Origin of the sequence: Citrobacter sp. Colony219, assembly GCF_019382635.1 — a bacterium.
Classification (GTDB): Bacteria; Pseudomonadota; Gammaproteobacteria; order Enterobacterales; family Enterobacteriaceae; genus Citrobacter; species Citrobacter youngae.
Genome location: NZ_CP080033.1, coordinates 2566154 through 2623824, shown reverse-complemented (window position 1 = coordinate 2623824; position 57671 = coordinate 2566154). Strand labels below are relative to the sequence as shown.

The following is a 57671-nucleotide window of genomic DNA, read 5'->3' as shown; positions in this document are numbered from 1 at the left end:
TTAAGGATCAGCGTCGCGCCCGCCTGCGCCAGTACCTGCGCGATGCCTAATCCGATACCGCTGGTCGAGCCGGTAACCAGGGCAACTTTTCCCGTTAAGTTCATGATGATTCTCCTTAAACAATTCCGGTGGTGTAGAAAACGCCGATTACAAACAGCACGGCCAGGCTTTTGATTACGGTGATGGCAAAAATCCCGCCGTACGCCTGACGATGGCTGAGGCCGGTAATCGCCAGCAGGGTAATGACCGCGCCGTTATGTGGCAGAGTGTCCATGCCGCCGCTTGCCATCGATGCGACGCGGTGGAAGACTTCAAGTGGAATATTGGCGGCATGGGCAGCAGCAATGAACGTATCAGACATCGCCGCGAGCGCAATACTCATCCCGCCGGATGCCGAGCCGGTGATCCCGGCAAGCGTGGTAATGCTGATCGCTTCATTGAGCAACGGATCGGGAATGGCAGCCAGCGCTTTTGACAACACCAGAAACCCCGGCAGGGCAGCGATAACCGCGCCAAAACCGTATTCTGATGCGGTATTCATCGCGGCCAGGATAGCGCCGCCAACCGCCGTTCGGCTGCCTTCCGCCAGGCGACCTTTGATATTGCGATAGCCGAACACCACCACCAGCAGGATCCCCGATATCAATGCCGCTTCTACCGCCCAAATAGCCGTAATTTTCCCCACTTCAGTGGTAATAGGTTTGGCAAGCCCCGGGAGTTCCAATTGATGCGTTGCGCCATACCACTGCGGGATCCAGCGGGTAAACAGCAGGTTAAACACACCCACCAGGATCAGCGGAGAAATAGCAATAATCGGGTTTGGCAGGTTAATGTTATCCGGCGTCTCCGGCTCGTTTAACAGCTCAGTGCCATAGCCTTCATTTTTAGCCTGCGCTTTCCGACGCTGGCGCTCGAGGTACATCAGGCCAACAAAGATAATAAAGAGCGAGCCAATCAGCCCCAGCCACGGCGCGGCCCAGGCGTTAGTCCCAAAGAAGCTGGTTGGAATGATGTTCTGGATCTGCGGCGTCCCCGGCAGGGCATCCATCGTGAAAGAGAATGCCCCCAGCGCCACGGTTGCCGGGATCAGGCGCTTCGGAATATTACTTTGACGGAACAGTTCAGCCGCGAACGGATACACCGCAAAGGCCACTACGAACAGCGACACACCGCCGTAGGTCAGGAGAGCACATACCAGCACAATCACCGGAATGGCGTGACGACGTCCGAGAATGTTGATGGCAGCAGCAACGATTGAACGGGAAAAACCGGATAACTCGATTAACTTGCCAAACACCGCTCCCAGCAGGAACACCGGGAAGTAAAGCTTTACAAAACCGACCATTTTTTCCATAAACAGACCGGTGAAGGCGGGGCCGACGGCGCTCGGTTCCGTAAGCAGAACAGCACCTAATGCCGCGATGGGGGCAAACAGGATAACGCTGTATCCGCGATAGGCTGCCAGCATCAGCAAGCCCAGCGCTGCCAGGGCGATTAATACACTCATCATGACTCCTTATTATTATAGTGGGGTACAGAAAGAGACGTTATGGCTTCAGGGCAAAGCGCAGTTGATGTTCACGGCGTTGCTGGATGTATTCCTTGCGCGAATCATCCCAGCGATAAAAGCCCTGACCACTGCGCAAGCCGGTGTCGCCGTTGGCAACCTTGTCAGCAACAAGTGACATCATGTCGCTGCCAGTGGCCAGCTCCGGGAGCAGATGGCGGCAAATATCCTGCACCGTAGACAGCCCGGTCATATCAGCCGCCTCCAGCGGACCGACCATCGCATAGCGACGCCCGAGGGAGGCGCGCATCACCTGATCCACCACTTCCGCGCTGGCGATCCCGCTTTTGACGATATGCAGCGCTTCACGCAGCAGTGCGAATTGCAAACGGTTACCGACAAACCCCGGTGCGGCGCGATCGAGCACCACCGCTTCCAGCTGCATCGAGAGCAACAGACGTTGCAACTCGCTGAGATATTCCGGTTTCGTTGCTGAACCCGGCACAATTTCAACCAGCGGAATAAAGTGGGGGGGATGCCAGAAATGGGCGATCAGCAACCGTTCGGGGTGGGTGAGTTTTTCTGCCAGCGCATCCGGCGGCAGGCCACTGGTATTACTGGCGATCACCGCATCTGGGGCGATTAATGCTTCCAGTTGTGCATACAGTGCGTGTTTGAGCTCGAGTCGTTCCGGGATCGCTTCAATCAGTAATTGCGCGGTGGCGATATCCTGCAGCGAAGTCGTACCGTGCAAGCGACTCAGAACCGACGCTTTTTCCTCTGCGTGAAACTGCTCAGTCGCGATCAGCTCATCGAGAATGCTCCCGGCAACGGCGTTAATTTCAGCAATCCGGTCGCTATCGGTATCAAATAGCCAGATATTATGGCCAAAACGGGCAAAGTGAGTGGCAATGCCGACGCCCATTAAACCCGCGCCCAGGACGCTAAAGTGATTATTTTGCATGCTGTTCTCCTGTTGAACGCTCTACCGCCAGCGCGACGCCCTGACCGCCGCCTACGCACAGCGTAGCCAGCCCTTTGGTCGCGTTACTGCGCGCCATTTCATGTAACAGGGTCACCAGAATGCGGCAGCCAGAGGCGCCAATCGGATGACCCAGCGCAATCGCACCGCCGTTTACGTTCACCCGGTCGCTGTCCCAGTTCAGGGATTCGCCAACCGCCAGCGCCTGTGCGGCGAAGGCTTCGTTGGCTTCAATGAGATCGACATCATTCAACGTCCAGCCCGCTCGCTTCAGGCACTGGAGTGACGCCTCTACCGGCCCAATGCCCATAATGGCCGGGTCGACACCGGAAACGGCGTAACCCGCCACCCGGGCAAGAACCGGCAGCTTAAGTTCTGTTGCTTTGGCGGCGCTCATCAGCATCACCGCCGCCGCGCCGTCGTTGATTGATGAGGCGTTCCCTGCGGTCACTGTGCCATTACCAGGACGAAAAGCCGGTTTCAGTTGTGCCAGTTTCTCCGCCTGAGTATCCGGGCGCGATTGTTCATCACGCTCAACCAAACGTGGTGGTTTTTTCCCTTGTGGAACACTGACCGGCGTGATTTCTGCATTGAATCGACCGGCTTCAATTGCCGCCGCGGCTTTCTGCTGAGACTGCAGCGCAAAGGCATCCTGTTGTTCGCGACTGATAACAAACTTATCTGCCAGATTTTCTGCAGTAATACCCATGTGGTAGTCGTTAAACGCATCCCACAACCCGTCGTGTACCACGCTGTCTTTCAGACTGGCATGCCCCAGACGCAGACCCGAGCGTGCGCCGTCGAGAAAATAGGGCGCATTGCTCATGCTTTCCTGGCCTCCGGCAATGATGATGTCCGCATCACCGCAGCGGATAGCCTGCACCGCCTGTTGCACCGCTTTCAGACCTGAACCACATACCAGATTGATGGTTAGCGCAGGGACCGTCACCGGCAAGCCAGCCCGTAGTGCTGTCTGTCTGGCCGGATTCTGGCCGCTGCCCGCCGTCAGAACCTGCCCCAGGATCACCTCGTCAACTTGCTCCGGCGCGACGGCGGTTTTTTCCAACAGAGAGCGGATCACCACTGCCCCCAGTTCCACGGCACTGAGCGGTGCCAGCGCCCCGTGGAAACTGCCAATGGGTGTACGCGTTGCGGCGACAATAACAACATCCTGCATGGTCAGCTCCTCAGCTAAATTGCATTTCGGGGACGTTTTCGGGAACGATCAGCTTGCCGGCTGTTCTGGCGACAATCTCATCCACACTGATGCCCGGCGCACGTTCGCGCAGAATGAACGCGCCATCGGCGATCTCCAGTAACGCCAGGTCGGTAAGTACGCGTTTAATGCAGGCCACGCCGGTTAATGGCAGGGTGCAGGCGGGGAGCAGCTTGGACTCACCGTTTTTGGACGCATGCGTCATCACCACAATGATGTTTTCAGCCCCGGCCACCAGGTCCATCGCGCCACCCATGCCTTTCACCATTTTTCCGGGGATCATCCATGAGGCGATATTGCCGTTAACATCCACTTCAAACGCGCCGAGCACCGTCAGGTCAACGTGACCGCCGCGGATCATGGCGAAAGATTGCGCCGAGTCGAAGATCGCCGCGCCTTTGCGCACCGTCACGGTCTGTTTACCGGCGTTGATCATGTCAGCATCAATTTCGTCTTCGGTCGGAAACGGGCCCATCCCCAGCAGACCGTTCTCCGACTGGAGCATCACGTCCATACCATCGGGAATATAATTGGCCACTAAAGTTGGAATACCGATCCCAAGGTTGACGTAATAACCGTCGCGCAGTTCCCGGGCGACACGCATCGCCATTTGTTCACGTGTTAACATGGTCAGGCTCCTTTCTGGCGCAGGGTGCGTTGTTCAATGCGTTTTTCAAACTGCCCCTGAATGATGCGGTTTACGAAAATTCCCGGGGTATGAATTGCGGCGGGGTCCAGCTCGCCGGGAGGGACAATTTCTTCGACTTCCACGACGGTAATACGCCCGGCGGCGGCCATCAGTGGATTAAAATTCTGTGCGGTGTGGCGATAAATAACGTTGCCGTACCAGTCGGCTTTCCAGCCTTTGACCAGCGCAAAATCACCGGTAATCGCCTGTTCCATAATGTAAGGACGGCCGTCAAATTCACGTACCTCTTTGCCTTCGGCGACGGGTGTACCGTATCCTGTGGCGGTGAAAAACGCCGGGATCCCTGCGCCGCCGGCACGTAACTGCTCAGCCAGCGTGCCCTGTGGGGTCAGAATGGCTTCCAGTTCACCGCTCAGTACCTGCTTTTCAAACAGCGCATTTTCGCCAACATAGGACGCTACCACTTTACGTACCTGACGTGTTTCCAGCAGCACACCGAGGCCAAAACCATCCACGCCGCAGTTGTTTGAAACGACGGTCAGTCCCTGAACCTCCCGACGGCGTACTTCGGCAATCAGGTTTTCAGGAATACCGCATAAGCCAAAACCGCCCGCCAGCAGCGTCATATTGTCGGTCAGCCCTGCCAGCGCCTCTTGATACGTGGCGACACGTTTATCCAGTCCAGCCATACACTTGTCCCTCCAGTTGTCCTTGCCGACATCATTGGGGGTGAAAAATGATTTGTTAATTTTAAATTTGTGACTCACTCATTGGGTTTTTTTATCAATTTAATGTTAATTAAAGGTATTCAATAGGTTAAAGGAATGCGAAATGGGAATGAGCATCAAACAGTTACGCGCGTTTTTAGCGGTAGCTCACACTCTGAATTTTGCTCATGCCAGTGAAAGACTGAATATGTCGCAGCCCGCATTAAGCCTGGCGATTAAAGGACTTGAGGACTCGCTGGGCGGGGCGTTACTGTTGAGAACCACCCGCAAAGTGACCCTGACGCAGGAAGGAGAAACGCTGCTGAATATGGGGCGACAACTGCTGGCGGACTGGGAGAATACGGAAGAAGCAATGCGCCAGCGCTTTACACTGCAACGCGGTAAAATCTCCATTGCTGCCATGCCTTCGTTTGCGGCTAACGTCCTGCCACAGGTACTGAAAACCTTTCGGGATTGCTATTCCGGTATTAACGTGACGGTTCACGATGTGATCAACGAACAGGTCATTGAAATGGTGAGTGAAGGGCGGGTGGAGATGGGGATCGCCTTCGAGCCTGATTATTCAGGGCAACTGCACTTCACGCCGCTCGGTGTCGATCGTTTTGTGGCGATCGTCCCGCCAACATCCAGGCTGGCGGGGCGAGAGCGTATTGCGTGGCGCGAACTGCTGACGCTGGATTTTATTACGCTGCAACGCCCATCTGCCGTGCGCCTGATGCTGGAAGAACAACTGGTGCAAAGCGGACATACGCTGGACGTTGCGCTGGAAAGCCATCAACTGGTGACCGTTGGCCGTATGGTGGCAAACGGATTAGGCGGCAGCGCAGTTCCCGCACTGTGTCGAACACAAATGACGGAACTTGGCGCAACCTGTATAGAGCTTGACGGTCCCGTGATCCAGCGGCGGATCGGAGTGCTGCGTTCGGCACACCATAAATTATCAACCGCGTCGGGAATGCTGGTGGACGCGCTGAAAAAGGCGTATCTCGCCTGAAAATGCGTAGTCAGCAGATGTCAATGGCCCGCCAACAACGAACTTCGCGTCCGGTTTCATTTTTCAGTAATGTCTGTTTTTTTTCACATCCGTGGGTTGCCAGCGGGCATCTGTCGCGGAAAAAACAGCCTTGCGGTAGCGTCCTGTTGCCGGGGAGTTCGGTTTTACGCAGGACCAGGTCTTCAGCCAGCGGCGTACCCGTTTTAGGCACCGAATCCAGCAACAGACGGGTGTAAGGATGCGCCGGATGCGAGAGAACCTGTTGCGCATCGCCCAGCTCAACAATTTGCCCAAGGTACATCACCGCCACGCGGTCGCTCATATGCCGCACGACCGATACGTTATGCGATATCAGCACAAAAGTCAGATTCCGGCGTGCCTGCAATGCAACCAGCAGATTGAGGATTTGCGCCTGTACCGAAATATCCAGTGCCGACGTCGGCTCATCAAGGACGATCACATCCGGCTCCGATGACAGCGCGCGGGCGATGGCAATACGCTGACGCTGTCCGCCAGAAAAGGCATGCGGCAGGCGATCGAGGTATTCCGGACGAATCCCTACCTGTCGAGCCAAATCCTCGGCCAGGGCGCGGCGTTCGCGTTCAGGGCTACGCTTTTGGATCCATACCGGTTCAGTGATTATTCGCCATACCGGCAAGCGCGGATCCAGGGATGAAAGCGGGTCCTGAAAGACCATCTGCATACCGTTGTGTTGCTTGCCACCGCCGCAAGAATAGTGCCCCTGGCTCGGTTTGAGCATCCCCATCAGCAGTTGTGCCAGCGTACTTTTACCGCAGCCGGATTCGCCAACAATCCCCAGCGTTTCCCCCTGGCGGATTTGTAAATCCAGACCGTTGAGTGCATGCACCCGCTCTGTTACTTTGCCGAGCCAGTTTTTTCGCGCGGGGAAGTTAATATGAACATCCTGCAGGTCCAGTAAAATATCAGACATGTGTCGTCTCCAGTTGTGGGTACCAGCAGGCGGATTGTTGATCCGCACCGCCCTGGCTGCATAAATCAGGTGTTTCTTCACAGCGAGGCCCCGCGGCAAAGCAGCGATCGCGGAACGCACATCCGACGGGTAAACAGGTTAAATTCGGTACGGTACCCGGAATCGCGGGGAGCAAAGCACGCGGTTCACCGTGCTCAGGCGCACACTTCAGGAGGCCAATAGAGTAGGGATGTGTGGGGTGCTGAATAACGGTTTGCGTCGGGCCGCTTTCAATCACGCTCCCGGCATACATAACGTATAACCGGTCACACAATTGCGAGACGACGGCCATATCATGGCTGATAAACAACACGGCGGTACCGCTGGCCCGCGCTTTACGCTTCAGTAAGCGCAGCACCTGAAGCTGTACCGTGACATCCAGCGCGGTGGTGGGTTCATCGGCAATGATCAGGTCTGGCTCACAGGAAAACGCGAGCGCAATCATCACGCGCTGACGCATCCCCCCAGAAAGCTCAAACGGGAAGCGGGACATTACTTCCGGGGCATCCGGGATTTGCATTTCTTCCAGTAACGCAATGGCTTTCTGCCGGGCATCCGTGCGGCTCAATGCCTGATGGTGACGGATGACCTCCACCATTTGCTGGCCGATTCGTCGTGTTGGATTCAACGCCGTCATCGGCTCCTGGAAAATCATCGCCACGCGCTGGCCGCGCCACTGGCGCATTTGTTTTTCGCTGGCAGTTAAAACATCTTCACCCAACAGCGTAACGCGCCCCTGATGGATACGATAGCTTCCTTCGGGTAACAGACGCATGGCGAGCATGGCCGTGACGGATTTCCCTGAGCCAGACTCACCAACCACGCCGACAATTTCACCCCGGTTGATATGCAGCGACACATGATTCAGCGCATGCACATCCGCTTTATAACCGGGGAAGCTCAGATGTAAATTCTCGATCTCCAGGACAGGTTGTGTCATGACTGTTTTCCTCCGGCTTTCGGATCCAGCAGATCGCGAATACCATCACCAAAGAGATTAAAGCCCACGGCGGTAATCAGAATGGCGGCACCAGGAAATGCGCAATACCACCACTGGTCAAGCACGTAGTTTCTACCAATCGCCACCATTGCGCCCCATTCAGCGCTGGGTTGTTGGGCGCCGAGGCCAATAAATCCGAGCGTGGCGGCCATCAGGATCGCACTGCCAATATCCAGTGATGCCTGCACAATCAGCGGGGGAAGTGAATTGCGTAAAATATGCCAGCTGATCAGATGCCAGCGTGATGCGCCATAGGTTCGCGCGGCCTGTACATAAGTAAACTGACGAACGACCAACGTTTGACCGCGGGCGAGGCGTACATAGAAAGGAATACGCACAATCGCAATCGCCAGCATGGCGTTGAACAGGCTTGGCCCTAATGCAGCGGCCAGTGCCATTGTCAGTACCAGCGAAGGAATGGACAGCATAACATCCATCATACGCATGATGATCGCATCGGCACGTCCGCCCATCACGCCAGACAGGCATCCCAACAGCGAGCCCAGCCCGCCAGCGATACCCACCACCACCAGACCGGCGACAATTGACTGCTGACTTCCGACCAGGACGCGGCTGAACAGATCACGACCCACTTCATCGGTGCCAAACCAGTGGCTGGCCGACGGTGGCAACAGGCGAGCGGTCAGATCGATGGCGTTAGGATCGTAAGGGGTGATCCACGGAGAGAGCACCATTAACAGTAGCATCAGTACAATAATGACGCCGCCAATCAGCGTCAGCGGGCTGCTTTTCATCATCCAGAACAATTTGGCCCAGTCCGTGCGACGGCGGGCGGTCTGCGGGGCCGCTGGCGTTTCTTGTGTGAGCATCATTGTGCGCCTCCACGTCCAATTCGAGGATCTACCCACAGATAGAGCAAATCCACCACCAGGTTAACCAGCACATAGGCGAAGGAGACCACCACGGCAAATCCCATCACGGCCGGGAAATCAAGCGCCTGAATAGAGGTCACAACCCAGGCGCCCATGCCCGGCCAGGCAAAGACCGTTTCGGTCAGTACCGCGCCATAGAGCAGATCGCCCAGGGCCAGACCCAGCACGGTTATTGACGGAATCAACGCATTCGGCAGTGCATAACACAAAATGATGTACCAACCCGGTAAACCACTGGCACGCGCGGTGCGGATATAATCTTCGCCAAGTTGTTCCAGCATGGCGGAGCGAATCTGTCGGGCAACGATCCCTAAGTGCACAAAGGCCAGCGTCAGCGACGGCAGGATCAGGTGCTGCAGCGCATTGAAAAAGACCTCGGCGTTGCCTTCCAGTAGCGCATCAACCAGATAGAAACCGGTGACGTGCGTGGGGGGATCGAGCCAGTCATCAAGCCGTCCGCCGCCGGGTAAAATCTGCAAATGGCCATAAAACAGCACGATAACGCCGAGGCCCAACCAGAATGCCGGGGTCGAAATACCGGTGATCGCCATCAGGCGGACGAGGTGGTCGAGCCAACGGTTGCGCCAGACAGCAGACAGAATACCCAGCGGGATACCGATGATCAGCGCCAGCAGCAGAGAGCAGAAGGCCAATTCAAGAGTGGCAGGGAAGAATACGCGCAGTTCATCCAGCACCGGACGGCCGGTGCGAATGGATGTGCCTAAATCACCCTGAAAAATATCGCTGACGTAACGGAAAAACTGAATATACAGCGGCTGATTCAGTCCCAGCTGTTGGCGAATATTTTCGACAATTTCATCACTGGCGCGATCGCCGGCCAGCAGCCGTGCAGGGTCGCCCGGGATCAGGTGTGAAATAATAAAAGTGATTACACAGACACCGGCAACCACCAGGATAAGTCCCCAGCATCGCTGGCGTAAAATACTCCAGAAGGTCATTGGCTTCCCCTTGCGGAGCCAAATCGGCTCCGCATTAATGTGGTTTATTTACTCATGGTGGCGATATTGAAGACCTGTTCCAGCATGGGGTTGAAGACAAAACCTTTGACGTCTTTATTCATCGCCAACTGGTAGTTTTTCTGGAATAAATAGACGTAAGCCGCTTCATCAATGACGATGGTTTGCGCCTGCTGGTAATCATTGGTTCTGGCGACCTGGTCGGTGGTGGCCAGAGCGCTGCGCAGCAACTTATCGACCTCACTGTTTTCATAGAATGAACGGTTACCCGGCAAGCCTTTCTTATCCGACTCGAACCAGTAGTTCATGAACATGTACGGGTCAGCAAAGTCCGGGCTCCAGTTACCGATGGCAATGTCATAGTCACCTTTACCGACGCGATCGCGCATGGTGGCATTCGCCAGTTTTTCCAGTTTCACCTTAATGCCTAACTTGCCGAGGCTGGCCTGAGTGGAGAGCGCAATTGGCTCCCAGTTAGGATCGTTATCGGAATACAGGAAGCTCAGGGTTTCGGGTTTGTTGGCAACGTTACCTAATGTTTCTTTTGCTTTCGCTTCATCAAAGCTGTACTGCATGGCCTTGTCATCAAAACCCCACATCCCCTCAGGAATAGGGCCACGCATCTGCTTGCCGTTACCGCTGAGGATCCCATTTACCATGCCTTTATAATCGGTGGCCCACGAGATGGCGCGGCGCAAATCCACCTGATTGAGCGGCGCTTTACTGTTATTCAGATACAGATAGGTCACGCGCAACGAGGGATAATCCGCCACGTTGACTTTACCTTCCTGTTTTAAGGCAGCAAGCTGGTCAACAGGAAGCGCATCGGCAATGTCGATATCGCCACGGGACAGTTGCAAACGACGGGAAGCGCTTTCTCCGATGATCTTGACCGATACGCGTTTAAACGTGGGTTTAGGGCCGGAATAATGTGGGTTGGGTACCAGTACCAGTTGTTGTCCTTTTTGCCAGCTCTTCAACATGAAGGGACCAGACCCAGCCGTATTTTGTGCCAGAAATCCACGGGCATCATCAGCGGCATGCTCTTTTAAGATCGCCGGGTTAATAATTGAGGCACCGTCATTTGCCAGCGTATATAAGAACGGCGCGAATGGTTGGCTAAGGGTAAATTTCACCGTGTTGTTGTCGATGGCATCAACTTTCAGATCTTTCGGAAATGCCTCAGCCGGCCCTTGACCGATCTTGAGCAAGCGCTCAAAAGATTGTTTTACTGCATCAGCGGTCACTGGCGTGCCGTCGGCGAATTTTGCATCGCTTTTCAGGGTAAAGATCCATTCTTTTTGGTCATCAGACGCTTTCCAGCCGCTGGCCAAATCACCTTCAACTTCCGTGGAACCTTTGCCGCCCTCTGTTTTGTACTGAACCAAACGCTGATATGAGGGATAGGTCACCGTCCAGTCGTTGTTATCGATTGTTACAGCGGGGTCGAGCGTTTGTGGATCGGCGGCTTTACCGATAACCAGCATATCTTTAGGGACGGCGGCCTGTGCGGCAGGCAAAGCGACCGCCAGCGCAACGGCTAACAGAGCGGGGCGAAAAAACGAGGTTAACGCAGGTGTAGTCTTCATAACCAGGCTCCAGAATTAAAGGGGATGTTGTGTTGTTATAGACGTGACGGTGTAACAAGCTATTTGATCGTCAAGCAGCGGGTAACGCGCGGCATTTGGCAGTTCGAAATGCCACCACTCGCTGTTGATGCCGACAAAACCGCCGCCGAACATGATGGCATTGAGCAGCAGTCGATTACGCTGCGCAGCCGGAGGAACTGAAGGGTGCCAGGCATGGGAACGGTCATGCATTTCATCAAAACCAGCCCCCATATCGAGCACATTACCGCGAGCATCCATCAGCGTGACGTCAATGGCCGTACCCCGGCTGTGATTCGAACCGATCGCCACATCCACCACATACTGTGGATCCGGACAGGCATTCCACAGTATCGCCTGCGCCTGCTGTGGGCGGTATGCGTCATACACCACCAATGACAAACCCGCCAGCTGCGCGATGCTGATGCTTTTAGCCAGTGCAGTGACGGCCTCGGAATGCAGCAGGCAGCGCGCTTCCTGGTAGATGGGCGCGCCGGTAATGTTATCGGCTGTAGCGTATTTCAGGTCGATATGCAGTGACGGGAAAATCACCGACAAATCGACCAGTTCTGGGGTATCTGACATAGCACGTTTCCTGTTTATTGTTCGAATTGACCAAATTGTTGTTGTAACTGGCGGTTAGTTTGCAGGCGTCCCGCGAGGGAGTCGCCCAGTTGCGCCACCACCGCGGAGAGTAATAAGTTGAACAGGCAACTTACCGGAGCAAGCGAATCCCAGAAGTGCCCGGTATCCGTTTTCACCTGAAGTAAATCAATGGCATAGTCTCTGGCCCAGGGGCACCATACATCCGTGATTAATGCGAGAGGAATGCCGCGCTCACTGGCAACGCGGCAATATTGTCGGGATGTCGCCGAGTAAGCGCGCGTATCGGTGATCACGACATAAGGTTGATTAAATCCCGAGTTCAGCGACTCAACCCAGCTACCGGAAAGTCCTTCGGAGTAACTCACTTTCGGGCGCAGATATTCCAGATGGCTAAAAAAGGCGTTAGCGATCCCGCGGGTGGACTGGATCCCAAGGATATAAACGGCTTCTGCCTGCGCCAATTGCTGCGCAATACGTAAAAATGTCTCGCTTTGCGCCAGTTGGTAGACGTGGGTGATAGCGTCAATCTCCAGCAACAGCGACTGTTGTGCGCGGTCAGGTAGATTTTGCTGCTGGTGCCAGGAGTCCAGGCGCTCGTTCATTCCCCAGGGCTGATAGGGAATAGCCGGTATTTCACGCAGGCTGGCTTTCGCATCTTCCAGGTTACGAAACCCGAGTTTACGCAGGTAGCGCCCGACGGTAATGCCACTGGTTCCTGCTGCTTTCGCGATGCCGTCTGCCGTTTCAAAAGGGATCTGTGCAGCGTGCGCTAACAACCAACCGGCAACGCGCTTTTCGCTGGGCGTTAGCTGGCTAAAGGTCCTTTCTATGCGGGCAAATAACTCAGGTTTTGATGTCATTACCATCTCGCTGTTAGTTGTTTGTCAGATACCGCGTCACTGTTACCGGATTAACAATGCAGGACGCGTGCCAGGTCGGCGACAGCGCTGCGTCGGGGTTCTTTGTTAAAAAACATCAATTTTCATTAACCAATGATCAACATTTGTGCAGCGTAGTTCAGTTTTGGTGCAAAGGTAGGGTAAGTGAGGGATGAATCTGCTGATTTCGTCGTAACGATCACATTGTGTGCAACATTTCTTATCAGACATCAGAATCAGTAATGTGAAATATAAATTTCAGCCATATCGATGGCCGTAATATTTATTCTTCTGACGGTGGGAGTATTATTTTTTGCGAACTACATTAACGGTTTAAAGCGCAAGTGTAGATATTATCTGGATTATAAATGGAGTACTACAATGAATAAATTCTCCCTTTCTACAGCAGGCATCCTGGTCGCAGCGCTGTTAACCAGTGTAAGCGTCAATGCAGCAACTGATAACGCTAAAACTGAAGTCACTCCGAAAGGCATGAGCTGCCAGGAGTTTATTGATTTGAACCCGCAAACTATGGCTCCGGTTGCTTTCTGGGTGCTGAATGAAGACGAAGACTTCAAAGGCGGCGACTTCGTTGACTATAACGAAACCATCACTACAGCTGTGCCTCTGACCGTTGAACTTTGCAAAAAACATCCGCAAAGTGAATTAAGTAAAATAAAAGAAGAAATCAAAAAAGAATTATCTAAATAAGATTAGCGATGTATTAAAACCCAGCCTGAGTGCTGGGTTTTGCTATATGTGACAACGTCACTTATTTATTTCGTAATACTTAAGAAAACGTTATAAAGATATAAACTCCTGTGCCGATACTGGGTAAAAGTTAGCCTTTTGCAGAAGGAGTTTGTATGGCCTGGTATCCTACTCGTATTTCAACGCGGTTAACCATTGGCGGCATCCTGCTGCTTGCGGTGACCACCCTTGTTATTGTTGCAATTATGCTCTGGCGTGGTCAGCCACGCGTCGTCGAAATCAATACCGCTCTGATAGAAGAAACAGGGCAAGGTTTAACCCGTCAACTGAGTACTGTGCTATCCCGAATCGAGGGCGAAACCGTCAGTCTGTCACGACTGGCCGAAGTACTGCCTAATGATGAGTCTTTGTATCAAAGCGTGGTTCCACACCTGATTGGCGAAGACAGCCACTCAATTATTACCGGCGGCGGGATCTGGCCAGAGCCAAACGCGTTTACCCCGGGAGTAGATAAACGTAGCTTTTTCTGGGCGCGCAATGCTGAGGGCAAGCTTGATTTTTCGAATGATTATAATGCCGAAGGATCTGCCGGTTATCACAATGAAAGTTGGTATCAGCATGCCAAAGGTCACTCACAGAACAGTTGCCTGTGGTCTGATGTTTACCAGGATGCCAGTTCCGGCGTGAACATGGTGACGTGCAGTATTCCGTATCAATTAGCCGGCAAGTTTGCCGGTGTGGCCACCACCGATATTCGTCTGGATAACGTAGCGACCTTTATGCAGCAGCAAGGCAACAGCACCGGCGGCTACGCATTTGTGGTTGATAAACAGGGGCAGATCCTCTATTTCCCCCAAGCCGATCAGACAAAATACAAAACCTTTAGCGATCTGGCGCAAAGCGCACACTGGCTGGCTCCGGTAGAAGCCGGGCTGAAATCGCTGCGCGCGACTGATGGCGTGAAAACCATCACGCTGGAAAGCGATAACGTACTGAATGCCCCGTCACGCGTAATGTTGTTCCCGATGGCTGATACTGGCTGGGTCGTAGGGCTGGTGACACCGGAAACGCGCATCGTTGGCCTCGCCAAAGTCATGATGCAGGATGTGCTGGAAGTGCTGATCCCGATTATGACCGTGTTGTTGGTAGGATCATGGCTGGTGGTGCGTCGCTTGATCTCTCGTCTCGATGATACACGTCGCGCACTCGATGATATCGCACAGGGTGAAGGCGATCTTACCCGACGTCTGGATGTTAGAGGTAAAGATGAGATTTCAGATATCGCGGAAGCCTTTAACCTGTTCGTCGATAAAATTTCCGCCATTCTGATCACCGTCAGAAGCAGTAGCGTGGTGGTAGCCAATAACGCCGTCAGCCTGGCCGACAGTAACATGGAGCTTTCTTCACGGGTAACTCAGCAGGCGGCTGCGCTGGAAGAGAGCTCGGCCGCGATGGAACAATTAAATGCGACCGTTCATCAAAATGCGAGCAACACGCAACTGGCAGATGAACTTTCCGACAACACTGCGCAAACGGCGAATCGCTGTGGCGACGTGATGCAAGGTGTGATCTCGACAATGGATAACGTCAGTGCCTCGTCCGGTAGAATGGTGGAAATTGTAGCGGTCATCGACAGTATTGCATTCCAGACCAATATCCTGGCGCTGAATGCCGCCGTTGAAGCCGCCAGAGCAGGGGATGCAGGCAGAGGATTTGCGGTTGTTGCCTCTGAAGTTCGTACCCTGGCACAGCGCAGTGCCACTGCAGCCCAGGAAATCAAAGCGTTGATTGATGAGTCCGTTTCGCATGTTGGCAGCAGCAGCCAGCAAATCCACAATGCAGGTGAGCGCCTGGAAGAGCTGGTCAACAACGTGCGTCAGGTTAGCCAACTGATGGGGGAAATCCGTGTCGCGGGTGACGAGCAACGTAAGGGCGTTTCCGAAGTCACGCTCGCCGTCACCGAAATGGACAGCACCGTGCAGCAAAACGCATCGTTGATTGATGATGCCGCCACGCGAACCCAGGTACTGAAAGAAGAGGCGGAACAATTAGCGCTACTGGTTTCTTCCTTCAAATTGCCGGAGCCTTCAGCGGCCTGATCCCCACGTAAAGTATCCGGGGGCATCGTCTGCACCCGGATAACTCCAGGCTACACTTAACGTAGTTAACACGTCGGGAGCCGGAGTATGGCTGAGTTTGTCGTAGCGATGCTGGTGCACACACCGGTGTGGGTGTATGTCTTGTTGGTCTTCCTGTTATTTCGGGGGATTAAAGCCAGGATACCCGCTACCGTTACGCTGGAAAAGCTGGCACTGATCCCGGCGCTCTTTCTTTTTTGGGATATTTACGATTTAGTCACTTACCGCGATCAGTCCATCAGTACGTATCTACAGTGGATGGTTGGTATTATTAGCGGCGCGATAGTGGGCTATATGTTGATAAACCCCGGTCGTCTGACACGCAGTAGCGCACCACGCAGCATTCATCGCCCGGCAGATTACTCTGCATTACCGTTCATGATGTTGGCCTTTGGCATCAAATATGTACAAGGTGTATTGAATGCTATCGCTCCCGATATTTTACGCCAGCCGGTAATGAGCGCGTTGGCAATTATTACCGGTGGCGTGCTCGCCGGGGTGTTTATCGGGAAATTTATCCGCTACGTCAGCGTTTATCTCCGGTCACCAGCCCCCGGCAATACTTAGCGTCCCCAACGGTCACGAATATAGGTCACGGCTTCCTGGGTTTGCGGTTGGTTAAGATAGTCCTCTCGAAACAAGATAGTGCCATTAATATTCGGTTCAGACTCGTTCAGATCGAGTTGTTTTTTAAGCTCCGGCACACCGCCTTGTATCGTCCAGTCCGGTTCTTTTCGCGACGGCTCACCCACTTTATACAGCGCCACGCCAATATACAGGCGGGTATTGGTGGATTTCACCACGCCAGCCCACCATTTTGCCAGTACATCATAACGCGCCGCATCACGGGCGAAAGGCCAGTACAGCTGTGGTGCGATGTAATCCAACAGACCTAATTGCACCCAGCGCCGGGTATCGGCATACGATTCATCATACGCTGCCGCACCACGGGTGTCGGAGCCTGCCGGATCGTGGGAGCGATTACGCCACACGCCTGCAGGACTGACGCCAAACTCCACGTCAGGCTTAAGCTTTTTGATGGTCTGTGAAACCTGTTCGATCAGCCGTTGCGTGTTATGACGTCGCCAGTCCGCTTTTGAATCAAAACCCTGGCCATACCGTCTGAAAGTCTGGCTGTCGTTAAGCGCCGAACCCGGCGATTCGGTATAGAAGTAGTCGTCAAACTGCACGCCATCCACCGGATAATTCTCAACGACTTCCGCCACGATGCTGGTTATCCAGTCGCGCACGTCAGGAATACCCGGGTCCAGTACAAAACGGTCACCCGATGTACGGATCCAGTCCCGATGCAGAACATAAACGCTGGACGGGTTCTGCGACAGCGTGCGGTTTAATTCTGCGACCGTTGAAGGCTTCGTATTGACGGAGACACGGTAGGGGTTAAACCAGGCATGAACTTTCATCCCGCGTTTGTGCGCCTCATCGAGCATAAATTGCAACGGATCGTAACCAGGATCCTGGCCGATGGTGCCGGTCAGAGTGTCTGACCAGGGGAGAATTTTGGATTGCCACAGCGCAGTGCCGTCCGGTTTCACCTGGAAAAAAACGGTATTGATCCCAAGACGTTTCAGATTATCCAGCTTATCCGTCAGCGCTTTTTGCTGCTGGCTGATGCGGATGGCGGGCGAACTGATGTTTACGGATGAGACTGGCGGCCAGTCCAGACGGGAAACCGTTGCCAGCCAGATACCACGAACCGGTTCTTTGCTCTGTTGCGTCGTTGTGACCGGGGGGTGAGGGTTAACTTTCGGCCCTGGCGGTTGTGAAGAACAACTGCCAAGTAACAGCATACTGCCAACCAGTGCAGCGAACCATTTCACGTTGGTTAACGGTAGCGAGTTGCGGGAACGGGCGAGCAGAGTCGCCAGTTTTTTCTGATAATGACCTGAAAAAAAACCGGATGCTGACATCGAATTTTGCTCTTATTTTTTCTTGTTGCGGCTGTTAGCCCAGGGATCAATAGCAGGAGCGGTGGGTTCTGGTGCAACGTCATGCAAAGAATCAAGATACAGTGCTTCAACTTCTGCTCGCGCCCACGGCGTACGACGCAGAAACTTCAAACTGGATTTAACGCTCGGTTCATTTTTAAAACAGTTGATGTTTATCCGTTGGCCAAGTTCAGCCCAACCATAACGATTAACCAGGGCATTGACCTGCATTTCAAGCGTCACGCCATGTAAGGGGTCTTTAGAAATGTGAGCATTCATATGAAGTCCAGTTCGGTGGTTCCAGATTTTGTCAGTTGCACGAGCGCAAGGTTACAAGAAAGCAAGGCGACCAGCAATGGTATAAACTGGCATAGCACGGTGAATGAGTACCAGGCCAGCAATGTGCGCGCAGTACTTGAAACAGGCGAAAGAGAAGGGCGAAGTGACTATTCCCGGCGGCCAGGCTAATGATGTCTGTACGCAAGGTCATAGTTTTGGAAAATGGCTGCTTAATGATGTTGTATTGCGCATTTCTAACTTAGCTGATCAAGTGGGTATCAAGGCCATCATGGTGCATGCCATTGATGACAAGGCCCGGGCCTTCTATGAGTATTTTGTAATGGGGGGAACCCGTAGAGGGTTATGAGTCAGGTACGCATTGATTTGATTTAACATAATATACATTATGCGCACTCAGATAGAGAGAAGTGAAATCTGCCATACTGAGTTCATCATTGTGCTGGTCATTGATAACGCCTGACAGCGTTGTTCCTGGATTCAGGCTGTTCACCGACTACCATTCAAACCATATACTTTACGCATACGTCAAATCGCTGACGTTGCAATTGCTCACTCAGTCCTTTTCGCGTACAACCACAAGGTACGACACAAACCTGTGCCCTGGAATTTCACAGCAACGGACCCTACAGCACAATGCAAAGAACTATCCATGTTCATCAAAATGACAACGCTATCTTACGCGTCGCGTTTCTATTGGTTCTTTCATTCACACTGACCGGTTGTGCGTTGACCCGCGTCTCTGCCAGCTCACATGACAAAGACGTCGATGAGCTAAATGTTATTGGCTTGAATCTGGATGCGGCAAGGCAAAAGGCAATCGTGGATGGTTTTGTGTGCAGTAAGGATGCAAACCTCAATCAGGTACAAACCGAAAGTGGCAGTCATAAATGGTTACAAACGGAATGCAGTAAAAAAAGCCTGGAACTGTTCTGCCCACAAATGCGGTTTATAGTATTCAATGTTGACCCCGATACAAATAAAGTTGTTGATGTGGGGAAATATATTAATCAGCATACTTGTTTCTGAATATGACATCGGCACCAGTAGGGCCTATATCATATCGATATCCCCCTTCTGTCTCCACTTCTATTCAAGAGTACCGGATTGTATTGATCCTATGAAAATAATATAATACCTGCATATTTTTAATGATAATCGTTACTGTTTAGCAGACAACCGACTGCCAAATAAAGATTAGCCTAACCTAAAGTTTTATTTACATTAATCATGTGGAGTTATGATGAATGATTTAAATCGTTTTTACTTTGACTTACCACAATGGCTAGGTAAGAGTGAAGGCATTCATCGACAATTTATTGGTAACTTTATATCTTGTCTCCATGATGAACAATTACAAGTAGTACTGAATCCAGTTAGTTTTCCTTGTTATGGTCTTAAAAGACTGGCAATTAAAGACTCTATTACATTCTCCTTCCACTCATATAATAATGACAAAAATGTTTTCTCGATAAAAGAATCACCTATATATGGACTGTACTCTGTAGATAAAAATGGATATTCGGGGTGGGCAGATATTTGTGTTAACTTCAGTTCATATATCGATAAAATAAATGAAATAGATCACGACAGTGCCAAAAATATCATTGGCGAGAAGCGGGATTTTTTCAGGGAGACAAAACTCTCCAAGCATCAACAACCACATAACCACGTTGATCTCCCCTCGGATTACCTTTTTTTCCCCATGCAGGTCAACTCTGATTCGGTTACCGATCATGAGAACATCAGCGCCATGGAGGCATTAGACTATGTTGCGGCATTGGCTAAAAAGACAAATCGAAAGTTGGTAATCAAACGCCACCCGATGTGTAAATCCAGAGGTGTTGATGCCAAGATTGCGTATCTATTAGCAACCAACGAGAATGTTTTGTCTGTTGATGCTAATATCCATGAATTAATTGAAGGGAGTTCTGCCGTTATCGCATGTAATTCTGGTACAAGCATTGAAGCCTTGATTTTCGGTAAGCCAGTTTATTGCTTTGGGCGAAGCGAATGGTACGAAGCTACACATAAAATTGAAGCCTTAGAAGATTTCGATGCGATATTTTTGAATGATACACACAGTACCATGTCTGTTTTCCAGGAGAAGTTGATAGCATATTTATTATCTGAATATTGGATTCAATTTGATGACATTGAGTCTATTAAGGCAAAAATAAAATACTGCATAAGCCTCTATGAGAGCAACTACGGTGATGACTTTATCGACAACCATAATAATGGTGAATGTTATGTCAGAAGTTTTTTGAATGCCCAAAGAGAGATCGCGATCCTGAAGAGAAAGCAAAAGAAGTATAAGAAAGATTATGAATTATTATCTTTTGTAATACGATTTGTCCTATTTTTACCCTTTAAAGCTACACTTACTATGCTGGGAAGGAACAAGAATCATTGATTCTGAGGGCGTGATGGAAATTGCTGGCTCAGAATCATACTATTTCATCGCATACAGGATACAGAAACATGGCTGACTGGAACCCTTCGCTCTATCTGCAATATGAAACCGAACGTTCGCGGCCCGCAGCTGAATTACTCAGCAGAGTCGCGCTGGAGAATGTCCGCTCAGTCGTCGATCTCGGCTGCGGCCCGGGTAACAGCACCGCATTGCTACATCAACGTTGGCCATCAGCGCAAATATCAGGCGTGGATTCTTCGCCGGCAATGCTGAGCGAAGCGCGTAACGCGTTGCCTGGCTGTCATTTTATCGAAGCGGATATTAGCGCATTTCAGACAGAAGAGCCCGTAGATCTGTTGTATGCAAACGCATCTTTGCAATGGGTTCCCGATCACTATCAGCTGTTCCCCCACCTGGTCTCTCTGCTGGGGAAAGATGGCGTATTGGCTGTACAAATGCCGGATAACTGGCTGGAGCCAACGCATGTTCTGATGCGTGAAGTTGCCTATGAACTGGGTTACCCCGATCGCGGCCGTGCGCCTCTTCCCGGAGTGCATGCGTACTATGATATTTTGACTGACATGGGTTGCGATGTTGATATCTGGCGTACAACCTACTATCACGTTATGGATTCACACCAGTCAATTATCGACTGGGTGAGTTCGACGGGGTTGCGTCCCTGGTTGCAGGAGCTGAGTGAAAGCGAACAACATCGCTATCTGGCGCGTTATCATGCATTGCTGCAGGAGCAATATCCACTGCAAGAGAATGGGAAAATACTGCTGGCGTTTCCGCGGTTGTTTATCGTTGCTAAACACAATTCTTAAGCACTGACCTCCTGGTATCAGCCTCTTTATACCAGGGGCTGATAATTATTGTGAATTCCCCATGCGCGCCCTCGCCTTTTTACGATGAGGATCTAGTGATGAAGCCAGTCATCTGCTAGTGTCTGAGAACGTTTACTGACGGGGGGTTGTCATGTCTAAAATCTACATTGGCGGTTGTCTGTGTGGCTCTGTTCGCTTTACCGCGACGAGCCCTAATAATTCGCATACCTGCTCGTGCGATATTTGCCGCAAGCATACCGGTGCACCAACCGTCGTCTGGATTGAATTTAATGCTGAAAATGTAGAATGGACGGGAAAAGCGGGTAAACCGACTACCTGGCGTTCTTCAGAAACCTCCAGTCGCGCTTTTTGCCCTCAATGCGGAAGTTCAGTTGGTGCCATTGATGATGCTCCGGTAATAGCGCTATTAGCGGGCGTTTTTGATGATCCCAATGATGAAGATCTGGCCCCCGAGTTTCATTCATTTACCGATATGCAGCCTGCGTGGTGGCAAAGAGAATTCGGCTAAAACCGCACTCACCGGCGCATCAAGTCTTACCTATTCCTTCCGTGAAACAATAAGAGCTGGTCGTGTTACCAGCTCTACCGGATGCTATGTCAGCTGGTAATGCTTATCTGGCATATGTTTCGCCGGCACAACGGTTTCATCATTCATCTGCAGCAAATCGATTTCAATCGCGTTACAAATCGCATCGAGTGGCAGATCATTATTCTCTGTACCAAACGGATCTTCGAGTTCTTCGGCTAGCGTATCGAGCGAGATAAAAGTATAGGAAATAAGCACCGAGATGAACGGTGTCATATAGTGTAAATCCACCACTAACGCGAATGGCAACATGATGCAAAACAGATATACCGTGCGATGCAGGATTAAGGTGTAAGCAAACGGAACGGGTGTGTTCGCGATACGCTCACAACCTGCCAGCACTGCTGACATATCATTTAACCTGTTGTTTAAACTGTGAAATAATATATCAGATAGCTGCCCATTTCGTCTGCGAACGGCCAGCCACTCCCCCATCATCAGCAGAATGCGGTTGGCCGGTGATTGAGCCGCAAAAACGGTCTGTAAATCGCTCTCGCTGAGATATTTCGCCAGGGGTTCCGCCTGCGGTTGTCGACGTAAAGTCATACGCAGGCAATGGGCAAATGCGATTTGCAAACGAACGAACTGTCCCAGTTCAGCATCGTCTGGTAAGGCCGTTTTCACCTCACGCAGAAGCGAACGGGAAGCAATCATCAACTGCCCCCATAAATGTCGGGCTTCAACATAGCGCGAATAACAAGCGTTGTTACGAAAGCCTAAGAAGATTGCAATTGCGACACCAAGAATGCTGAACGGTGCCAGGGTAAATTTGATACCCAGCATCGTATACCATGGCAGCATGATGATAACGGCAATGGAGAGCAGGAAATTCAGCAGCAAGCGAGAAAAGATTTTGGATAATACTGAGCCATGCCAGACGAATATCAGGCGTAGCCAGTGTTGTTGGGGGCGAACGATCATGGTTATCTTCGGAAAATGTGAAAGCCGGGACATTAAACGTGATCGCGATCAATGTTGCAAGCTTATAGCAACATTATCTAAACATCTTTTCCTGCTGACCATAGTGGGCATTGAAGCTTCAGGTGTGCTCCATTTTTAGAAGTTATATTGTATGTTGTAACTAAATAAGGACGATAAATAAACCCGGCCTGAACCGGGTTAACGTATTAGCACAGTGGCTTAACCGCTTCGCGCATGCCTTTCGCCAGGATAGAATCCAGGTCGGCAGAAACCTGTTCGACCAGCCCGGGAACCTGTGTCAGATCCTGTTCCCAGTGATCTTTTACGGCCAATACCGTGTTGACCAGCGCTTCGGTAGTAATCTGGCGGTCACGATGCTGAGCCCACAACACCTGGAAACGCTCCATCCAATGCGCATCATCCTGAACCGGATAAGATTCACCGTTACGCTCACCACGGTAGAAAGCAATCAAGGCTGCCAGGGCAAATGTCAGGCGCAGCGGCAGTTGGCCGCTGGCCTTCTGCCCTGCCAACAACTGCGGCAGAATACGGGTGCGGAATTTGGTCATGCCATTAAGCGCAATCGACAATAGTTGATGCTTAATGTACGGGTTGCAGAATCGGCCGGTCACCGCGCTGGCAAATGAAGCCAATTCATCACGCGGCAGATCCAGCACCGGAATAATCTCTTCATAGATAGCTTTCTCAACGAAGGCGCGAATTTCAGTATCATTCATTGCCTCACCCACGGTATCAAGCCCTGCCTGCCAGGCGACAGGTACCAGGGCTGTGTGCGCACCGTTGAGAATGGCGACTTTACGCTCTTTATACGGCTTGATGTCATCAACAATCAGAACATTCAACGGGTATTTATCGAGGCGAAGTTCAGTGGCTAATGATTTTGGCCCCTGAATAACAAACAGATAAAAGTGTTCTGCGGTATCAAGAAACGCATCATGATAACCCAGTTCAGCTTCAAGCTTCGCAACTTCGTCACGTGGGTAACCGGTAACAATACGGTCCACCAGCGTAGAACAAAATGCGTTTGCCTGGTCCAGCCACTGTACGAATGCTTCCGGCAACGCCCATTCCTGAGCATAACGCAAAACCAGTTCATGCAGCGCTTCACCATTGTAATCAATCAGCTCGCAAGGAATGATAATCCAGCCTTTATCAAGCGCACCGTTGAAATGGCTATAGCGTTCGAACAGCAGTCGGGTCAGTTTTGCCGGATAACTCACAGCCGGCGCATCATCAAACTTATCACCCGCGTGGTAGCTAATACCCGCTTCCGTGGTGTTAGAGAAAACAAAACGCATTTCAGGATTATGCGCCAGCTTCAGGAACTCATCGTATTCGCTATAGACGCTGATTTCGCGGTTAACCGAACGAATTAAACGGGCATCGCTGACGGCCTCGCCCTTTTCATTCAAACCACGAATGATGGTGGTATAGAGACCATCCTGGGTACTCAGTGACGGCGGAAAAGTACTTTCGATAGGACGAACAATGACCACACCAGCGTTCAGATCGGTATGTTCATTCAGCAGATCAACTTGCCAGTCAACAAAGGCGCGCAGGAAGTTTCCTTCACCAAACTGAATAATGCGTTCAGGATAGTGAGCACCGGGAAAATCGCGACGATTTAGTGTTTGCACAATGGGTTCCCTTTTTGATTAGTCATACAACCTGATTGAATTGGTCCAATAGGTTAGCAAACTTTAATACAATGAAACCCTGTTTTGATCAATCCCCGATGACAAATTAGAGCGTTTTATAAAAAAGTGTGGTTCCGGCCACTGTTCCATCAGGCATTTTTGCATAGTCAGGGATTACCCCTGCTTTTTGCCATCCACAATTGTGGTAGAACAACTCGGCGGCGCTGCCTGTAGACGTATCAAGAACCAGGAGGGTTTTCCCTTCATGATGGGCGCAAATTTCCAGTGTATTCATCAATTCCCGGGCTATCCCACACCGCCGTGCAGAGGTATGAACCAGGAGTTTGGCAACGTCTGCACGATGAGGCTGGTTTTCGGGTTGATCAATAATGAGCTGAACGGTCCCAACAAGGGTCCCTTGCGCATTTTCAGCCCCCAGAACAATGCGTTCTCCACAAGAGACACTTTGTGCAACACGTGTCCAAAAAGGCCGCGACTTATCGCGGTTAAAAGGGAGCATAAAACTGACAGATGCGCCATCGTTCACGCACTGTTCAAGGACATCACTAAGCTCGTCGATTCTCGACAGGATCTGTTCCGCGCTCAGTATAAAGCAGGGGGTGTGGGTAGCCATTTAGTCTCCTTAGATTGACCCCTTCATACTGCAATTAACAATTACATAACACAAGGAGTCGAATCATAGGATTATGTTATCTATGGCTTATTCATTTGCAGCACTAACCAGTGGTAGATAACAGTGACAACGTAACGTTGCTGTTGCTCGCTCAACGGTTGCCCCTGAGGTATATCATGCCATTTGGCCAGACATCCCCTACAGCAGGTCGCCGTGGCATGTTGAGCGATAAACACCGGATGTCCACGCATCGGCGTTTGCTTTCCGTCATTGGTCGGGAGCGCGGGAGCCAGGCGCTTAGCAATAAAATCGGCCGCATGTTGTTCAATGACCGGCGCACCTTTTTCCAGACAATATTGTCTTTCTTTCTGACCGAGACGAAACCGCGATCGAAAAGTCGATTTCGCCAGTCGGGCAAAAAGCGAGTCGAGCGTGTTCATCAGTAAACCGAGCGCCCTAACTGTTGAGTTAATTGTTCCAGTACCGCAATACCCGCCAGCGAGTTCCCTGCGGGATCCAGTTCCGGACTCCAGACCGCAATCGCCATCTCATGCGGCACGATCGCCACAATACCACCACCGACACCCGATTTCGCCGGCAAACCTACCCGCCAGGCAAACTCCCCGGCATTTTGATACATACCGCTGGTCGCCATTAGCGCGTTAATCTGCCGCGCCTGCATCGGCGTGACCACGGGCTCCGCAAGATGAAAGGCATGCCCCTGATTCGCCAGAAAGACGAACGTGCGCGCCAGCTCCACACAGCTCATTTTCAGCGCGCAGTAGTGAAAATAATTTTGCAGAACGGTCGTCACATCGTGATGAAAATTACCAAAGGACTTCATCAGCCAGGCAATTGCCGCGTTGCGGGCTGAGTGCTCAAACTCAGAGCGTGCCACCGTCGTATCATAAGCAATATCTGAAACGCCACTTAATGCACGTACCACTTCCAGCATTCGTTGCCGTGGCGCACTCAGGCGACCTTGCAGCATATCGCAAACCACCAATGCCCCGGCATTGATAAAGGGATTACGCGGTATACCCTGCTCCATTTCCAGCTGCACCAGCGAGTTAAACGGGTGACCGGAAGGATCTTTGCCAACACGTTGCCAGATCTCGTCTTCCTGGTAATGACGCATTGCGACAACCAGGCTAAGCACCTTTGAAATCGACTGAATAGAAAAACGTTCTTGCGCATCCCCCGCCTGATAGTGCTGACCATCAACGGTGCAAATGGCAATACCCAGTTTTGAGCCATCGACAGAGGCTAATGCAGGAATATAATCGGCAACTTTTCCCTGACCAATCAGCGGACGAACCTGCTGCACAATGGTCTCTAAAATTGAATTGTCCATGGCCCTGGCCACAACATGCTCCTTGCTCGCAGGTATGAAAGGCCTGCGAGTATAACAGAGCTGAATACACAGCGTCAGGCCGGAAGACGGAATCTGGCAACGGCCTGCATAAGCTGATGAGATTCATGATGTAACTGTAAGGAGGAATCAGACGCAGCGTTCACCAGATCGCTGGTCTGTCGGGCTTCGTTATTCAGAGCCTGAAGCTGACTGGTCAACTCGTGAATACGGGTTCCCTGATTCATCGTCGCAGCAGAAATATCATTCAGTAAGGCGCCAAGATTTTCCACCAGCGATATAACCTGCTGTAAGTTGTCATCCAGTCCGTTCACCGCATGAAATCCTTCGTCAATACCCGCTAAGGAATGATGAATCAGCGCCTGAATATTCTGCGTGGACTGACTGCTTTTTCTCGCCAACAACCCAACTTCTTTTGCAACAACCGCAAATCCACGCCCTTGTTCACCAGCATGCGCAGCTTCAATCGCCGCATTTAACGCCAGAATATTGGTCTGAAACGCGATGCTGTCAATCAGTGAGATGATCCCGCGCATCTCTGATGAACGGGCAACAATTGCCTGCATCGACGCATTTACCGTTGCCATCATCCGGTTGCCACCCGCAGCAATATCCCGCGCCTGCACGGCGCGTTGATTCGCCAGTTGAGCAAACCCACTGTTATCCTCGACATGTGTTTCCAGAAACGAAATATGTGATGTCACCGTATTTAGCTCATCGCTCTGTTTCGCGGATTGCTGATATAACTGTTTATTGCTTTGCGTAAGCTGAGTGATATTTCCCACCATTGAGGTCGTAGCGTCATTCACCTGTTGCACCAGCATCCGTAGCCCCTGCTGCATCGCGTCGATACGTGAGCTCAGTTGTGTCACTTCACGATTAAACTGGCTCACCTGGGGGGCTGGACGGGAAAGATCGCCAGCCGCTAACACATCAATATGATCGATCAGTCGTCTCAGTGGCGCGATTACCCAGCGGGACATACTGCGCCAGACCAGTACCGCAATCACCACCAGCACAAGAGGAATAAATAAAAAGAGGTGCTGTAAACGTTCAAGACTGGTCAACAGCTGCTCTCGCCCTTTTTCCGTCTGCTGGAAACTGTCTTGCTGAAAACGTGCATAATTTTCATTAAAGTCTGTCTGAAACGCCTGAACAGGCACGGCAAAAAACGCATCAATGCTATTGGATTGCATTAATCCATCGGCCTGCTCCTGAATACCGCTATAAAAACGCTGATAGCTCTCCATCAAGTCGGGAGGCTGATGCGGATCCATTGCAAGCCAGGCATCCCATGCCGTTTTTGACTGCGTTAACGCATGCTGGGCCTCTTCCATTAACGGGCGCCAGCTCCCTTCCGAGCCGGTAGCCGCATCCTGCATAAAGTAAACGCCAGCACGATTAAGTAAGTCGCTGGCAGATAACAACGCCACCCTTGCTTCATCGATCTTCGACTGTTGCAAAAGCACCTGCTGATTATGCTGTTCATTAATCTGCGCGTCCCTGACAGAGGCTGAGAGCATAAGCGAGGATGCAATCTGCAAAACAGAGAACAGTGCAATAATACAAATGATACCGGTCAACAGACAAAACTGACGGGGAGTCAGGCGACGAAAAATTTGCGTTATGTTCATATTACTCTTCTGTATCAAAGCGTTAGGCGCGAGTGTACGCAGAGTAAATGACAAATTTATTGCAGAAATAAGACGGGTGCCCCTGCAGAGGCACCCGGGCTATCAGAGACGGTTTTTCCAGACGGTTTGCACATTGCAAAACTCATGCAGACCAAAGTGAGAAAGCTCACGACCAAAACCGCTTTTCTTCACGCCGCCAAAAGCAACGCGAGCATCACTGGCACTGTAACCATTAATAAACACGCCACCACACTCCAGACGAGCCGCCATATTTTGCGCCAGTGCCTCATCCGCAGTAAACAACGTGGCCGACAAGCCGAACTCGCTGTCATTAGCCAGTGCTAATGCGTGCTCAGCATCCTTCGCGACGGTAATCGCCGCAACCGGGCCAAACAGTTCCTGGCGAAATGCCGTCATTTCCGGCGTAACATCACCCAGCACCGTCACGGCATAGTAATTACCCTGACCGGCTATTTTTTCCCCGCCGAGGAGTAAGCGCGCCCCTTGAGCCAGTGAGGCTTCAACCTGCTGATGCAGTTCCTCCCGCAGATCAAAACGAGCCATTGGGCCGAGATCGTTCTCTTCATTTAGCGGATCGCCCATTTTCAGTGCGCTGGCTGCCGCAACAAACCGTCGGGTGAATTCTGCGGCAATGCCCTGTTCAATAATAAAGCGTTTCGCTGCGGCACAAACCTGCCCGGTATTCTGATAACGCCCTGCCACTGCTGCTTTGACGGCTAAATCAAGGTCTGCATCATTAAGCACGATAAACGGATCGGAACCGCCTAACTCAAGCACGCATTTCTTCAGCGCTGCACCAGCCTGAGCGCCAATCGCAGCACCAGCACGAACGCTGCCCGTCACCGTTACCGCCGCGATACGCGGGTCATTGATCATCTGACTCACCCCGGCGTTATCGGCATTCACCCAGCCATATACCCCAGCGGGTATTTCCGCATCGGTAAAGACCTGGGCGATAATCGCGGCACAACCAGTGACATTCGGTGCATGCTTTAACAGATAGCCATTTCCGGCCAGCAAAATCGGCACGGCGCCGCGCATAACCTGCCAGAGCGGAAAGTTCCACGGCATGATCGCCAGAATAGTCCCCAGGGGACGGTACTCAATCACGGCCTGGTGATTCTCAACCTGCGTGGCCTCGGTACTGAGCATCGCTGGCCCATGTTCGGCGTACCAGTCACATAATGCCGCAGACTTTGCCACTTCCGCACGTGCCTGCCTGACGGGCTTACCCATTTCACGCGAGATACACTGCGCCATCTCTTCGGCGCGTTCACGCAGCGCTTGTCCGACCCGGCGCAACATCTGTGCGCGATGGGTGACGGTCGTGTGTTTCCATGCGTTGAATCCCGTCGCCGCCAGATTCAGCGCGTGGGTAATCTCATCGGCGCTGGCCCACGGCATTGCCGTCAGCATTTCGCCACAGGTCGGGTCAACGGAAATAGCATGTGTTGCTGCTGTGATGGTCATAAGTGCCTCTCTTTCTCGCAAGGTATGGTTATATCATGCGCAGGTTTACTCTTTCTGAAAAATGAATAATATTAACCATACCATTCACGAACAGAGAAAATTATGGACCTGACGCAACTTGAAATGTTCAATGCCGTCGCAGAGACCGGCAGCATCACGCAGGCTGCGGCGAAGGTGCATCGCGTGCCGTCCAATCTCACCACGCGTATTCGCCAGCTTGAAGCGGACCTTGGCGTCGATCTGTTTATTCGTGAAAATCAACGTCTGCGGCTTTCTCCCTCCGGGCACAATTTTTTGCGTTACAGCCAGCGGATCCTGGCGCTGGTAGAAGAAGCGAGGATGGTGGTCGCAGGTGATGAACCACAGGGATTGTTCTCTCTGGGATCGCTGGAAAGTACAGCCGCCGTGCGTATTCCGGCCACACTTGCCGAATATAATCAGCGCTACCCTAAAATCCAGTTTGCACTGGCAACAGGACCGTCCGGTACCATGCTGGACGGTGTGCTCGACGGTACGCTGAACGCCGCTTTTGCTGATGGCCCTATTACCCATCCAGGTCTTGAAGGAATGCCGGTGTACCGTGAAGAGATGATGATTGTCACCCCACATGGCCACCCCCCCATCAAACGGGCCAGCGATGTGAATGGTTACAATATCTATGCCTTTCGCGCCAACTGTTCCTATCGCCGCCACTTTGAAAGCTGGTTTCACGCCGATCGCGCCATGCCAGGCACGATCCATGAAATGGAGTCCTACCACGGCATGCTGGCCTGTGTGATTGCCGGCGCGGGAATCGCGCTGATTCCACGTTCTATGCTGGAAAGCATGCCAGGCCACCATCAGGTCAATGCCTGGCCGCTGAGTGAAAACTGGCGTTGGTTAAATACGTGGCTGGTCTGGCGTCGGGGGGCGATGACGCGACAGCTGGAAGCATTTATTGAGGTACTGGAACCTCAGCTGTCGCAAAATGCAGATTAACTGGCGAACGTCAGATGGCAAGGCAGTTGCTCAAGCTGCTGCCGCACCTCTTCATTGAGTCGCGCATCGGTCACGATATCCGTCAACGCATCCAGATGTGTGACGTTGAAAAGTGACCATGCACCGTATTTTGAACTGTCTGCCAGCAGTACGCGACGTTTGGCGTTTGCAATCAGGTCGCGCTTCAGACCGGCCTTTTCTTCCGTCGGTGCGGTGATCCCGCGGGTCAGATCCCAGCCGTTACAGCTTAGAAACGCGATATCCGGCCACACGTTTTGCAACAGTTTACGCCCGTGCTCGCCGATACAGGACTGGCTGGAGTCATCAATACGCCCGCCAATGATCGTCACTTCAATTTGCTTGAACTCAGAAAGAAATAGCGCAATGTGCAGATCGCTGGTGATGACGCGCAACGGCAGATGGGTAAGCTGGCGCGCCAGTTCAATCATCGTCGTTCCCGCATCCAGGATAATGGCGTCCCCGGCTTTCACCAGGCTTGCCGCCGCGCAGGCAATAGCCTGTTTTTCCATCAGGCTGCGCTGCATTTTTTCATGTGTGGTTGGTTGTGAAGGGATAAACCGGTTAAGCGTCACGCCGCCGTGAGTACGGCTGATAACACCTTCCTGATCGAGTTTAATCAGGTCGCGGCGAATGGTCGCCGGAGAGGCCTGAGTCACAGCGACAAGCTGTTCAACTGTCGCCAGATTATGCCCTTTCAGATAATCCATAATCTGTTCTAACCGATTATATCCCTTCATTTTAATCCCGCGTAATTTGCATTGCTAACTGGATGGACACGGCCATGCTCTCAGACTTGGCTTTACCTGTCCAGGCAATATCAAACGCCGTGCCGTGGTCTGCAGAAGTGCGAATAAATGGCAATCCGGCGGTGATATTCACCCCATCATAGAATCCCAGCAATTTTAGCGGAATATGGCCCTGATCGTGATACATTGCCACCACCATGTCATACATACCTTCGTGACACTGCATAAAGACAGTATCTGGTGGACATGGTCCCGTAACATTCAACCCTCTCGCTTGCATTGCCTGCACCGCGGGTCCGACAATCGTTATCTCTTCCTCGCCAAACAGGCCATTTTCGCCGGCATGGGGGTTGACGCCTGCGACCGCAATACGTGGATTATCAAACCCGACACGACGCAGGAAATCATCTGCGACCTGAATGACTGTTTTTACACGCTGTTCACTGAGCGTATCAAGGAATTTACGTAGTGCAATATGTGTGGTGACATGAATCACTTTAAGCTGTTCGGTATACAGCACCATCGCATAGTCTTTGCTGTTGGTCAGTTGTGCCAGCAGTTCGGTATGGCCGGGATAATGATGTCCCGCCATGTGCAGTGCTTCTTTATTCAGCGGCGCAGTGGCAATGGCCTTAACTTCACCACTTAGCGCGAGTGCTGTAGCGCGTTTAATACAGCGATAGGCCAAATCACCCGCCTGCGCTTGCACCACCCCCGGTTCAAGCGCCGCAGGATCGGCAAGGGGTTCGTCAATCACGTTGATAACACCGGGGGCGAATTGCGCCTGGGTTACGTTATCGATCACCCGGAGTTCCGCTGGCGGCGTGACATTTAATGACTGGATACGACGCAGCGTTTGGGCACATCCCACAACCACAACCGGCGCGCCAGACAGCTCTCCCTCCACCAGCGATTTAATAATAATCTCAGGTCCAATACCTGCAGGGTCGCCCATAGTTACTGCAATAATGTTATTCACTCATGTTCTCCTCGATAAAATTTAAAACCTGACGCAACGTCGTTTCGTCACCGAATCCCCCTGCTTTTGTCATAACCGGGCGTTGCCAGTCGCCACCGACAAAATGACCGTACGGCACACACTGGGCCACACGGTCAGTAATACGAAATCCTGTTGCCTTAAGGGCGTCTGCAACCGCCATCGCCACATCACCACCAGAGAGATACAGCGCGCCTGGCGATACCTCCTGCAAAACCTGCCGGATAAGCTGTCCAAGAAACTGGCAGATTTTTTCACCGAGCTGAGCGCGATTCATCCCCATACGCACGCACAGCTGCGGAATATGATGGCGTGCTTCACTGTCGGGACTTGTGTGAACAATGCAGTGCCTACCAGAGGAGAGGATCCTAACGATGTGCTGCGCGTACTCTGTCGAGCTACCGCTGAAGATATTTTCGATATCAATGAATACAGTCCCCACCTGCGGGTCCTGGTACACAGCGGCAATCTGCTGTTGAGCGATTTCACTCATTGAACCCACTACCGCCAGTAAACACGGTGAGGACGGTGTCCGGACATGGCGGGCCAGCGCGTCACAGATCCCGGCAGACCCCACCAGCAGCGGCAGCTCATCCTGCATCAGCGCATCAGTAACAATCACATCAAGGTCAGCGTCAGTCCGGGCATCCACAACCCAAATCTGCGGCGTCTCAACAGCAGGCTCGCGCAGGTGCTGCATGTAGTCATTCAGTGACATCGCCCGACACGCAATGGTGGTTTGTGCCTGTATCACCTCACAAATATCGGCACTCATCACCGGTGTTTTCGGATCGCTGGCAAATTCGGTCTGCGTTACCGGAATACCGTTAACGAGGCACTGCCCCTGCTCGGTGGTTCGCCCGACTGAGGGACAAGCCAGTGCCACAATGGCCCGCTTTTTACCTGTAATCCGCATTAACGCGTCCAGTTCGGCCCCCGGGTTTCCGCGCAATGTTGAATCTACTTTCTTCAGCCACTGCGTCTGAGGACCAGCCTGACTCGTCAGAGCCAGCTCACTTACTCTGGCGGCGGCCTGCTCTGCCTCCAGCGCACGACTATCCGTGTTGATGACCAGCACATCTGCATCATCGGCACAGGGCAATGTGAAAGCGACATTTACCGTCATTCCCGTCAGCGCCAGACTCACCCCCGCATCATTTCCCCCCGTAAAGTCATCAGCAATGACAAGGATCTGGGGTCTTACAACATGTCTACTCATCCATGCTCCGGGTTGTTGTATGTTGATAATGATTATATTCAATCACATTTGATTAAATGTGAGCAAGCTCAAGTTATTCATCTCCGAGATAAATTATAAATTTAGCCCATGATGCAATCGTTCCTGAATCTCAGTGAGCGAATTCAATCACTCGAACAACAGGAGAATGCTGTGGCAACAATCAATAGCACCGTCATTAGCGGTTCGAATGCTATCCCCGCACTGGAGCCGTTACTGGCAGGTAAACGCCAGCTGTTACTGGTGACGGATAGCAATATTGTCGGACTGGGCGCGGTAACACAGATCCGCAACTTACTGACCAACGATGGACGTCATGTGGCTCTGATTGACAATGTGCCTGCAGAACCCGGGCATCACGATGTCAGCGCACTATTAAAAAACGTACAAGGTCTCAACGTAGAAATGGTGATCGGTATCGGCGGTGGTAGCGTACTGGATGTGGCGAAACTGCTCTCCGTCTTATGCCATCCTGAATCTCCGACGCTTGACGCCATGCTGGCGGGAGAAAAACCGCTGCAACGCGTTGCTTCTGTGCTGATCCCCGCCACAGCAGGTACGGGTTCTGAAGCGACTCCCAATGCGATTCTGGCGATCCCGGAACAAAACACCAAGGTCGGCATCATTTCTCCGGTGCTATTACCGGATTACGTGGCCCTGTTGCCAGAACTCACCACCAGCATGCCGGCGCATATTGCCTCGTCCACTGGCATCGACGCGCTATGTCATCTGATCGAATGCTTTACCGCTACCGTCGCCAATCCGGTAAGTGATAACGCTTCGCTCATTGGCCTGCGTAAGCTACTCAACCATATCGAAATCTCCGTCAATGAGCCGGAAAATCTGCTGGCCAAACTGGAGATGCTGTGGGCATCGTATTACGGCGGTGTGGCGATTAATCATGCTGGTACTCACCTGGTCCACGCGCTCTCTTACCCGCTCGGCGGTCGATACCATCTCCCACATGGCGTCGCTAACGCCATTCTGTTAGCACCCTGCATGAAAGTGATTCGCCCATTTGTGGTCGACAAGTTTGCCCTGGTGTGGGATCTGCTGCCTGACGCTGACTCAACACTCAGTGCCGAAGAAAAATCCCGCGCCCTGGTGGAGTACTTCGCCACACTCGTGAAACGACTGAACCTGCCCGATAACCTGGCAACGCTTGGTGTACCGTCTACTGATATTCCCGCACTGGCCGATGCCGCACTGAACGTAAAACGCCTGATGAATAATGCTCCCTGCGAGGTGAGTCATGAGGATATTCAGGCCATTTATCAAACTCTGTTTCCAGAACTGAATACCAAAGGAGTGAATCATGAGTAAGAAAATCTGTGGTGTACTGACGGCAATCGTTACCCCGTTCGACCACGACGGCGGGCTTAACCTTAAAGAACTGAGAAACCAGGTAAGCCGCCAGTTAAATGCCGGAAACGGTATTTTCTGCGGCGGCACAAACGGTGAGTTTTTTGTGCTCAACGAGGAAGAAAAAATAGCAGTGACCCGCACCTGCGTTGAGGAAGTTGCTGGGCGGGCGAACGTAGTGGCGCATATTGGTGAAATCTCTACCCGTGAAACCATCCGTCTGGGCAAGCAAATAGAAAAACTGGGCGTCGATGCCGTATCGGTGATTACCCCGTATTTTGTTCCGCTCAAACAGCAGGAACTGATAGCTCACTATACCGCGATTGCCGACGCGCTATCGGTACCGGTATTTCTCTACAACATTCCGGCACGTACGGGAAATACCATTGAACCGGAAACAGCCAGAGTGCTGGCGGCACACCCGAACATAATCGGGATCAAAGACAGTGCCGGCAGTTATGAAAGTCTTAGCAGCTTCCTGGATGCAGTTAAAGATATCGAGGGATTTGATGTGCTGAATGGTCCAGATTCACTCATTCATCAGGGATTTGTTGATGGCTGTTCAGCCTGTATTTCCGGTTTGGCGAACGTAGCGCCAAAAGAAATTAACGCTATCTGGGCGCGATTCAAGGCCGGTGATGTTGTCGGATCGCATGAAGCACAGGAAAGCGTCACAGGTTTGCGAACCGAGCTCTATAAAGTTGCGTTCTCGCCCGCCGCAGTCAAAAAAGCATTGCAAATCATGGGGCACGAGGTAGGCGCAAGCCGTTACGCTGTCACGTTTGATGCTCATCAGGAACGCCAGATCCAGCAAATTATCAATAACTATTTACGATAGACTCTTTTACAGCGGCGGCAACGCCGCTTAACTAACAGGATTGTATTATGAAAGTCATCTGTACATCACCTTCATTTGCCAAATACGATCAGCAACCGATCAAACTGCTTAACGACGCCGGACTTGAGTTAATCATGCTACCTGCAGATGCCGGTTTAGAAGCGCTTGCACCTCATCTGGAACAGACAGTGGCAATGATCGTCGCTTTTACCGATGTTAATGCCGGACTAATAGCTGCGGCACCGAATCTGAAAATCGTCTGCAAACACGGCGTGGGCGTCGATAATATCGACCTCAATGCCACGCGTGAAAAAGGTATTTTTGTTACCAATGTGCCGGATGCCAATAAGCATGCCGTCGCAGACTTTGCGTTTTCCCTGATCCTTAACTGTGCGCGTCAACTCCCCTACGCGATTGAACAAACCCGCGCGGGAAACTGGCCACGGATCTTCGCCTCCGATGTATATGGAAAAACGATTGGCATTATTGGGTTAGGTAATATCGGTAAACAGGTTGCACTGCGAGCCCGCGGCTTTAATATGCGCGTGCTGGCTCACGACGCATGGCAGGATGCACAGTTCGCCGCAGATAATCACATTGAATACGTTTCGCTCGATGAACTAACAGAACAAAGTGATTTCATCACGTTACACACTCCGCTGACGCCTGAAACCAAAAATCTCTTTGATTTAGCGCAGATGAAAAAAATGAAGAGCACTAGTTATCTCATAAACGTTTCACGCGGTGGTGTCGTTAATGAAGAGGATCTCTTTCTGGCTCTCACGCAGGGTGTCATTAAGGGCGCTGCCGCCGATGTCTTTTTACAAGAGCCGTGCAATTCACACCCCTTATTTGCGCTCGATAATTTCATCCCTACGGCACATATTGCAGGATATACCGAGGGTGCGATCAGCAATATAGGCGAGCAATGTGTTTATAACATCATTGAACATGTCATTCATCAGCGTAAGCCTAAAAATATAATGAACGGATTATAACATTGTGGAGATAACCCTACCCTTTCCACAATAATAAAAATGAACATCTACCATGGGCCAGATATATGAATAATTTTGCAGAAAAATCCCGAATTCGTTGGTGGATTGCGGGATTAATGTGGCTTGCTATTGCAATTAACTATATTGACCGGACGGTATTATCTGCTGCAGCACCTCACCTCATTGATGAGCTAAAACTCGATCCTGAAATGATGGGGTTTATCATGGCGGCGTTCTTCTGGTCATATTCTTTACTGCAAATACCGGCAGGTTGGTTTGCTGACCGTTTTGGTCAGAAAAAAGGTCTGGGTTTTGCCGTCGCGTGGTGGTCAATCGCCACCTCAATGATGGGTTTAGCCACTGGATTTAAATCTCTACTCGCATTGAGACTCGCTCTGGGCGTCGGTGAAGCCGCCGCCTATCCAAGCAATGCAGGGATCGCTGCGCGCTGGTTCCCGGATCGGGAGCGGGCCACCGTCTCAGGATTGTTTGACAGTGCCTCTAAATTTGGTGGTGCCGTCGCGATGCCGCTTATTGTCTGGATGATCTACCAGTTTGACTGGCGGATGACATTTCTGATTATTGGTGGTGTAGGCATTTTTTGGGTCATTGCCTGGTATTTTATTTATACAGAAAACCCGGAGGACCACAAAAGGATCAGTACAAGCGAAATTAAACATATTCGCGAAGGGCAAAAGCAAAAACACGGCGACAAATCCGTATTACCGATGCGTTGGTATAAACTGTTGCGCTACCGTAACATTTGGGCAATGTGTATCGGTTTCTTTACCATCAACTATACATCCTATTTCTTTATTACCTGGCTACCCACTTATCTGGTAAAAGACAAAGGAATGGATTTTATCAAAATGGGGATGGTTGCCGCCCTGCCATTATTATGTGGGATGGTGATCGAAGTCTTTGCCGGCTGGGCCTCTGACCGTATGGTACATAAGCGGATCCTGTCGCTGACTGCCACAAGAAAATTATTCCTGACAATCGGTCTGTTAATGGCTTTATGTATTGGTTTTGCCCCTTTTACTGATTCCGTGTTTATGACCGTGTTTTTACTGTGTGTGGCGAAATCAGGCACCACGGTTGCCGCCTCGCAGGTCTGGGCACTACCGGGTGACGTTGCGCCTAAAAACAGCGTATCGATTGTTGCAGGGTTACAGAATACTGTCTCCAATATGGGAGGCGCGGTAGGACCAATTATTACCGGAGCCATTGTTGCAGCCACAGGCTCCTTTACCTGGGCGCTGGTGTTCTCTGCCGCACTGGTGGTTCTGGGAATTTTGAACTATCTGTTTTTGATGGGTAAAGTTGAGCCAATCATCGACAGTGAGCATGAAGCGTTGTGCATGAAAGAAGCGCAGCTGCACTAAACTCGCTCAGGTAACGGTATTCTCCGGTCAGTCAGTAGTACTGACCGGCTTTATTTTCTCTCGTAATGCACCGCATTATCATCCGCAAAACAGCGTGATCTTAATCACGAAATGATTGTATTTTCACCAGTAAACGTTTTAAGATCGCCACCTCTCCTTTTTGCAGCTAACCCGATTTATACATATGACAACAAACACTGTTTCCCGCAAGGTCGCGTGGCTACGGGTAGTTACGCTTGCTATTGCCGGTTTTATTTTCAATACCACTGAGTTTGTCCCGGTCGGGTTGCTGTCCGACATTGCGCAAAGTTTTAATATGCAGACCGCGCAGGTTGGGATCATGTTGACGATCTACGCCTGGGTGGTGGCCCTGATGTCGCTGCCCTTCATGCTGCTCACCAGTCAGGTAGAACGCCGCAAGCTGCTGATCTGCCTGTTTGTCGTGTTTATCGCCAGCCACGTACTCTCTTTCCTTGCATGGAATTTTACCGTGCTGGTGATTAGCCGTATTGGTATTGCTTTCGCACACGCCATTTTCTGGTCGATCACTGCATCGCTGGCGATACGCCTTGCTCCGGCCGGGAAACGCGCGCAGGCACTCAGCCTGATTGCGACCGGCACCGCGCTGGCGATGGTATTAGGCCTGCCTATCGGACGCATCGTCGGCCAGTATTTTGGCTGGCGCACTACCTTCTTCGCCATCGGTATGGGCGCGCTAATTACCCTGCTTTGCCTGATTAAGCTTCTGCCCAAATTACCCAGTGAGCATTCCGGTTCATTAAAAAGCCTGCCGGTGTTATTCCGCCGTCCGGCGTTAATGAGCCTGTATCTGCTGACGGTGATTGTGGTCACCGCGCATTATACGGCTTATAGCTATATCGAACCCTTTGTGCAGACCGTCGCCGGGCTGAGCGCTAACTTTGCCACTGTGCTGCTTCTGGTTCTCGGTGGCGCGGGTATTATTGGCAGCGTAATTTTTGGCAAGCTGGGTAATCAGTATGCCTCGGTGTTGATAAGCGCGGCTATTGCCCTGTTGACCCTGTGCCTGGTGCTGCTATTGCCTGCTGCTGATAGCGAAATGCACCTGGCTGTCCTGAGTATTTTCTGGGGTATTGCCATTATGGTGATCGGCCTGGGAATGCAGGTGAAAGTACTGGCACTGGCTCCGGATGCCACTGACGTCGCAATGGCGCTGTTCTCCGGTATTTTTAATATTGGTATTGGCGCGGGAGCGCTGGTGGGAAATCAGGTAAGTCTGCACTGGTCGATGTCGACGATTGGTTACGTCGGTGCACTTCCTGCCGTTGCCGCGCTGATCTGGTCAGTGATTATCTTCCGCAAATGGCCGGTAACGCTGGAAGAGCAACCACAGCAGCAATAAGAAAAAGGCCCGGTAGATATACCGGGCCCGTTGTTTAATGGTAGGTTTGGATGATTTCCAGCACGCCGTTAATAATAAACTGCACACCCATACACACCAGCAGGAAGCCCATCAGACGGGAAATAGCTTCGATCCCGCCTTTCCCCACCAGCCGCATAATTCCGCCAGAACTGCGCAGACATCCCCACAAGATAATCCCGACGACGGCAAAAATAATGGGCGGCGCAACCATGATCACCCAGTCCGGGAATTCTGAACCGTGCCGCACGGTAGAGGCCGAACTGATGATCATTGCAATCGTCCCCGGGCCGGCAGTACTCGGCATGGCCAGCGGAACAAAGGCAATATTGGCCGTCGGTTCGTCCTCCAGTTCTTCGGATTTGCTTCTCGCTTCCGGAGAATCATGCGCTTTCTGCTGAGGGAACAGCATACGAAAGCCGATAAACGCAACGATTAACCCGCCCGCAATACGCAACCCTGGAATCGAAATCCCAAACGTATTCATTACCACCTGCCCGGCGTAGTACGCGACCATCATAATGGCAAATACATAGACAGACGCCATTAATGACTGACGGTTACGCTCTGCGCTGTTCATGTTGCCAGCAAGGCCGAGAAACAGCGCCACGGTGGTTAACGGGTTTGCCAGCGGTAACAGGACTACCAGCCCCAGTCCTATTGCTTTAAACAAGTCCATCATAATGTCATCTTTCCTGTGCGTTTTTCGTCAACGGCAAGTATAAGGGCAAACTCCAGGGTTAAGCCATGTTGTCGATGTAAGGATTCATTAGTTCTCTTTACGCATAAACCCTACGGATCAGAACGTTAAAAACGCGCTATGCGTAGCGCGTTCCTGATGTTTTAGCAAAACGTGGCATGCGGCCACTCATTCATTTGACTTATATTTGCCTAAGCAATAATATCAGCCGTGACTAACTACTTGCCAGGGCAACCATTGTGAAAAGCACCAGTGATCTGTTCAATGAAATCATCCCACTGGGTCGTTTGATCTACATGGTTAATCAGAAAAAAGATCGTTTATTAAACGACTATTTGTCACCGCTGGATATCACGGCATCGCAGTTTAAGGTGCTCTGCTCCATCCGTTGTGCGGTGTGCATTACCCCTGTCGAATTGAAAAAAGTGCTGTCTGTCGATCTTGGCGCCCTGACGCGGATGCTGGACAGACTGGCCTGTAAAGGCTGGATAGAAAGGCTTCCGAATCCACATGACAAGCGCGGTGTACTGGTGAAACTCACCGAGCACGGCGCTGCAATTTGCGAGCAGTGTCATCAATTAGTAGGGCAAGACCTGCACCAGGAACTAACAAAAAACTTAACGGCGGAAGAAGTAGCAACACTTGAGCATTTGCTTAAGAGGATCCTGCCGTAAACAGAAAGAGGTATGACGATGTCCAGACGCAATACTGACACAATCACTATTCATAGCATTTTGGACTGGATCGAAAATAACCTTGAATCGCCACTCTCGCTGGAAAAAGTGTCTGAGCGTTCAGGTTACTCCAAATGGCACCTGCAGCGGATGTTCAAAAAAGAAACCGGCCATTCATTAGGTCAATACATCCGTAGCCGCAAAATGACTGAAATAGCGCAAAAATTGAAAGAGAGTAACGAACCGATCCTCTATCTTGCAGAGCGTTACGGTTTTGAGTCTCAGCAAACGCTGACCCGGACCTTCAAGAACTATTTTGATGTACCGCCGCATAAATATCGGGTGACGAATATGCATGGCGAATCCCGGTATTTGCTCCCGCTCAATCAATGCAATTGCTAATCGCCAGTTAACGACGTAACCGAGGAAATCATGAAACTTCTGTCTTATGCGATGCTGGCCCTGCTGCTTGTTGCGTCGGGCCAGAGCATGGCGGAACAGACCCCACAACCGACAACGCAAAATAATCGCGACGCGATGATTATGCCCCCTGCGCACGATCAGTCCCCGTTCGATTTTAATCATATGGGTGCCGGCAGCGATAAATCCGATGAGTTAGGCGTGCCTTATTACAATATGCACAGCCTGTAATTATTTAGCCCCGTCACTGCGGGGCTTTTTTTTAACCCTTCACCTGCACAATCTTGCGCAAGCGAAAACCGAACACGTTGATATACAACCCCGCCATGATCAACAACGCACCAAGCAGTTGCAGCCCGGTTAACGTTTCATCCAGCAGCACAGCGGCACTGGCCAACCCTACCACGGGTACCAGCAACGACAATGGCGCAACACGCCAGGTTTCATAGCGCCCCAGCAGAGAACCCCAAATGCCATAGCCCACGATGGTCGCCACAAAGGCCAGATACACCAGGGACAGGATGGTGGTCATATCGATCGCCACAAGGCTCTGCACGATTTGCGCTGGGCCATCAAGCAATGCCGATGCCAGAAAAAACGGTACGACAGGAATTAATGCGCTCCACACCACCAGCGACATGACCGCTGGACGCGAAGTATGCTGCATAATTTTCTTGTTAAAGATATTGCCGCAGGCCCAGCTCAGTGCCGCCGCCAGCGTCAGCATAAAGCCAAGCATACCAACATGTTGTCCATTGAGGCTCGCCTCAATCAATACCAGCACACCGAACACCGCCAGCGCGATACCGACCAGTTGCTTCCCCTGTAAACGCTCGCCAAAGGCGAACGCGCCCAGCACGATAGTGAAAAAAGCTTGCGCCTGTAAAACCAGCGATGCCAGACCGGCAGGCATCCCAAACTTGATGGCGCTAAACAGAAAAGCGAACTGACCGAAGCTGATGGTCAGGCCATAGCCAAGTAACAGCGAGAGCGGGATCTTCGGGCGGGCAACAAAAAAGATTGCGGGAAACGCCACCAGTAAAAAGCGCAAGCCTGCCAGCATCAACGGCGGCATATTGTGTAGTCCCACCTTAATGACAACAAAGTTCAGCCCCCAAACTACGACAACCAGTAACGCCAGCAACCCATCTTTACGCGACATACCACCGCCCCTGCAAATATTAAATTTTTGTAAACAAGTTAAGGTAACGGAAATCGTTGTACCGTAACAGATCATTAATTCAGGTAGGCCACACAGGGCATTTTCAGACAACTTATTGAGTGTACATCACACTTTTAGCATGCTATTTGTTTCTGATATCTAAAAAAAACATAACAACATGCATTGTCGGGCAGAAAAATGAATATCTCACTGAGAAGGTCCACTCTCGCGTTACTCGCGTCATCTTTGTTATTAACCATTGGACGCGGAGCCACGCTACCATTCATGACGATTTACCTCAGTCGTCAGTATGGCCTGGGTGTCGATCTGATCGGTTATGCAATGACAGTAGCACTGACTATTGGCGTCGTTTTCAGTCTTGGATTCGGCATCCTGGCCGATAAATTTGAAAAAAAACGCTTTATGCTACTGGCGATCGCGGGCTTTGCTTGCGGCTTTATAGCGATTCCTCTGGTGCATAACGTGGTGGTGGTGGTTCTGCTCTTCGCGCTGATCAACTGTGCCTACTCCGTGTTTGCAACCGTGCTGAAAGCCTGGTTTGCCGATAACCTCTCAGCCACCACTAAAACAAAGATTTTCTCACTTAACTACACCGTGCTGAACATCGGCTGGACCGTTGGCCCGCCGTTGGGCACGCTACTGGTCATGCAAAGTATTAACCTGCCGTTCTGGTTGGCGGCCATATGTTCAGCCTTCCCGCTGGTGTTTATCCAGACATGGGTAAAACGCTCCGCAATCCCCTCTGAAGGTTTGAACACGACAGTATGGTCACCCTCAGTTTTGCTGCGCGATAAAGCATTATGCTGGTTTACGTTGTCTGCTTTTCTGGCCTCGTTTGTCGGTGGTGCATTTGCATCCTGTATTTCTCAGTACGTGATGGTGGTTGCCGATGGTGATTTTGCTGAGAAAGTGGTGGCGGTCGTCCTGCCCGTCAACGCAGCAATTGTGGTATCGCTGCAATATGCTGTAGGACGCAGACTGACGTCTGCAAACATTCGCCCGCTGATGGCTGCGGGTACACTTTTTTTTGTTATTGGTCTGGTCGGTTTTACCTTCTCTGGCAACAGCCTGCTGTTTTGGGGGATTTCAGCCGCCTTTTTCACCATTGGCGAGGTCATCTACGCGCCGGGTGAATACATGCTGATCGACAACATCGCACCGGCAGGTATGAAAGCCAGTTACTTTTCCGCCCAGTCACTGGGCTGGCTTGGCGCGGCGGTAAACCCATTAGTCAGCGGGGTCATCCTGACCACACTGCCCCCATGGTCGCTGTTTGTCGCACTAATGGTGGCGATTGTCCTGGCCTGGGCGTTAATGATAAAAGGCATACGCGCCAAACCCTGGAGCCAGCCGGCAGTCTGCTGAAAATTACTGCGACAGTGCCAAAACGGCACTGTCGCCTGATTCAAATGGCAACCAACCTACGCACACCTTCTGCTGCCATATTTTCACCTGATCCACGTTGAATAATACTGCCTCGCGACATTAACAGGTATTTGTCTGCAAGCTGTTCGGCAAAGTCATAAAACTGCTCCACCAGCAATATAGCCATATCACCACGATGGGCCAGTTGGCTAATAACCAGGCCAATCTCCTTAATCACCGAAGGCTGGATCCCCTCTGTTGGTTCATCGAGGATCAACAACTGCGGGCGACTGGCCAGCGCCCGGCCAATAGCTAACTGTTGCTGTTGCCCGCCCGACAAATCACCGCCCCGCCGGTATTTCATCTCCTGTAATACCGGAAACAACGCATAAATTTCATCCGGTACACGTTTTGCCTCTTGCGCTGAAAACCGGGAGAGTCCCAGCAACAGATTCTCTTCAACCGTCAGGCGAGGAAAAATATCGCGGCCCTGCGGCACATACGCTACCCCCGCAAGCACCCGCTGATGTGGCTTACGGAGAGTAATGTTTTTACCCTGCCAGATAACACTGCCGCTGCGGGTTGGAATCAGCCCCATCAGGCACTTCAGCAGTGTTGTTTTGCCAACCCCATTACGCCCCAGCAGACATGTTACTTCACCTATACGCGCCTCAAAACTCACGCCACGCAGGATATGGCTGCCGCCATAGTATTGATTTAGTTCATTTACCTGTAGCATCAGCACTCCTTAGCGTCCGAGATACACTTCAATCACCTGCTCATTGGCCTGAACATCGCGCAGGCTCCCCTCGGCCAGTACCCGCCCCTGGTGCAATACCGTGACGTGATCAGCAATGCTCTCAACAAACCCCATATCGTGCTCAACCACCATCAGAGAATGTTTTCCGGCAAGCTGGCGAAACAGTTCAGCGGTGTATTCCGTCTCAGCATCCGTCATCCCGGCAGCTGGCTCATCCAGTAGCAACAAATGCGGCTCCTGCACCAGCAACATACCAATCTCCAGAAATTGTTTCTGTCCATGGGAAAGGCGTCCGGCACGACGGGCGCGTTCGTTACTCAGTCGCAACAGCGTCAACATGTCATCAATGCGATCCCGCTGTTCTCCCGATAAACACGCCCGTAATGACCCCCAAACGGATTTATCATTTTTCATCGCCAACTCGAGGTTCTCTTCCACCGTCAACGCTTCAAAAACGGTCGGTTTCTGAAATTTGCGACCAATGCCCTGGCGAGCAATGGCGATGGCGTCGAGTGATGTTAAATCAATGGATTGATCGTAAATCGCCCGCCCACTTTGCGGCTTCGTTTTACCGGTGATGACATCCATCAACGTGGTTTTTCCCGCGCCATTGGGTCCAATAACGCAGCGTAACTCGCCAACCCCAATATTGAGCGTCAAATCCGTTAGCGCCTGGAAACCATCAAAGTTAACGTTTATTTTTTCCAGTTGGAGCACCGGATCTGTTTGATTGCGAAAACGATCGCCCGGCATCTGGCGGGTAAAAAGCCCTTCATCTGGCTGCATTATTTGTCTCCCTTGCGAAACAGACCAATTACGCCTCGAGGCAAAAACAGCGTAACGCCAATAAAAATCAGGCCGAGAAACAGTTGCCAGTATTCAGGCATGATGACGGTAAACCAACTTTTAGCGCCGTTCACCAGCACCGCGCCAAACACCGGGCCAATCAACGTACCGCGCCCACCCAGTGCGACCCAAATCGCGGCTTCAATTGAGTTGGTGGGTGACATTTCACTGGGGTTAATGATCCCCACCTGCGGAACATACAGCGCCCCCGCCAGCCCGCACAGGACGGCAGAGAGTGTCCATACCAGTAGTTTGAAACCCTTTGGGTCATACCCGCAGAACATCAACCGATTTTCAGCGTCGCGAACAGCTGTCAAAATACGGCCAAATTTACTGCGAGCCAGCGCCCATCCGAGCCACAGCGCCAGAATCAGCAGCACAACGGTCGCCAGGAACAACGCGATACGTGTCGTGGTCGCCGTCACCGAAAATCCCAGAATGGTGGTAAAACCGGTAAATCCGTTATTGCCGCCAAACCCGGTTTCGTTACGGAAGAACAACAGCATGCCGGCAAAGGTCAGCGCCTGCGTCATGATGGAGAAATAGACCCCTTTGATTTTTGAACGGAAGGCAAACCAGCCAAACACCAACGCCAGCAAGCCAGGCACCATAACAACCAACATCATCGCCCAAAGAAAATGCTGCGTTCCCCACCAGAACCACGGAAGTTCAGTCCACGACAGGAACGACATAAAAGCTGGCACCCCTTCACCAGATGCCTGGCGCATCAGGTACATCCCCATCGCATAACCGCCCAGCGCAAAGAAAATACCGTGGCCCAGCGAGAGCATTCCCGCATATCCCCACACCAGATCCAGGGCAACTGCCACAATGGCATAACAGAGAATTTTCCCAACCAGTGTCAGTGTCCAGACAGATATCGCCAGCGGATGATCCGTAGGCAGCAGCGCGAGAAATGGCAGAATAATCAGTGCCAGCAGTAAAGCCAGCCCCAGCACACAGGTAATACGCGGCGCTTTGCGCGCCAGCGTTAATGTCATTGGCATCGTCATCAGTCAATGACCCTCCCTTTTAGCGCAAACAGCCCCTGCGGACGTTTTTGAATAAACAGAATAATCAGCACCAGAATCATAATTTTGCCGAGGACGGCCCCAACCTGCGGTTCGAGAATCTTGTTGAAAATCCCCAAACCAAACGCCGCCGCGACGCTCCCGGCAAGCTGTCCAACGCCTCCCAGCACCACCACCAAAAATGAATCAATGATGTAGCTTTGCCCCAGTTCTGGCCCAACGTTGCCCAACTGCGATAGCGCCACGCCCCCAAGTCCGGCAATGCCGGAGCCGAGACCAAATGCCAACATATCCACGCGCCCCGTGGGAACGCCGCAGCAATCTGCCATGCTGCGGTTTTGTGTCACTGCACGCACGCGCATACCCAGACGGGTTTTATTCAGCAACAACCAGGTGAAGGACAGCACCAGAATGGCAAATCCCAGCACCACAATCCGGTTCCACGGCAAAATCAGATTGGCATAGACCTGAATACCACCCGACAGCCATGCCGGGTTAGCTACCTCAAGGTTTTGCGCACCAAAGGTCATGCGCACCAACTGGATTAGCATCAGGCTAATCCCCCAGGTTGCCAGTAGCGTTTCAAGTGGGCGTCCGTACAAATGGCGGATCACTGTGCGTTCCAGCAGCATTCCCATAGCGGCGGTCAGCAGGAAGGCAACCGGCAGCGCAATCAGCGGATAAAAGGCTAACCACTGCGGGAAAAACTGGCTCATCAGCTGTTGCACTATCCAGGTACAATAAGCACCAAGCATCAGCATTTCACCGTGCGCCATATTAATGACGCCGAGTAGTCCGTAGGTGATGGCCAGCCCCAGCGCCGCCAGCAATAAAATAGACCCGAGCGATAATCCCATAAACGCCTGGCCAAGCAACTCTCCAACCTTCATTCGATGTTCAATGGTATTCAGGCTTTCGCTGGCGGCAGCGCGTACACGCGCATCGGGTTCATGTTCCAACTGGGTGAAAGGCTGTAATCGTGCTTGTGTTTCAGGATCATTGGATGCGCCCAGCAATTCGATGGCCCGGCGCCTGACATCGGGCGAACTACTGTTCAGTTGCAGGTTTGCCAGAGCAGCCGCCAGGGCGGATTTCACGCCAGCATCCGTCTCCTGCAGCAGCCTTTGCTGCAAAAATGGCAGCATCACTGGCAGTGCTTCACGTTGTAATGTTCGGGCAGCAGCCATTCTAAAAGTGACATTGTCACTTAATAACTGATGAACAGACAATGTGCCAGCCACCAGGTTACGCAGGCGGTTAGTCAGGCGGATTTTTTTTAATTCACCACTGGGTGTGCTGGCCGCCCCCAGAGATTGCACACGCGAACCGTTCATCGTGAATGCATTTTTAACGTCGTCGGTCAGCAGGTTTTCGCCACTCAGGGCATTAAGCAAAGGTAAACGCTGAACATCGGGGTTAATCGCCCATTGTTCCAGTAATGTCGCCTGCTGTGTCCGACTGGCCGCGGCGAAGATATCGGCATCTGTTGCCTGCGCTATCCACGGCAAAAGCCACGTCAGCAACAACACGCCACGAATAAAGCGCATGGCTTTCATGATAGCGTTCTCCAAAATTGGGCCCTCCAACAGGAGGGCGTAAGATCAGTTGCTGGCGGTTTTGACGGGCTGCTCAGATTTTTTATCATTCCCGGCGATATACGGACTCCACGGTTGGGCACGGACCGGGGCATCCGTTTGCCATACCACGTTAAACTGACCGTTACTTTCAATTTCGCCAATCATGACGGGTTTATGCAGGTGATGGTTCGTTGCATCCATTGTCAGCGTAAAGCCAGAAGGTGCAGAGAATGATTGCCCCGCCATGGCCGCACGGACTTTATCGACATCCGTCGTTCCGGCTTTTTCAACCGCCTGCGCCCACATGTGCAGGCCAACATACGTGGCTTCCATCGGATCGTTCGTGACCACAGAATCAGCATTCGGCAGTTTGTGCGCTTTCGCATAGGCGCGGTAATCAGCGATAAATTGCTTATTGGTGGCATTATCAACGGATTCAAAATAGTTCCAGGCCGCAAGATTGCCTACCAGGGGTTTGGTATCAATACCGCGCAACTCCTCTTCTCCAACAGAGAACGCAACAACCGGAACATCGGTCGCTTTCAGACCCTGGTTTGCCAGCTCTTTATAGAACGGAACGTTAGAGTCGCCATTAATGGTTGATACCACCGCCGTTTTTCCCCCGGCGGAGAATTTTTTGATGCTGGCGACGATGGTCTGGTAATCGCTGTGGCCAAACGGGGTATAAACCTCTTCAATGTCTTTATCCGCAATGCCTTTTGAATGCAGCCAGGCACGGAGAATTTTATTAGTTGTTCGCGGATAGACGTAATCGGTGCCCAGCAGGAAGAAACGTTTTGCACTGCCACCGTCTTCACTCATCAGATACTCAACCGCCGGAATGGCCTGCTGATTGGGCGCGGCGCCGGTATAGAAAACGTTAGGTGACATCTCTTCACCTTCATATTGCACGGGATAAAACAACAGGCCGTTTAACTCCTCAAATACCGGCAGTACAGATTTGCGCGAAACCGATGTCCAGCAACCGAAAACCACCGCCACTTTGTCCTGGCTTAGCAACTGACGGGCTTTTTCGGCAAACAGCGGCCAGTTTGACGCCGGATCAACCACTACCGGCTCCAGTTTTTTCCCCAGTACACCGCCTTTGGCGTTGATCTCATCAATGGTCATCAACGCCACATCCTTCAGCGGTGTTTCAGAAATAGCCATTGTCCCGGACAACGAATGCATGATGCCAACTTTAATGGTGTCGGCAGCCTGAACGCTAAAACTCATCCCCATAGCCACAACAGAGGCCGAAAGAGCAAAGGCTTTTAATAATGTACGACGCTGCATAGTTTCACTCCTGAAAGTAGACTTGCTGAAAGCTCCGGTGCAGCCGGAAAGGCAAAACGGTGCAAATTAAGGGTGTTCAGAAGGAATAAGGCAAAAACAGTGCCAGATATGAAAAATACATATAATTCAATAAATTACAAATGCCATCAATGAAATGCAGATAAAAAGAATGCGTCGCCATGACGGCAAGAGAGAAGAATTGAACCACCATGACACAGTGTTGCATTATAAACGTGCAACATCTTGTGTCCGGACAACCCGGTAGCTGCAGCGGATTACAAGATAAAATTATGATTATTTGCAGATGGGTGCGCCTGTTTCGTCACGATTATTTATTTTCTTCGACGAGAAAAAGCCAAAACCTTACATTTCAGACGAAATATTCACACAGTTCACTCTTTGTTTAAGTTCGAATTGCTACTATAGTCATTAACGAGGTGAAATTAAGGTAAGAGAGGAAACTCAATAGATAAAGGAGCATTTACTATGCTGGGTAATATGAATATTTTTATGGCTGTTCTGGGAATTATTTTATTTTCCGGTTTCCTGGCCGCGTATTTTAGCCACAGATGGGATGATTGATGAACGGAGATAATCCTGCACCGAACCGGCCCCTTGTCGCATAACTGCACAAGGGGCCATTTTTTTACCTGCTTCCCTTCCCTGAATCATTTCTCAGAATTACAGATAAAAAAAACCGCCGGAGAAACCAGCGGTAAATGCTTGCATGGATAGATTTGTGTTTTGCTTTATACGTTATCTGGCAATTCCCTGCGAAGATAACGAATAGTCGGCTAGCATATCATCGACAACCGCAATGGAAGTTAAACGAAACGTAACTACAGCCGGTCTACACTGATAAAATTCACGCTCTGACGCGCGGTGTCAGTTGATCATTAGTGCCAACTAGCGTGATTTTCTCTTTTTCATCCATAAACATGCAGCGATTCCTGCCGGTCTGTTTCCCTTCATACATGGCTCTGTCAGCACGTCCAAGACCGTTGTCCAGCGTTTCACCCTGTTGAACTCTGGTAATGCCAGCGGTTACCGTTATGCCGATTTCGCCTTCTGGATAAGGGATTTTTTTCTGGCCAATCAGATGACAAAGACGCAACCCTGCCTGGCATGCCTGCTCGTCCGTTTTGGTTCGGATGATGACAATAAACTCCTCACCACCATAGCGATAAGCAACCTCATCGTATCGAGTCCATGCTAATAAATTTGACGCCAGACTGCGCAACACCATGTCACCAACCAGATGTCCGTAGGTATCATTAACATGTTTAAAACGGTCGATATCCAGCAACAATATGTACAGGTTAAGCGGCTCAGCATCGAGTAACTGCTGGTCAAACGACTCATCAAGCATTCTTCTGCCAGGCAAACCTGTTAACACATCAATATTACTGCGGATAGTCAGTAAATATATTTTGTAGTCCATGACCGCAGACGTAAATCCCAGTAACACATCCTGGAAACTGTCGAAATGCCATGAATGGCTACGCTCTTCCACGATTGCCAATAGCAATTCCTTGCCTAACAAATGCATTTTCTCATGTGTCGCGTGAATATTGCTGACATAACTGCATTCATCATCATCGTGCTGTGGATGGTCTTTGAGCCACTGCCCAAATTGACAAACAGCGTGAGAGTCATCGCCCGAAATATCAGGCTGAGTAACGTCTGATGACACCACACAGCGGAACATTTTCACCAGCCACTTATAATGAGCATCAATTGATTTGTTAAGTTCGATTAAAATTGCATCTATTTCCTGCGTTCTTCTGATCATCACGGTTTCCTTCCCTGTATGAACATTTAGACATGGGCATTTTAGCGCCCAAAAGGAAAACTTATGTAAATTTTTTAATAGTAATTAATATTAAGGAAAGAAAACAAAGATTACTTCGCATGATAATAAATTAACTTGAAATTAAAATAATCATGGTAATCAATGCGATAGATTTTATTCTATTTCCCTTGTTTTATATTTAATGGAACCGAACACCCATGAGTTAAATCGCAAAAATGACGATAATATTAACCGCATGAAATATGATATTTGAAAACGATTTYCTCAATGAACGGCTTCGTGRTAAAKAATCTGCCCGCCCATACCTGAAATCAGCTTATCTACCTGTTGCGTACTTATTTCTTAGGTACACGCGCCAGGCCATGAACACGCCTGGCAGAAAGGCAACTCCAACAATAACTGACTTATAAAGCACCCYRTCAAARAGGTATGTGTCRTGAGTKRTTTTGTCTGCCCATRCACACCARATAACCCARRTRACWRCRAAGCAGAATGAAATCAGYTCTACCTTTGTTGGCAACCTCATCGTCATTCATCCATCTCACATTTTGGGGAAGAAAAAATCACGCTAAAAACCGGGCATCGCGCCCGGTTCAATTTTTTGGCAGACAATGCCTTAGGCGCTCAAACCACGATGTTTGAGCATTGGCTCCATTTTTGGATCTCGGCCGCTCCATTGGCAATAAAGCTCAGCTAAGTCAGTGCTGTTACCACGGGACAAAATCGCTTCGCGGAATTTCTGCCCGTTTTCACGGGTCAATCCGCCCTGCTCTACAAACCACTGATAGCCGTCATCGGCCAACATTTGCGTCCATAAATAGGCATAATACCCTGCGGCATAGCCACCACCGAAGATATGGGCAAAATAGCTGCTGCGATAACGCGGCGGTACAGCCTGCAGATCCAATCCTTCCGCAGCCAGGGCCTGCTGCTCAAATTCATCAACTGACAGCGATGACACACACTGCTCCAGGCTGTGCCAGCGCATATCCAGCAATGCAGCACTGAGAAGCTCCGTCATATCATAGCCTTTGTTAAACAAGCTGGCCCGTTGCATCTTCTCCAGCAATGGCTGGGGCATTTTTTCACCCGTTTCAACATGGCGAGCATAACGCGCGAAAACCTGCGGATCACTCGCCCAGTGTTCGTTTATCTGCGACGGGAATTCGACGAAATCACGCGGGGTATTCGTGCCCGACAGCGTCGCATACCGTTGGCTGGCAAACAGACCATGTAACGTGTGTCCGAACTCATGGAACAACGTGATGACATCATCCCACAGCAGCAAGGCGGGTTGGCCCTGAGCAGGTTTCTGATAATTGCAGACGTTGTAAATTACCGGCCTGGTTTCATTTTGCAGAGATTGCTCAACAAAATTTCCCATCCAGGCACCACCACTTTTTGATTCACGGGCAAAGAAATCACCATAAAATAGCGCCAGTCCTACGCCATCATGATCGAAAATCTCCCAAACCCGTACATCCGGATGATAAACAGGGATGTCAAAGCGCTCGATGAATTTAATGCCAAATAGCTGGTTTGCTGTCCAGAAAACACCTTCATTCAGCACCGTATCCAGGGCAAAGTAAGGTTTAAGCAGAGCTTCATCAAGAGCATATTTTTCACGACGCACCTGCTCGGCATAAAATGCCCAGTCCCAGGCCTCAACCTCGAATTGTCCCTGTTGCTGATTAATCGCTTTCTGAATTTCAGCCTGCTCATTCAGCGCGCGTTGACGTGCAGCGGGCACGATCGCCCGCATAAAAGAAAGTGCCGCTTCTGGCGTTTTCGCCATCTGGTCGGCAATTTTCCAGGCAGCAAAATTCGCAAAACCCAGTAATGTTGCCTGCTCTCTGCGGATCTCCACCAGCCGTTTAATGATAGCGCGAGTATCGTTGGCATCATTTTTTTCCGCCCGCGTCCATGCCTGGGTAAACAGGTTTTCTCGTGTCTGTCGATCGCGTAACGCAGCAAGTGCCGGTTGTTGTGTGGTGTTCAATAGTGGGATAACCCAGCGAACCTCAAGTCCTTTGTCGCTGGCGGCTTGCGCCGCAACGGCAATTTCTTCTGCGCTGAGTCCGTCAAGCTGCCGGACATCATCCACGATCAGTGCACCCGCTTTGTTCGCCGCCAGCAGACGCTGATTGAACTGGCTGGTTAACGTCGCCGACTCCGTATTTAGCGCTTTCAGGCGTGCTTTATCGGCATCATTAAGACATGCACCAGCCAACACAAAGCGTTGGTGAACCACCTCCAACAGACGCAATGATTCACCTTCCAGCGCCAGCGAAGAGCGTTGCTGCCAGACGGCATCTATACGCGCAAAAAGTGCGTCATTGAGATAGATATCATTGGCCAGCGCGGCCAGTTCGGCGGAGAACTCCTCGTCAAGACGCTGCAGCTCATCGTTGGTATGCGCTGCCGTCATCGCAAAGAAAACGCTGGTGACGCGCGTCAACAACGCCCCACTTTGCTCAAGCGCCAGCAACGTATTTGTGAAATCAGGAGCCTGTTGGTTTTGCACAATCGCCGCTATTTCAGCGCGTTTTTGTTTCACACCTTCATCAAACGCGGGCCGATAATGGCAATCTTCAATCTGATCAAATTGCGGTGCCTGGTAAGGTAATGTGCTGTGGTGCAAAAAAGGATTTGTTAACGACATCTTTTCCTCCTGAAAACGATTTGTTTACTAGAGTAGGCCTCCCAGGATTTGACCGCAATCTCGTTAAGCAGGAATAGCTCTGAACAGAAATGACGTGCTATGGTAGTACTACATAAAAAGCGTTGAGGAACAGTGAGATGATCGTTTTAGTAACCGGAGCAACAGCAGGTTTTGGTGAGTGCATTACGCGTCGTTTTATTGAGAATGGGCATAAAGTTATTGCCACCGGACGCCGCCAGGAACGTCTGCAGGAACTGAAAGATGAACTGGGTAATAATCTGTATATCGCCCAGCTTGACGTACGCAATCGCGCATCCATTGAAGAGATGCTGGACGCACTGCCTGCCGAATGGCGCAATATCGATATCCTGGTCAACAATGCCGGTCTGGCGTTGGGTCTTGAGCCAGCCCACAAAGCGAATGTCGATGACTGGGAAACCATGATCGATACCAACAACAAAGGCCTGATTTATATGACTCGTGCCGTTCTGCCTGGCATGGTCGAGCGTAACCGCGGACACATAATTAATATCGGCTCTACCGCCGGTAGCTGGCCGTACGCTGGCGGGAACGTTTATGGTGCAACCAAAGCGTTTGTTCGTCAGTTTAGTCTGAACCTGCGTACAGACTTACACGGCACGGCGATCCGCGTTACCGACATTGAACCCGGACTGGTTGGCGGTACCGAGTTCTCTAATGTGCGTTTCAAAGGCGACGATGATAAAGCAGGTAAAACCTACGAAAATACCACTGCACTGACTCCGCAGGATGTCACTGAAGCTGTATGGTGGGTTGCTTCGTTACCGGCTCATGTCAACATCAATACCCTTGAGATGATGCCAGTCACCCAGTCTTTTGCCGGGCTTAGCGTGCATCGAAGCTAAATGAGATACCCGGCCTTGTGCCGGGTATAGAAAGCGCTCGATAAGTGATAAAATAGCCGGGTTAACTCTCTAATAAGTAAGAATGAATGACCGTAGAAACGCAGCTCAACCCTACACAGCCGGTAAATCAACAGATTTACCGTATTCTTCGCAGCGATATCGTGCATTGTCTGATTGCACCTGGTACGCCATTGTCGGAGAAAGAGGTTTCCGTACGCTTTAACGTGTCTCGCCAGCCGGTACGAGAAGCATTCATCAAACTGGCAGAAAACGGTTTGATTCAGATCCGTCCACAACGTGGCAGTTACGTGAATAAGATCTCGCTGTCGCAGGTGCAAAATGGCTGTTTTGTACGTCAGGCCATTGAGTGTGCCGTAGCCCGCCGCGCCGCCTCGATGATCACCGATAACCAGTGCTATCAACTGGAACAGAATCTGCACCAGCAACGCATTGCCATCGACCGTAAGCAGCTCAACGATTTCTTCCAGCTTGATGATGAGTTTCATCAGAAGCTGGCATTAATCGCTGATTGCCAGCTTGCCTGGGACACCGTCGAGAATATTAAAGCCACGATTGACCGTGTGCGCTATATGAGTCTGGATCATGTCTCCCCACCTGAAATGCTACTTCGTCAGCACCATGATATCTTTGCAGCGCTGGTAAAACATGATGGCGATGCCGTCGAGCATGCAATGATGCTGCATCTACAGGAAATTAGCGAATCTGTTCAGCTTATTCGTCAGGAAAATAGCGACTGGTTTAGCGAAGACTAATACGTAGCTCACCTCTCACTGAGGTGAGTTTCCCCGAAAGATCCCCTCTCCTGCATATCCCGATAAAAAAAGCTGTGATTTTGATCGAAAACAAAAAAAGTCATTAACGAGAAGCGTATTTATATTGCGCCCGTTACGTGGGACTAAAGCCCACGGGCTTTGACGGTAAGTTGGAAAGGAGAAAACACCATGAAAACATACGATCGTAACCGCAACGCAATCACCACTGGCAGCCGAGTCATGATTAGTGACACCGGACTCACCGGCCGTATTACAGCCATTGACACCGATGGCCTGACCGCTGAGCAAATCCGCCGCGGTAAAACAGTGGAAATCGAAGGATGTGAAGGCAAATATGCCCCCCTCGAACTGATTCGTTTAGGCATGAACTAATTGGTGTGAATGCCAAAAACAATGCGCCATCTGGCTGTCGTTAAAGCCGGATGGCGACATAAAGCGTTATCTTACTGACAGTAATTTCGCAGCATATTTTGCAACCGTTGCCTTCGCGCCTTCCGCCAGCAAAGTCAGGTACGCTTCTGTAACCCGCTTTTTAAACCGTTCAACCTGTGGCAGTTCGTCACCAAAAATAGCGTCAATAGCCAATAGCGCCTGCACACGATCTTCACCTTCGTGACTGTTCTGTACCGCTTTCTGGATCACTGGCAGCAGCGGATCGCTAATTTCAATGGCTTGTCCCTGCTCATCCACGCCCCCGACATAGCGCATCCAACCCGCCACACCGAGTGCAAGCAGAACAAAACCACTGCCGTGCACGATATGCCAACGCACAGAGTCAAGCATACGTTGCGGCAGTTTCTGACTACCGTCCATGGCAATCTGCCAGGTACGGTGGCGCAACGCCGGGTTGCTATAGCGGTCAATCAGTAAGTCGGCATAATGCTGAAGATCCACCCCTTTCACTTTTAATGTTGGCGCTTGCTCCTGCAGCATCAACGCGCGGGCGGCGACACGATAGTTCTCATCACCCATGCAGTCGTTGATGTGTTGATATCCTGCCAGGTAGCCGAGGTAAGCAAGGAAAGAGTGGCTGCCGTTAAGCATACGCAACTTCATCTCTTCGAACGGGATAACATCTGCCACCAGTTCAGCCCCGGCTTTTTCCCACTCTGGACGCCCTGCGACAAAGTTATCTTCAATGACCCACTGACGGAACGGTTCGCATGCCACACCCGCCGGATCGCGTACCCCGGTAAGTTGTTCAATTTTGTCCAGCGTATCTGCGGTTACCGCCGGGACAATACGGTCAACCATTGTTGACGGGAACGTCACATGTTGTTCGATCCATGCAGCCAGCTCAGCATCCACCGCGCGGGCATACGCAGTGACAACATTGCGCATCACATGGCCGTTTTCAGGCATGTTGTCGCAGGACATCACGGTAAACGCACCTAAACCTGCGGCTTTACGGCGTGCAAGTGCTTCAACCACCACACCCGGTGCCGTCTTCGGCTGTTTTGGGTTTTGCAGGTCGGCGGCAATCATCGGGTTATCCAGCATCAATTGCCCGGTAGCCGGAGAATGGCAATACCCCTTCTCAGTTATGGTCAGGGAAACGATCGCCACCTGCGGTTCGCACAGCGCAGCCAGTACAGCTTCCAGACCATCAACCTGCGCATGCAACGCCTTTTTAACCACGCCAACAACTCTTGCGGTCCAGGCATCCGCAGACATTTCCGCAACGGTGTACAGGTTATCTTGCTGTTTCAAATCAGCAATCTGCTGCTCTCCACCAATCAGGTTTACTTCGCAGTATCCCCAGTCACTATTGTGATCTGCTGCCAGGATGTCAGCGTATACCCCCTGGTGTGCACGGTGGAAAGCACCGAACCCCAGATGAACAATACGCGGAACCAGTTTTGTACGATCGTAGCCAGGAAGTGCAGCCTTTGCCGCTAAGAGCTTGTTTTGCATTGTATGACCTACTTATCAATGAAATCAGGACTGTCTCAGAGTAACGCCTGTATGGTTGTATGTTTTGATTTGCATTAAACTTTCTATGATTGGTATGACATCATTTAA

57 protein-coding genes and 1 pseudogene (1 of these 58 cut by a window edge) are annotated in these 57671 nt (G+C 51.2%); 23 read left to right on the top strand and 35 right to left on the bottom strand.

Going from position 1 to position 57671, the window contains the following annotated elements:
- The 6 genes in view from JTI85_RS11700 to JTI85_RS11675 are tightly spaced (at most 37 nt apart) and all read right to left on the bottom strand, a layout consistent with a single transcriptional unit that may run on beyond the window.
- Window positions 1–104, bottom strand: the start of a protein-coding gene (locus tag JTI85_RS11700; RefSeq protein ID WP_219351521.1) for a 3-hydroxybutyrate dehydrogenase. Its footprint begins 667 nt before the window's first position; 104 of the gene's 771 nt are visible here — the first part of the coding sequence; the start codon lies at window positions 102–104; its stop codon lies off the left edge, out of view.
- Between the two features lie 11 nt (window positions 105–115).
- Complete coding sequence (locus tag JTI85_RS11695) at window positions 116–1510, bottom strand: GntP family permease (RefSeq protein WP_197081310.1); 1395 nt, start codon at window positions 1508–1510, stop codon at window positions 116–118.
- A gap of 37 nt (window positions 1511–1547) precedes the next feature.
- A complete protein-coding gene (locus JTI85_RS11690) occupies window positions 1548–2471 on the bottom strand; it encodes a 3-hydroxyacyl-CoA dehydrogenase family protein (protein WP_121584645.1) in 924 nt (307 codons plus the stop codon).
- The gene (locus JTI85_RS11685; RefSeq protein ID WP_219351519.1) at window positions 2461–3666 is read right to left on the bottom strand and encodes an acetyl-CoA C-acetyltransferase; all 1206 of its coding nucleotides are present in this window, start codon (window positions 3664–3666) and stop codon (window positions 2461–2463) included. Before JTI85_RS11685 ends, JTI85_RS11690 begins: the two co-directional genes overlap by 11 nt.
- Before the next feature lie 10 nt (window positions 3667–3676).
- Complete coding sequence (locus tag JTI85_RS11680; protein WP_219351518.1) at window positions 3677–4333, bottom strand: CoA transferase subunit B; 657 nt, start codon at window positions 4331–4333, stop codon at window positions 3677–3679.
- Between the two features lie 2 nt (window positions 4334–4335).
- Complete coding sequence (locus JTI85_RS11675) at window positions 4336–5043, bottom strand: CoA transferase subunit A (protein WP_048211658.1); 708 nt, start codon at window positions 5041–5043, stop codon at window positions 4336–4338.
- Between the two features lie 142 nt (window positions 5044–5185).
- Between JTI85_RS11675 and JTI85_RS11670 the strand changes: the two genes are divergently transcribed.
- On the top strand, window positions 5186–6076 hold the full coding sequence (locus JTI85_RS11670) for a LysR family transcriptional regulator (protein ID WP_061067901.1): 891 nt from the start codon (window positions 5186–5188) through the stop codon (window positions 6074–6076).
- A 10-nt stretch (window positions 6077–6086) separates the two neighbouring features.
- Here JTI85_RS11670 and JTI85_RS11665 read toward each other — a convergent pair whose 3' ends face one another.
- Genes JTI85_RS11665 through JTI85_RS11635 form a run of 7 tightly spaced genes read right to left on the bottom strand, consistent with a single transcriptional unit; the run spans window position 6087 to window position 13010 of the window.
- Entirely contained in the window at window positions 6087–7028 is a 942-nt protein-coding gene (locus JTI85_RS11665) for an ABC transporter ATP-binding protein (protein WP_061067900.1), read from the bottom strand.
- The gene (locus tag JTI85_RS11660; RefSeq protein ID WP_048211661.1) at window positions 7021–8007 is read right to left on the bottom strand and encodes an ABC transporter ATP-binding protein; all 987 of its coding nucleotides are present in this window, start codon (window positions 8005–8007) and stop codon (window positions 7021–7023) included. The genes JTI85_RS11665 and JTI85_RS11660 overlap by 8 nt, the downstream gene beginning before the upstream one ends.
- Entirely contained in the window at window positions 8004–8900 is an 897-nt protein-coding gene (ddpC, locus tag JTI85_RS11655) for a D,D-dipeptide ABC transporter permease (protein ID WP_137363805.1), read from the bottom strand. Before ddpC ends, JTI85_RS11660 begins: the two co-directional genes overlap by 4 nt.
- The gene (locus JTI85_RS11650) at window positions 8897–9919 is read right to left on the bottom strand and encodes an ABC transporter permease (RefSeq protein WP_061067898.1); all 1023 of its coding nucleotides are present in this window, start codon (window positions 9917–9919) and stop codon (window positions 8897–8899) included. Before JTI85_RS11650 ends, ddpC begins: the two co-directional genes overlap by 4 nt.
- A gap of 44 nt (window positions 9920–9963) precedes the next feature.
- Window positions 9964–11526 (bottom strand): ABC transporter substrate-binding protein, encoded by a 1563-nt coding sequence (locus JTI85_RS11645; RefSeq protein WP_116360089.1) that lies wholly within the window; start codon window positions 11524–11526, stop codon window positions 9964–9966.
- A gap of 15 nt (window positions 11527–11541) precedes the next feature.
- Window positions 11542–12129 carry a D-alanyl-D-alanine dipeptidase gene (gene ddpX / locus JTI85_RS11640; RefSeq protein ID WP_115602051.1) on the bottom strand — a complete coding sequence of 196 codons (588 nt, stop codon included), beginning with the start codon at window positions 12127–12129 and terminating at the stop codon, window positions 11542–11544.
- A 14-nt stretch (window positions 12130–12143) separates the two neighbouring features.
- The gene (locus JTI85_RS11635; RefSeq protein WP_048211666.1) at window positions 12144–13010 is read right to left on the bottom strand and encodes a MurR/RpiR family transcriptional regulator; all 867 of its coding nucleotides are present in this window, start codon (window positions 13008–13010) and stop codon (window positions 12144–12146) included.
- A gap of 399 nt (window positions 13011–13409) precedes the next feature.
- Here JTI85_RS11635 and hdeB point away from each other — a divergent pair, with 399 nt between their 5' ends.
- From hdeB to JTI85_RS11620, 3 genes are all read left to right on the top strand, one after another.
- Entirely contained in the window at window positions 13410–13739 is a 330-nt protein-coding gene (hdeB, locus tag JTI85_RS11630) for an acid-activated periplasmic chaperone HdeB (protein WP_005122660.1), read from the top strand.
- Between the two features lie 155 nt (window positions 13740–13894).
- On the top strand, window positions 13895–15838 hold the full coding sequence (locus JTI85_RS11625) for a methyl-accepting chemotaxis protein (RefSeq protein WP_061067896.1): 1944 nt from the start codon (window positions 13895–13897) through the stop codon (window positions 15836–15838).
- An 87-nt stretch (window positions 15839–15925) separates the two neighbouring features.
- On the top strand, window positions 15926–16444 hold the full coding sequence (locus JTI85_RS11620) for a hypothetical protein (RefSeq protein WP_121584641.1): 519 nt from the start codon (window positions 15926–15928) through the stop codon (window positions 16442–16444).
- On the opposite strand, the gene JTI85_RS11615 is transcribed toward JTI85_RS11620, so the two are convergent.
- Together JTI85_RS11615 and JTI85_RS11610 are read right to left on the bottom strand one after the other, a co-directional pair.
- Window positions 16441–17808 carry a glycoside hydrolase family 10 protein gene (locus JTI85_RS11615; RefSeq protein WP_219351516.1) on the bottom strand — a complete coding sequence of 456 codons (1368 nt, stop codon included), beginning with the start codon at window positions 17806–17808 and terminating at the stop codon, window positions 16441–16443. The genes JTI85_RS11620 and JTI85_RS11615 overlap by 4 nt on opposite strands.
- Before the next feature lie 12 nt (window positions 17809–17820).
- Window positions 17821–18105, bottom strand: a complete 285-nt coding sequence (locus JTI85_RS11610) for a VF530 family DNA-binding protein (protein WP_101742196.1) — start codon at window positions 18103–18105, stop codon at window positions 17821–17823.
- A gap of 181 nt (window positions 18106–18286) precedes the next feature.
- Between JTI85_RS11610 and JTI85_RS11605 the strand changes: the two are divergent.
- From JTI85_RS11605 to JTI85_RS11585, 5 genes and pseudogenes are all read left to right on the top strand, one after another.
- Window positions 18287–18472: pseudogene (locus JTI85_RS11605) on the top strand (hypothetical protein); the annotation flags it as partial.
- A 287-nt stretch (window positions 18473–18759) separates the two neighbouring features.
- Complete coding sequence (locus JTI85_RS11600) at window positions 18760–19152, top strand: hypothetical protein (protein ID WP_116360092.1); 393 nt, start codon at window positions 18760–18762, stop codon at window positions 19150–19152.
- A gap of 211 nt (window positions 19153–19363) precedes the next feature.
- A complete protein-coding gene (locus JTI85_RS11595; protein ID WP_219351515.1) occupies window positions 19364–20539 on the top strand; it encodes a hypothetical protein in 1176 nt (391 codons plus the stop codon).
- A 68-nt stretch (window positions 20540–20607) separates the two neighbouring features.
- Window positions 20608–21366: a trans-aconitate 2-methyltransferase gene (tam, locus tag JTI85_RS11590; protein ID WP_048211674.1), complete on the top strand. Its 759-nt coding sequence runs from the start codon at window positions 20608–20610 to the stop codon at window positions 21364–21366.
- Between the two features lie 151 nt (window positions 21367–21517).
- On the top strand, window positions 21518–21895 hold the full coding sequence (locus JTI85_RS11585) for a GFA family protein (protein WP_048211675.1): 378 nt from the start codon (window positions 21518–21520) through the stop codon (window positions 21893–21895).
- A gap of 84 nt (window positions 21896–21979) precedes the next feature.
- On the opposite strand, the gene JTI85_RS11580 is transcribed toward JTI85_RS11585, so the two are convergent.
- The 7 genes from JTI85_RS11580 to sad form a co-directional block, all read right to left on the bottom strand.
- Entirely contained in the window at window positions 21980–22894 is a 915-nt protein-coding gene (locus JTI85_RS11580) for a bestrophin family protein (protein WP_219351514.1), read from the bottom strand.
- Between the two features lie 206 nt (window positions 22895–23100).
- Window positions 23101–24552, bottom strand: a complete 1452-nt coding sequence (locus JTI85_RS11575) for a tagaturonate reductase (RefSeq protein ID WP_199954067.1) — start codon at window positions 24550–24552, stop codon at window positions 23101–23103.
- A gap of 106 nt (window positions 24553–24658) precedes the next feature.
- A complete protein-coding gene (locus tag JTI85_RS11570; protein ID WP_061067890.1) occupies window positions 24659–25186 on the bottom strand; it encodes a GNAT family N-acetyltransferase in 528 nt (175 codons plus the stop codon).
- A gap of 80 nt (window positions 25187–25266) precedes the next feature.
- Window positions 25267–25626, bottom strand: a complete 360-nt coding sequence (locus JTI85_RS11565) for a DUF4186 domain-containing protein (RefSeq protein ID WP_048211679.1) — start codon at window positions 25624–25626, stop codon at window positions 25267–25269.
- Window positions 25626–26552 carry a glutaminase B gene (glsB, locus tag JTI85_RS11560; RefSeq protein ID WP_048211680.1) on the bottom strand — a complete coding sequence of 309 codons (927 nt, stop codon included), beginning with the start codon at window positions 26550–26552 and terminating at the stop codon, window positions 25626–25628. Before glsB ends, JTI85_RS11565 begins: the two co-directional genes overlap by 1 nt.
- A gap of 62 nt (window positions 26553–26614) precedes the next feature.
- Window positions 26615–28192: a methyl-accepting chemotaxis protein gene (locus JTI85_RS11555; protein WP_219351512.1), complete on the bottom strand. Its 1578-nt coding sequence runs from the start codon at window positions 28190–28192 to the stop codon at window positions 26615–26617.
- Between the two features lie 102 nt (window positions 28193–28294).
- Complete coding sequence (gene sad / locus JTI85_RS11550) at window positions 28295–29683, bottom strand: succinate-semialdehyde dehydrogenase (protein ID WP_219351511.1); 1389 nt, start codon at window positions 29681–29683, stop codon at window positions 28295–28297.
- A gap of 102 nt (window positions 29684–29785) precedes the next feature.
- Here sad and JTI85_RS11545 point away from each other — a divergent pair, with 102 nt between their 5' ends.
- Window positions 29786–30661 carry a LysR family transcriptional regulator gene (locus tag JTI85_RS11545; protein WP_061067887.1) on the top strand — a complete coding sequence of 292 codons (876 nt, stop codon included), beginning with the start codon at window positions 29786–29788 and terminating at the stop codon, window positions 30659–30661.
- Here the strand turns inward: JTI85_RS11545 and JTI85_RS11540 are convergent.
- The 3 genes from JTI85_RS11540 to JTI85_RS11530 are packed head-to-tail and all read right to left on the bottom strand — an operon-like array spanning window position 30658 to window position 33644.
- Window positions 30658–31419, bottom strand: coding sequence for a DeoR/GlpR family DNA-binding transcription regulator (locus tag JTI85_RS11540; protein WP_048211684.1), 762 nt, complete (start codon window positions 31417–31419; stop codon window positions 30658–30660). The two genes, JTI85_RS11545 and JTI85_RS11540, sit on opposite strands and share 4 nt — an antisense overlap.
- Before the next feature lies 1 nt (window position 31420).
- Complete coding sequence (locus JTI85_RS11535) at window positions 31421–32407, bottom strand: D-threonate 4-phosphate dehydrogenase (RefSeq protein ID WP_121584635.1); 987 nt, start codon at window positions 32405–32407, stop codon at window positions 31421–31423.
- Window positions 32400–33644: a four-carbon acid sugar kinase family protein gene (locus JTI85_RS11530; RefSeq protein WP_219351509.1), complete on the bottom strand. Its 1245-nt coding sequence runs from the start codon at window positions 33642–33644 to the stop codon at window positions 32400–32402. The genes JTI85_RS11535 and JTI85_RS11530 overlap by 8 nt, the downstream gene beginning before the upstream one ends.
- Window positions 33645–33815: 171 nt before the next feature.
- Here JTI85_RS11530 and JTI85_RS11525 point away from each other — a divergent pair, with 171 nt between their 5' ends.
- From JTI85_RS11525 to JTI85_RS11505, 5 genes are all read left to right on the top strand, one after another.
- Window positions 33816–34985: an iron-containing alcohol dehydrogenase gene (locus tag JTI85_RS11525; protein ID WP_048211687.1), complete on the top strand. Its 1170-nt coding sequence runs from the start codon at window positions 33816–33818 to the stop codon at window positions 34983–34985.
- A complete protein-coding gene (locus tag JTI85_RS11520; RefSeq protein ID WP_199981918.1) occupies window positions 34978–35862 on the top strand; it encodes a dihydrodipicolinate synthase family protein in 885 nt (294 codons plus the stop codon). Before JTI85_RS11525 ends, JTI85_RS11520 begins: the two co-directional genes overlap by 8 nt.
- Before the next feature lie 47 nt (window positions 35863–35909).
- A complete protein-coding gene (locus tag JTI85_RS11515; protein ID WP_048211689.1) occupies window positions 35910–36860 on the top strand; it encodes a phosphoglycerate dehydrogenase in 951 nt (316 codons plus the stop codon).
- Window positions 36861–36925: 65 nt separating this feature from the next.
- The gene (locus JTI85_RS11510; protein WP_048211690.1) at window positions 36926–38245 is read left to right on the top strand and encodes an MFS transporter; all 1320 of its coding nucleotides are present in this window, start codon (window positions 36926–36928) and stop codon (window positions 38243–38245) included.
- A gap of 184 nt (window positions 38246–38429) precedes the next feature.
- Window positions 38430–39626, top strand: a complete 1197-nt coding sequence (locus JTI85_RS11505; RefSeq protein ID WP_048211691.1) for a sugar transporter — start codon at window positions 38430–38432, stop codon at window positions 39624–39626.
- A gap of 34 nt (window positions 39627–39660) precedes the next feature.
- On the opposite strand, the gene JTI85_RS11500 is transcribed toward JTI85_RS11505, so the two are convergent.
- Entirely contained in the window at window positions 39661–40326 is a 666-nt protein-coding gene (locus JTI85_RS11500) for a MarC family NAAT transporter (RefSeq protein WP_048211692.1), read from the bottom strand.
- Window positions 40327–40583: 257 nt separating this feature from the next.
- Between JTI85_RS11500 and marR the strand changes: the two genes are divergently transcribed.
- Genes marR through marB form a run of 3 tightly spaced genes read left to right on the top strand, consistent with a single transcriptional unit; the run spans window position 40584 to window position 41669 of the window.
- A complete protein-coding gene (gene marR, locus JTI85_RS11495) occupies window positions 40584–41018 on the top strand; it encodes a multiple antibiotic resistance transcriptional regulator MarR (protein WP_048211693.1) in 435 nt (144 codons plus the stop codon).
- An 18-nt stretch (window positions 41019–41036) separates the two neighbouring features.
- Window positions 41037–41420 (top strand): MDR efflux pump AcrAB transcriptional activator MarA, encoded by a 384-nt coding sequence (marA, locus tag JTI85_RS11490; protein ID WP_140168326.1) that lies wholly within the window; start codon window positions 41037–41039, stop codon window positions 41418–41420.
- Between the two features lie 30 nt (window positions 41421–41450).
- Complete coding sequence (gene marB, locus JTI85_RS11485; protein ID WP_048211695.1) at window positions 41451–41669, top strand: multiple antibiotic resistance protein MarB; 219 nt, start codon at window positions 41451–41453, stop codon at window positions 41667–41669.
- 31 nt (window positions 41670–41700) lie between these two features.
- Here marB and eamA read toward each other — a convergent pair whose 3' ends face one another.
- A complete protein-coding gene (eamA, locus tag JTI85_RS11480; protein WP_101743072.1) occupies window positions 41701–42600 on the bottom strand; it encodes an O-acetylserine/cysteine exporter in 900 nt (299 codons plus the stop codon).
- A 198-nt stretch (window positions 42601–42798) separates the two neighbouring features.
- On the opposite strand from eamA, the gene ydeE reads away from it, so the two are divergent.
- The gene (gene ydeE, locus JTI85_RS11475) at window positions 42799–43986 is read left to right on the top strand and encodes an efflux MFS transporter YdeE (protein ID WP_219351507.1); all 1188 of its coding nucleotides are present in this window, start codon (window positions 42799–42801) and stop codon (window positions 43984–43986) included.
- 40 nt (window positions 43987–44026) lie between these two features.
- Here the strand turns inward: ydeE and urtE are convergent, their stop codons facing one another.
- From urtE to urtA, 5 genes are read right to left on the bottom strand one after another with little or no spacing between them, the layout of a single operon-like run.
- A complete protein-coding gene (urtE, locus tag JTI85_RS11470; protein ID WP_219351505.1) occupies window positions 44027–44725 on the bottom strand; it encodes an urea ABC transporter ATP-binding subunit UrtE in 699 nt (232 codons plus the stop codon).
- Window positions 44726–44734: 9 nt separating this feature from the next.
- On the bottom strand, window positions 44735–45532 hold the full coding sequence (urtD, locus tag JTI85_RS11465) for an urea ABC transporter ATP-binding protein UrtD (RefSeq protein WP_040231114.1): 798 nt from the start codon (window positions 45530–45532) through the stop codon (window positions 44735–44737).
- Window positions 45532–46605, bottom strand: a complete 1074-nt coding sequence (gene urtC, locus JTI85_RS11460) for an urea ABC transporter permease subunit UrtC (RefSeq protein WP_048211699.1) — start codon at window positions 46603–46605, stop codon at window positions 45532–45534. Before urtC ends, urtD begins: the two co-directional genes overlap by 1 nt.
- Complete coding sequence (urtB, locus tag JTI85_RS11455) at window positions 46605–48179, bottom strand: urea ABC transporter permease subunit UrtB (RefSeq protein WP_219352579.1); 1575 nt, start codon at window positions 48177–48179, stop codon at window positions 46605–46607. The genes urtC and urtB overlap by 1 nt, the downstream gene beginning before the upstream one ends.
- A gap of 45 nt (window positions 48180–48224) precedes the next feature.
- On the bottom strand, window positions 48225–49496 hold the full coding sequence (urtA, locus tag JTI85_RS11450) for an urea ABC transporter substrate-binding protein (RefSeq protein WP_048211701.1): 1272 nt from the start codon (window positions 49494–49496) through the stop codon (window positions 48225–48227).
- Window positions 49497–49982: 486 nt separating this feature from the next.
- On the opposite strand from urtA, the gene mgtS reads away from it, so the two are divergent.
- Window positions 49983–50078 (top strand): protein MgtS, encoded by a 96-nt coding sequence (mgtS, locus tag JTI85_RS11445; RefSeq protein WP_003032406.1) that lies wholly within the window; start codon window positions 49983–49985, stop codon window positions 50076–50078.
- A gap of 283 nt (window positions 50079–50361) precedes the next feature.
- Here mgtS and JTI85_RS11440 read toward each other — a convergent pair whose 3' ends face one another.
- Window positions 50362–51288 (bottom strand): diguanylate cyclase, encoded by a 927-nt coding sequence (locus tag JTI85_RS11440; RefSeq protein WP_219351503.1) that lies wholly within the window; start codon window positions 51286–51288, stop codon window positions 50362–50364.
- A 637-nt stretch (window positions 51289–51925) separates the two neighbouring features.
- Window positions 51926–53971, bottom strand: coding sequence for a peptidyl-dipeptidase Dcp (gene dcp, locus JTI85_RS11435; RefSeq protein WP_137363789.1), 2046 nt, complete (start codon window positions 53969–53971; stop codon window positions 51926–51928).
- A gap of 137 nt (window positions 53972–54108) precedes the next feature.
- Here dcp and ydfG point away from each other — a divergent pair, with 137 nt between their 5' ends.
- The 3 genes from ydfG to ydfZ all read left to right on the top strand — a co-directional run bounded on the left by ydfG (window position 54109) and on the right by ydfZ (window position 56021).
- Entirely contained in the window at window positions 54109–54855 is a 747-nt protein-coding gene (ydfG, locus tag JTI85_RS11430; RefSeq protein ID WP_048211705.1) for a bifunctional NADP-dependent 3-hydroxy acid dehydrogenase/3-hydroxypropionate dehydrogenase YdfG, read from the top strand.
- 86 nt (window positions 54856–54941) lie between these two features.
- On the top strand, window positions 54942–55628 hold the full coding sequence (locus JTI85_RS11425; protein WP_048211706.1) for a GntR family transcriptional regulator: 687 nt from the start codon (window positions 54942–54944) through the stop codon (window positions 55626–55628).
- 189 nt (window positions 55629–55817) lie between these two features.
- Window positions 55818–56021: a putative selenium delivery protein YdfZ gene (gene ydfZ, locus JTI85_RS11420; protein WP_003032393.1), complete on the top strand. Its 204-nt coding sequence runs from the start codon at window positions 55818–55820 to the stop codon at window positions 56019–56021.
- 66 nt (window positions 56022–56087) lie between these two features.
- Here ydfZ and JTI85_RS11415 read toward each other — a convergent pair whose 3' ends face one another.
- Window positions 56088–57563: a mannitol dehydrogenase family protein gene (locus tag JTI85_RS11415; protein WP_219351501.1), complete on the bottom strand. Its 1476-nt coding sequence runs from the start codon at window positions 57561–57563 to the stop codon at window positions 56088–56090.
- Window positions 57564–57671 lie beyond the last annotated feature (108 nt).

Coding starts and splice junctions, on each gene's coding strand:
- marB (WP_048211695.1), top strand. CDS start 41,451: ATGAAACTTCTGTCTTATGCGATGCTGGCCCTGCTGCTTGTTGCGTCG.
- JTI85_RS11680 (WP_219351518.1), bottom strand. CDS start 4,333: ATGTTAACACGTGAACAAATGGCGATGCGTGTCGCCCGGGAACTGCGC.
- JTI85_RS11600 (WP_116360092.1), top strand. CDS start 18,760: ATGCAAAGAACTATCCATGTTCATCAAAATGACAACGCTATCTTACGC.
- JTI85_RS11500 (WP_048211692.1), bottom strand. CDS start 40,326: ATGATGGACTTGTTTAAAGCAATAGGACTGGGGCTGGTAGTCCTGTTA.
- JTI85_RS11580 (WP_219351514.1), bottom strand. CDS start 22,894: ATGATCGTTCGCCCCCAACAACACTGGCTACGCCTGATATTCGTCTGG.
- hdeB (WP_005122660.1), top strand. CDS start 13,410: ATGAATAAATTCTCCCTTTCTACAGCAGGCATCCTGGTCGCAGCGCTG.
- JTI85_RS11595 (WP_219351515.1), top strand. CDS start 19,364: ATGATGAATGATTTAAATCGTTTTTACTTTGACTTACCACAATGGCTA.
- JTI85_RS11555 (WP_219351512.1), bottom strand. CDS start 28,192: ATGAACATAACGCAAATTTTTCGTCGCCTGACTCCCCGTCAGTTTTGT.
- JTI85_RS11415 (WP_219351501.1), bottom strand. CDS start 57,563: ATGCAAAACAAGCTCTTAGCGGCAAAGGCTGCACTTCCTGGCTACGAT.
- JTI85_RS11520 (WP_199981918.1), top strand. CDS start 34,978: ATGAGTAAGAAAATCTGTGGTGTACTGACGGCAATCGTTACCCCGTTC.
- JTI85_RS11515 (WP_048211689.1), top strand. CDS start 35,910: ATGAAAGTCATCTGTACATCACCTTCATTTGCCAAATACGATCAGCAA.
- JTI85_RS11615 (WP_219351516.1), bottom strand. CDS start 17,808: ATGTCAGCATCCGGTTTTTTTTCAGGTCATTATCAGAAAAAACTGGCG.
- JTI85_RS11510 (WP_048211690.1), top strand. CDS start 36,926: ATGAATAATTTTGCAGAAAAATCCCGAATTCGTTGGTGGATTGCGGGA.
- JTI85_RS11645 (WP_116360089.1), bottom strand. CDS start 11,526: ATGAAGACTACACCTGCGTTAACCTCGTTTTTTCGCCCCGCTCTGTTA.
- ddpC (WP_137363805.1), bottom strand. CDS start 8,900: ATGATGCTCACACAAGAAACGCCAGCGGCCCCGCAGACCGCCCGCCGT.
- JTI85_RS11660 (WP_048211661.1), bottom strand. CDS start 8,007: ATGACACAACCTGTCCTGGAGATCGAGAATTTACATCTGAGCTTCCCC.
- JTI85_RS11545 (WP_061067887.1), top strand. CDS start 29,786: ATGGACCTGACGCAACTTGAAATGTTCAATGCCGTCGCAGAGACCGGC.
- JTI85_RS11695 (WP_197081310.1), bottom strand. CDS start 1,510: ATGATGAGTGTATTAATCGCCCTGGCAGCGCTGGGCTTGCTGATGCTG.
- JTI85_RS11585 (WP_048211675.1), top strand. CDS start 21,518: ATGTCTAAAATCTACATTGGCGGTTGTCTGTGTGGCTCTGTTCGCTTT.
- JTI85_RS11565 (WP_048211679.1), bottom strand. CDS start 25,626: ATGAACACGCTCGACTCGCTTTTTGCCCGACTGGCGAAATCGACTTTT.
- JTI85_RS11650 (WP_061067898.1), bottom strand. CDS start 9,919: ATGACCTTCTGGAGTATTTTACGCCAGCGATGCTGGGGACTTATCCTG.
- JTI85_RS11625 (WP_061067896.1), top strand. CDS start 13,895: ATGGCCTGGTATCCTACTCGTATTTCAACGCGGTTAACCATTGGCGGC.
- JTI85_RS11665 (WP_061067900.1), bottom strand. CDS start 7,028: ATGTCTGATATTTTACTGGACCTGCAGGATGTTCATATTAACTTCCCC.
- eamA (WP_101743072.1), bottom strand. CDS start 42,600: ATGTCGCGTAAAGATGGGTTGCTGGCGTTACTGGTTGTCGTAGTTTGG.
- sad (WP_219351511.1), bottom strand. CDS start 29,683: ATGACCATCACAGCAGCAACACATGCTATTTCCGTTGACCCGACCTGT.
- JTI85_RS11685 (WP_219351519.1), bottom strand. CDS start 3,666: ATGCAGGATGTTGTTATTGTCGCCGCAACGCGTACACCCATTGGCAGT.
- marA (WP_140168326.1), top strand. CDS start 41,037: ATGTCCAGACGCAATACTGACACAATCACTATTCATAGCATTTTGGAC.
- JTI85_RS11425 (WP_048211706.1), top strand. CDS start 54,942: ATGACCGTAGAAACGCAGCTCAACCCTACACAGCCGGTAAATCAACAG.
- JTI85_RS11530 (WP_219351509.1), bottom strand. CDS start 33,644: ATGAGTAGACATGTTGTAAGACCCCAGATCCTTGTCATTGCTGATGAC.
- JTI85_RS11675 (WP_048211658.1), bottom strand. CDS start 5,043: ATGGCTGGACTGGATAAACGTGTCGCCACGTATCAAGAGGCGCTGGCA.
- JTI85_RS11540 (WP_048211684.1), bottom strand. CDS start 31,419: ATGAAGGGATATAATCGGTTAGAACAGATTATGGATTATCTGAAAGGG.
- dcp (WP_137363789.1), bottom strand. CDS start 53,971: ATGTCGTTAACAAATCCTTTTTTGCACCACAGCACATTACCTTACCAG.
- JTI85_RS11670 (WP_061067901.1), top strand. CDS start 5,186: ATGGGAATGAGCATCAAACAGTTACGCGCGTTTTTAGCGGTAGCTCAC.
- mgtS (WP_003032406.1), top strand. CDS start 49,983: ATGCTGGGTAATATGAATATTTTTATGGCTGTTCTGGGAATTATTTTA.
- JTI85_RS11635 (WP_048211666.1), bottom strand. CDS start 13,010: ATGACATCAAAACCTGAGTTATTTGCCCGCATAGAAAGGACCTTTAGC.
- tam (WP_048211674.1), top strand. CDS start 20,608: ATGGCTGACTGGAACCCTTCGCTCTATCTGCAATATGAAACCGAACGT.
- JTI85_RS11570 (WP_061067890.1), bottom strand. CDS start 25,186: ATGGCTACCCACACCCCCTGCTTTATACTGAGCGCGGAACAGATCCTG.
- JTI85_RS11620 (WP_121584641.1), top strand. CDS start 15,926: ATGGCTGAGTTTGTCGTAGCGATGCTGGTGCACACACCGGTGTGGGTG.
- JTI85_RS11610 (WP_101742196.1), bottom strand. CDS start 18,105: ATGAATGCTCACATTTCTAAAGACCCCTTACATGGCGTGACGCTTGAA.
- ydfZ (WP_003032393.1), top strand. CDS start 55,818: ATGAAAACATACGATCGTAACCGCAACGCAATCACCACTGGCAGCCGA.
- ddpX (WP_115602051.1), bottom strand. CDS start 12,129: ATGTCAGATACCCCAGAACTGGTCGATTTGTCGGTGATTTTCCCGTCA.
- ydfG (WP_048211705.1), top strand. CDS start 54,109: ATGATCGTTTTAGTAACCGGAGCAACAGCAGGTTTTGGTGAGTGCATT.
- urtE (WP_219351505.1), bottom strand. CDS start 44,725: ATGCTACAGGTAAATGAACTAAATCAATACTATGGCGGCAGCCATATC.
- urtA (WP_048211701.1), bottom strand. CDS start 49,496: ATGCAGCGTCGTACATTATTAAAAGCCTTTGCTCTTTCGGCCTCTGTT.
- urtD (WP_040231114.1), bottom strand. CDS start 45,532: ATGCAGCCAGATGAAGGGCTTTTTACCCGCCAGATGCCGGGCGATCGT.
- JTI85_RS11690 (WP_121584645.1), bottom strand. CDS start 2,471: ATGCAAAATAATCACTTTAGCGTCCTGGGCGCGGGTTTAATGGGCGTC.
- JTI85_RS11440 (WP_219351503.1), bottom strand. CDS start 51,288: ATGATCAGAAGAACGCAGGAAATAGATGCAATTTTAATCGAACTTAAC.
- ydeE (WP_219351507.1), top strand. CDS start 42,799: ATGAATATCTCACTGAGAAGGTCCACTCTCGCGTTACTCGCGTCATCT.
- urtC (WP_048211699.1), bottom strand. CDS start 46,605: ATGACGATGCCAATGACATTAACGCTGGCGCGCAAAGCGCCGCGTATT.
- urtB (WP_219352579.1), bottom strand. CDS start 48,179: ATGAAAGCCATGCGCTTTATTCGTGGCGTGTTGTTGCTGACGTGGCTT.
- JTI85_RS11505 (WP_048211691.1), top strand. CDS start 38,430: ATGACAACAAACACTGTTTCCCGCAAGGTCGCGTGGCTACGGGTAGTT.